The following is a 57,671-nucleotide window of genomic DNA, read 5'->3' as shown; positions in this document are numbered from 1 at the left end:
TCGACGGACAGCTTGGGGACGCCGCTGCTGTACCGGGGGCGGCCGAGCTTGCGCCGACCTGGCGCGAGCTCGGGCTCAATCTGAACGCAGAGGAAGCGATAAGGGCAATCTCTCGCTATCGCGACGCAGGTTGGCTGAACCGCCGAACAGCCGAGCGGGCGGTGGCGAAGCGCTTCGTTATCGAGGCCGTTTGGGACGAAGAGATATTTGCGGAAAAAGCGGAAGCGCTGTGGGGGCGGCTCGCCGAAAAGCCGCCGGTCGACGCCGTCCGGTCGATCGACGAAAGCGACCGGGTCGTCTATTCGCCCGAAACGCCCGGCGAGACGCTCGACATCGCTTCGCTGCTGGCGGAATTCAAGAAGCATGCCCCGGCGGCGTTGGGCGAAGTGGCGCAATCGAAAAGCGGCCTGTTGCAAATCGAGCTGCGCATACCCGTCGTCTCCGTTAAACCCGAGATTACGACGGCATCGCTTCAGGCCCAAGGCATCGCGCGCAAGATCGCCGAGTTCACCACCTCCTTTACGGCAAGCGGGGAAGGCCGCGTCCATAACGTCAAGGCTACTGCCGATGCCTTGGACGGCACGGTGCTCATGCCGGGCGAAACGTTCGACTACGGCGCCGTCGTCGCCGAGGCGCGAAGGGTATACGGTTACCGGGAAGCGCCGGTCATCCTGAAGGGCAAGCTCGTGCCGGGTATCGGCGGCGGCATCTGCCAGGTCTCCAGCACGCTGTACAATGCCGTTCTGCGCGTCTCGAATATCGAGATCGTCGAGCGGCGCAACCACTCCCTCGCGGTAAACTACCTGCCGCAAGGCATGGATGCGACCTTCGCGGAGGGGTCGATCAACTTTCGCTTCCGCAACGAGACGGGCAAGCGGCTGCTGATCAAAGCCTCGGTTCGCGGCAAAAGGCTCACGGTGAAGCTGTTCGGCACGATGGCGGACAACGTCAGGTACGAACTGGAAACGGTCCGCGTGAAGGATCTGCCGCCCCGGACCGTCTACATGCAAGACGCGGACTTACCGGTCGGCATGACTCGACTGCTGCAGGCAGGAAAATCAGGCGCGGTCGTTGACACGTACCGCTTGAAATACGTGGACGGGCAGCTCGCCGCGCGCCGCAAGCTGAACCGTTCCGCCTATCGTGCGCAGGACGCGATCGTCGCCGTGCATCCCGCGGATCCGCGCGCGGGACAGCCCGTGCAGCCGCAGCCTCTGCCGCAAGGCAGAACGCCGGCGGAACCGATGTAAGGGCAGATTGAATATGCAACAAGGCCGCCGTGTATGTGCCTCCGGCGGCCTTGTTGCGTTTTAATTCGTCGCCCAGGAAGACAGGCGACAATCGCTATGCTGGCGCTCCGGCTCCACGCCGCAGGAATAAGCCAGCCGGTTGGTCAGATCGACGAGCGTGAGCCGGCAGCCGTGCTTCGCGCCCGTGTCGATCCCGATACGGTCCCGACCCAGCCATAGCTCGCCTGCCGGCGCGCCGAGCTTGAAGGTCGGCGTGTGGCCGAAGACGACCGTATACGGGAGCGGGCCGGCGTCCGCCCAGAACTCGCCGCGAATCTCGGTCAGGTCCGCGGCGCTCTGCTGGGCCGGCGGCAGTCCCGGACGGATGCCCGCATGGGCGAACAGGAAGCCCGCCTCCTGCCAGTACAAGGGCGTCTCGTTCAGGAAGCGCAGCTCCTCCGTATCCGCCGGCAGGCCTTCTCCCCGCGCGGAGGCGTCTAGCAGCCAACGCTCCATATTGCCGAGCACGGCGCGCGCGCCTTCCTTGACCAGCGCCATCGCTTCCTTAAGCGCGGACCAGCTCTCGCGCTCCCGGTTGATGAAGTCGCCCAGCAGATACAGGCGATCCCTGCCCGGCGCGTATTCGGCCATGCGCAGCAGCGAACGCATCGCCGCCGCTTGGCCGTGAATATCCGAGATGACAAGTATGCGGGTCATGTCGATTCTTCTACCTTTCGCTGCCGGCGTCAGCCGGGTACAAGTAGGTCTCGTCGACGGGAAAACGCAGCCAGCCGCGCGTGCCCGCCTTCAGAGGCTCATGATGGAATAAGGAAAGCATCTCGCCGGTTCCGGTCTCTGCCAGCACGCGCCAGCGATTGCCTTCGAAGGCGCTGTGCGCGATCCGGGCGGCCAGCCGGTTGAAGGCCAAAGCTGCGCGCGAGCCGGCCGCACCGGTCTCCGTGCCGGCGGCAACCTCTTCGGTCGGATGGGATGCCCGAGCATCCTCGGTCTCCCAGGCAGCCGCATCCGGGCGGAACAGCGCGATCGCCGGTCCGGCCGGACGGCGGGCGTTCCAATCGGATGCTGTCCGGCCTGCGACGAGCGCGCCGTCCAGACGGATGGCGGGTACCGCTTCGCCTTCGGCGATCGGCCCTGCGAGGCGGTTGCCCGCGCCGAGCAGCGAGGCGACGGACGCCGTCGCGGGCCGGCGATAGCAGGCCTCGGGACTGTCGATCTGGTCGATGCCGCCGCTGCGCATGATGACGAGCCGGTCCGCCATCGCGAACGCCTCTTCGGGATCGTGCGTCACATGGAACACGGTCGTCCCCAGCTTGCGCAGCAGATAGGACAGCTCCGTCCGCATCTCGATGCGAAGCCGCATGTCGAGATTGGACATCGGCTCGTCAAGCAGCAGCAGGTCCGGCTGCGTTGCCAGGGCGCGCGCGATCGCCACGCGCTGCTGTTGTCCGCCGGACAGCTGCGCGGGCAGGCGACCTTGGAACGGCTCCAAATGCAGCAGACGCAGCAGCTCCTCGACCTTGGCTCGAATGTCCGCGGACGCTGCCTTCTTTCTTTTCAACCCGTAAGAAATATTGTCGTAAACGCTCATATGCGGCCACAGCGCGTAGTCCTGGAACACCATGTTGATGCCCCGCTTCTCCGGCGGCACGAGCTTTGAAGCCGTGGACACGGCTTCGCCGCGCAGCCTCACTTCGCCGCCGTCGGGCTGCTGCAGGCCGGCGATGAGCTGCAGCAGCGTGGACTTGCCGCAGCCTGACGGTCCGAGCACGCTGATGATCTGCCCGCGGGAGACGCTGAAGTCGATGCCCCGAAGCGCAGGCTGGCCCGCGTAGGACTTGTGAAGCTGACGGATCTCTAAGATTGGATTCAACGGCTTGGCCTCCTTGCTTCCTTCGGTTTGAACAATCGCTCCATGAGGAGAATTAATGCGACGACAGCGGTCCCGCCGGTCAATGTCGCGGCGGCGGCGTAGCCGAAGTTCAGGTCCTCGAACGCCTTGTTGATGACGACGGGCAGCGTCATGAAATTAGGCGGGAACAGGATCGACGTCATCGCCAGGTCGAAGACGCTCGCCCCGAACGCCGCCAGCGCGGCGGAGAGCAGCGCGCCGCGCAGCAGCGGCAGCAGAATCGTGCGCACTCTGCGCGAGAACGAGGCGCCTTGCATTTGCGCCGCCGACAGCAGCCCCTGCGGCACCTTGGCCATCGCCCCCGTCACGATCCGGGTGATGACGGGAATGGCGCCCGCCACCCCGGCCAGTACGAGAATGGCCGGCTTGCCGTAGAGCAGCAGCCCGATGCGCTCTAGCCAAGCCTGGTTCCAGATAAAGATGTAACCGATGCCGAGCACGACGCCCGGAACCGCCAGCGAGATGAGCGAGATGACGTCGATCACCCGCTTAAGCTTGAATTTTGAATAAGTCAGCACGTAGGCGACGAGCAAGCCGACGAACAGACCGACGATGGCGGCGAACGCCGCGATCGAGAGCGAATGAAGCAGCGCGTCCGTCAACTGCCCGCCGTCCGCGAACAGCTCCCGGTAGTGGTCCAGCGTGAACGCCGAGCCGCCGGATTTGCCGGGACGGGTAACCGAAGTCAGCAAATTGGCGCCTAAGGGAATGCCCACAGCGCTGGCCAGCAGAAGAAAATTGCCTCCCGCCAGCAGCCAAGCGCCCTTGGCAGGCCGCTCGGCCTTGGCGCGCGTCGCCCGGCCGCCGAGGAAGTCGAAGCGCGCCCGGCGCAGCGCCCAGAATTGTACGCTCATCGCCAGTGCGATCAGCACCACGAGGTAGAAGGACAGCACGCCGGCCATATCGAACCGGATCGGAGAGGTGTACAGCGCCGAGTAGATCGAATATGGCAGCGTCGGAAAGCGGAAAACGGCCGCGATGGAAGCCGGCAGACCAAAATCGCCGACGGTGTCCATAAAGACGAGCAGCGCCCCCGAGCAGTAGGCGGGCAGCAGCAGCGGCGCCTCGATCGTCCGCCAGACGGTCCAGGCGCTGCCGCCGTTTAAGCGGCCGGCTTCGCCCAAGCGGTCCATTTTCCACTCCAGCGCGGAATAGACGGCCAGATAAGCGAACGGAAATTTGCTTAACGACATGACCGCAATCAAGCCCGCGGGCGTAAAGACGGCGTCATGCACCCAGTGCCAGCCGAACCAGGACGCGGCGAGTCCGTCCGACGAAGCGAACATGACCCAACCTTGCGCCAGGATGAAGGACGGCGTCACGATCAGCAGCCATACCGCGCCGTCGAGCAGCCGCGCGCCCGGGAACGACCAGCGGGATCGCGCGGTAGCGAGCGCCGCGCCGAGCACCGTGCCGAGCGCCGTCGTGCCGAGGCCGAGGACCAGCGTGTTTTTGAGCGATAAATACCAAAGCGGACGGCGAAACATCTCGCCTAGCAGAGAGAGGTCGCCGATCTGGCGGCTCCCGAAAAAAAAGCCGGGCAGCAGCACCTGAAGGACGACCGCGGCAAGCGGCAGCATGATCAACAAAACAAGAAGGGCCAGCACCAGCCAGCCCGTCCTGCTTCCGTGAGCGAAAATCGTAAAGCGCATTTTATTTCACCGAGCGATCGGCGAACCACTGCTTGATTTCCGCTTCATGCTCCGATGCCCACGTCGCGTCCGCTGCGACAAGCTTGGCGTTTTGCGCGCGGTCCGCCTTCATCGTCACACCGGTGGCGCTAGGCTGGAAGTAGCTCTCGTCGCCTTCGTCGATCAGCGCCTGCTGCGTCTTGGGATCGAGCAGGAACTCGACGAACGCCTTGGCCGCGTCCTGATGCGCGCTGTTCTTTTGGATCGCCGCTACGCGTACCGATGCCGGCGCGCCTTCTTCCGGCCAGACGATCTCGATCGGCTCGCCGTCGTTCTTGAGCGTGTACGCGTTGCTCTCTTGCAGCGCCGCGACCTTGATCTCGCCGCCCGTCAGCGCCTTGGCTACGTTCGGGTTTTTCGGATAGACGTGCGCGCCGTTTTTCAACACGCTGTCAAAGTACGCTTGGCCGCCTTCGATCCCTTTGTCCTGGAAGAACCACGACACGAACGGATAAGCAGGCGCCGCTACCGCTGGATCGGCCATGCCGACGGTTCCCTTGAACTTCGCGTCGGCGAGGTCCGCCCAGCTCTTCGGCGCGTCGGCCGCGCTGAACGCCTTCGTGTTGTACACGATCACGCCTGCGGCATGAGCGCCGGTCGGGTAGTACGCTTTATTCGCAGGTACGAATGCCTTGGCAAAGTCCGTCAAGCCCGCTGCGGCAGCCGGCTCCCAGCCTTCCAGAAGCTGTCCTGCCTTTCCAAGTCCTTCGATCGAAGGCATCGCGTCCATCCAGACGACGTCCCAGTGAGGGTTGCCTTTCTCGGCCTCGATGCGCGACATGATCTCCGCGCCGTTGCCGCTGACGATGTTGAGCTTGTAGCCGGTTTGCGCTTCGAACATCGGCTTGACGATCGTGTCGAAGTCGTTGAGGTAAACCATCAGCGTCTCGCCGTTGCCGGAAGCTGCCGATGCGCTCGCGCTTTCCGACGGCGAGGCCGATGCGCTCTCCGATGGCGACGCCGCTGCGGACGACGGTGCGGCAGAATCCGAAGCCGTGGCGGCCGCTGCACCCGAGTTGTTGTTATTGGCGTTGCCGCAGCCTGCTGCGGTCAAGGACAAGCCGATAAGCGCCAGTGCTGCGAGCTTGCGGTGCTGCATGAGATTCATAATTTCGATATCCCCCTCGTAATCGTTCGTGATACCTTCACTTTAAGGGGGCTTTGTCAGCATGGCGTAAAGCGGATAACAAATCGAAGTTAAATATCCTCTATATATATTGATAAAATCATAGATAAAATCTATATTTGCAGTAGCAGTCATTCGACGCAAAAGAGGGCGAACGTTCGATGAATCCCCAACAGCTCCGAATTTTCATGCAAGCCGCGGACGGACGCAGCCTGACGGAGGTCGCCTCCGCGCTCGGCTTAAAGCAGCCGACCGTCACCTTTCACATGCAGAAGCTTGAGCAGTCTGCCGGCCTATCGCTGTTCCGCAAGCAAGCCGGCCGCGTGCGCCTGACCGATGCAGGCGAGGCGCTGCTCCCTTATGCCGCCAAGATCTCGGCGCTGCTGGACGAGGCCTCGCAGCTGATGACCGACTACCGCGAGCAAGGCCGCGGCAGGCTGAAGATCGGGGCGAGCTATACGCCGGCCACCTACTTCCTGCCCGCCTATCTGGCGGAATTCCAGATGCAGTACCCGCTGGCGCTGCCGACGCTGACCGTCAAGCAGGCAGGAGACGCGCTCGCCCTGCTCGAGAGCTTCGAGGTCGACGTCGCCGTCGTCTCGCTGTCCGAGGAGCCTTATCCCGGACTCAACGTCATTCCGCTCGGCGAGGATCCGCTGACGCTGGCGTTTGCGCCCTTTCACCCGCTGGCCGCGGGCGAGATCGGGATCGAGGACCTGCAGGGACAGCCGTTCCTCGTGCACGAGGGCGGGTCGACCTCGCGCAGGCTGTCCGAACGATGGGCGGCGGAAAACGGCTTGAACTGGCAAATCCGGATGGAGCTCGGCGCGATCGAGACGATCAAGGAAGCGGTCAAGCACGGCATGGGGATCGGCATCCTGCCGCGGCGCAGCGCGCGCCGGGAGGAGCTGTCCGGCGAGCTCGTGCTGCGGGAGCTGCCCGGCAAGGTCAGCGTTCGCCGGATCTGCCTCGCCTACCGCAAAGAGGATGAACCGGTCCGCCAGGCGGCGGCTTTTATCGCTTTTATGCGGGCGAAGCTGGGGGTTTAGGGCGCGCATTGCCGGGTCAGCATTCTGGTGTTCGCTGCTTGTGTTCGCTGCTTGTGTTCGCTGCCTTGTGTTCGCTGCCTTGTGTTCGCTGCCTTGTGTTCGCTGCCTCGTGCTCATTGCCTAGCACAACGCTTTCGCCTTGTACGCTTCGTGCGCCTCATCGAACGATAAAAAAACCGGCCCCGATGGGGCCGGTCGTTTCGGCTGTAAACAGCGCGTTGCTCTGTTAGGGTGGCTTAACGGCTTTTCGCGTCGTATTCTTCGGTCCAAGCCTGCGTCTCTGCCAGCGCAGCCTCGGCGCGACCGATCGCGTCGCTCACCTGGTTCGCGGCGGTGCCGCCGTAGACGTTGCGCGCGGCGACGACCGTCTCCGGCTTCAGCGTCTCGTAGATCCGCTCGTCGAACAGCTCGGAGAACTGCTTGAACTCTTCGAGCGTCAGGTCGAGCAGGAACTTGTTCTGCTGGATGCAGTACAGCACCGTCTTGCCGATGACTTCGTGCGCCTGGCGGAACGGCAGCCCCTTGTTCACGAGGAAGTCGGCGATGTCGGTCGCGTTGGAGAAGTCCTGGTCGACGGCGCGGCGCATCTTGTCCTTGCGCACCTTCATCGTCGCGATCATCGGGGCGAACAGCTGGAGCGCGCCCTGCAGCGTCTTCACGGTATCGAACATGCCTTCCTTGTCTTCCTGCATGTCCTTGTTGTACGCGAGCGGGAGCGACTTCAGCACGGTCAGCAGACCGACGAGATTGCCGTATACGCGGCCCGTCTTGCCGCGCACGAGCTCGGGCACGTCGGGGTTTTTCTTCTGCGGCATGATGCTCGAGCCGGTGCAGAACGCATCGTCGAGCTCGACGAACTGGAACTCCGTGCTCGACCAGAGGATGAGCTCCTCGCTCAGGCGCGACAGATGCGTCATGATGAGCGAAGCGCCGGCCAGGAACTCGACGATGAAGTCGCGGTCGCTGACGGCATCGAGACTGTTTTCATAGACGCGGCCGAAGTTCAGCAGCTCCGCCGTGTACAGGCGGTCGATCGCGAACGTCGTGCCCGCGAGCGCACCAGCGCCGAGCGGCAGCGCGTCGATGCGCTTGTAGCTGTCCTGCAGGCGCTCGATATCGCGGCCGAACATAGACACGTACGCCATCAGATGATGGGCGAACAGGATCGGCTGCGCGCGCTGCAAATGCGTGTAGCCCGGCACGATCGTATCGAGGTTGGCTTTGGCCTGGCCGATCAGCGCCTCCTGCAGCTTGGACAGCAGGCCGACGAATTCGACGACGCGCTTGCGCAGGTACAGGTGCATATCGGTCGCCACCTGATCGTTGCGGCTGCGGCCGGTATGCAGCTTGCCGCCGACGGGGCCAATCTCCTCGATGAGCGCCTTCTCGATGTTCATGTGGATGTCTTCGTCCGCAATCAGGAACTCCTGCTCCCCGCTGCGAATGCGCTGCTGCACCTTCAGCAGGCCAGCCTTGATCGTCTCGACGTCCTCCTGCGGCAGGATGCCGCAGCGTCCCAGCATCGTTACGTGCGCAAGGCTGCCCTGGATATCCTCCTCGGCCAGCTCCTTGTCGAACGTTATCGACGCCGTGTATTCCTCTACCAGCTGGTCGGTCTTCTTCGTGAACCGGCCGCCCCACAGCTTACTCATGACGCTAGTTAGCCCCTCTCTAAAATTCCATGCTGCCCTCTTCGCCGACAGAGCCGGCTATGCCACACGTAGCGCTGCTTCCATGACCCGCGGCAGTAAGGCCTCGCTACCCACTACAATCTGTGCGCCATGTGCGAATAACTGCAAATATGCATCTAATTGAGCGCCGCAACGGTCCATATTGCCGATTAACTGCAAATGTGCAGTTATTTCGCTAATTTCACAGCAAACACACCGATATCCGGCCAAATAACTGCATATTTGCATCTATTCATTCTGCGGCTTAAAAAAGGGAACGAGATAACTGCAGAAATGCAGTTATCTCCGTTGTGTTGCAAGTGTTGCAAGTGTTGCAGGTGTTGCAGGTGTTGCAGGTGTTGCAGGTGTTGCAGGTGTTGCAGGTGTTGCAGGTGTTGCAGGTGTTGCAGGTGTTGCAGGTGTTGCAGGTGTTGCAGGTGTTGCAGGTGTTGCAGGTGTTGCAAGTTGCAAGCGGCCGAACCGCTTTTCAGCAAATAATCTTAAACGCCGGAAGCGCCGTTCACGCCGGACGATACTTTGAGGCGCAGCGCGTTCAGGCGGATGAAGCCGGTCGCGTCGCCTTGGTCGTACGCTTGGGTCGGGTCGGCTTCCATCGTGGCGATGTGCGGGTTGTACAGGCTGACCGGGCTCTTGAGGCCGGCTGCCAGAATGTTGCCCTTGTACAGCTTGAGGCGCACGGTGCCGGTCACGTTCTTTTGGCTCTCGTTCACGAGCGCTTGGATCGCCAGACGCTCAGGCGCGAACCAGAAGCCGTTGTACACGAGTGTGCTGTACTTCGAGATCAGCGAGTCGCGCAGGTGCATGACATCGCGGTCCATCGTGAGCGACTCCATCTTGCGGTGCGCGGTGAAAAGGATGCTGCCGCCCGGCGTCTCGTATACGCCGCGGGACTTCATGCCGACGAAGCGGTTTTCGACCATGTCGACGCGGCCGATGCCGTGTTTGCCGCCGAGCTCGTTCAGCTTGTTCATCACTTCGAGCGGGGACAGTTGCTCGCCGTTCACAGCGACGACGTTGCCCGCTTCAAAATCGAGCTCGACATACTCAGCTTGATCCGGCGCCTTCTCCGGCGATACGCTCAGTACGTACATATCTTGCACGTCGTCCGCGCTGGAGTCGAACCACGGATCCTCGAGCATGCCGCTCTCGAAGGAGATGTGCAGCAGGTTGCGGTCCATCGAATACGGCTTGGCGGCGGACGCCTGCACGTTGATGCCGTGCTTCTCGGCGTAGGCGATCATCTCGGCGCGGCCGGGGAACGCTTCGCGGAACGCCTCGTCGCGCCACGGCGCGATGACCTTGATGTCGGGCGCGAGCGCGGCCGCGGTCAGCTCGAAGCGGACCTGGTCGTTGCCCTTGCCGGTCGCGCCGTGCGCGATGGCGGTGGCGCCTTCTGCGCGGGCGATCTCGACCATGCGCTTCGCGATCAGCGGACGCGCGATCGAGGTGCCGAGCAGATATTGACCTTCATAGAGCGCGCCGGCCTGGAACATCGGGTAGATGAAGTCCTTGGCGAACTCGTCCTGCAGGTCGTCGATGTACACCTTGGAGGCGCCGGTCTTGATCGCTTTTTCCTCCAGGCCGTCCAGCTCTTCCTTCTGGCCGATGTCGGCCGTGAAGGCGATGATCTCTGCGTCGTACGTCTCCTTCAGCCACGTGAGGATGACGGAGGTATCCAGGCCGCCGGAGTAGGCGAGCACGATTTTTTCTTTTGCCATGGTGGGAATAAACGCTCCTCTATTGTAAAAATGGATGCGGCGCGTCGGCCGGTTGTTACATAATGGCGGCCATGACGGCCTTCTGCGCGTGCAGGCGGTTCTCCGCTTCGTCGAAGATGATGGAGTGCGGGCCGTCGATGACGCCCTCGCTCACTTCCTCGCCGCGGTGGGCCGGCAGGCAGTGCATGAACAGGTAGTCGGACTTGGCATGCTTGGCAAGTTCTTCGTTGACCTGGTAATTCTTGAACGCGCGCTCGCGTTCCTTCTGCTCAGCCTCGAAGCCCATGCTCGCCCACACGTCGGTGTAGATGATGTCGGCACCCTCGACCGCCTCGCGCGCGTCGCGCACGATGTCGACCCGGGAGCCGGACTGCGCCGCGTACTCGCGTGCCAGCTTGACCTGTTCCGCATCCGGATCGTAGCCTTCCGGAGAAGCGCTGGCAAAGTGAATGCCAAGCTTGCTGGCGCCGATCATGAGCGAGTGCACCATATTGTTGCCGTCGCCGATGTAGGCGACCTTGAGGCCTTCAAGCTTGCCCTTGTGCTCGAGGATCGTCTGATAATCGGCGAGCGCCTGGCAAGGATGCGACTGGTCGGACAGCGCGTTGATGACCGGAATGGTCGCGCCGCGGGCCAGCTCGACCACGTTGCGGTGGCCGAACGTACGGATAATGATGCCGTCCAGGTAACGCGACAGCGTCTGAGCCGTATCGCGGATCGTCTCGCCGCGGCCCATCTGGATGTCGTTTTTGCTCAGGAACAGGCCGTGGCCGCCGAGCTGGAACATGCCGACTTCGAACGATACGCGCGTGCGAGTGGAAGATTTTTCGAAAATCATGCCGAGCGTCTTGCCTTTGAGCGGTTGATAGACTTCGCCGGACTTCTGCTTGCGCTTCAGATCGATGGCGAGGTCTAACAGGTAACGGATCTCGTCAGGCTGGTAATCGACGAGCCCCAGGAAATCCCGCCCCTTGAGGCCTTGGGCGAGTTCTTCGGCGTTTGCGGCCGGGTTAGGCATGGCGATACCTCCTTGGTTAAGTACAGGGGCTGCGGCCCCGGAAATGTTAGATGCGGAGCCGATATGGCGCGAGCGTTAGATGCGGACCCGATATAGCGCGAGCGTTAGATGCGGACCCGATATAGCGCGAGCGTTAGATGCGGACCCGATATAGCGCGAGCGTTCGTCTGGAGCGAGCGTCCGTGCGCCCTCCTGGGAAAGGCGAAAGCGCCCGGATGCCGAAGGACTAAGCGCGCGATCGACGACCCAGTTGCGCCATGGGCGACAATACCTGCATTTATGCAGGTATTTTATCCCGAGCTGCGCCTTGGATGACGATACCTGCATTTATGCAGGTATTTTCACCCCTGCGTCGATCGGGAGCCGCTCTGCGTGAGATTAACTGTATATTTGCAGGTATTTGACCAGAGAGGCCGTTTTCTTAAGCAAAAAGCTGCATATTTGCAGGTATTGTTCCACTCCGGCTTGCCCCTTAGCGCAAGGCTTAAACTGTTGATAGCGCGATCGGCACCGGAGATAGGCAGCCTGCGCATACGGACGCTGTCCGCCACCAGCGCTCGCTTAATTGGACGCTTTGGCCGCAGCGGCTTCGGTCAGGACGGCGGCGATCAGCTCGACCGCGCGGTCGATGTCCTCGCGGGACACGAGCAGGCTCGGCAGCAGGCGGATGACCGTCGGTCCCGCCGAGACGACGAGCAGGCCGCGCTTGTGCAGCTCGCCGATCCAATCGGCGACCGGCTCGGTGCATTGGATGCCGATGAGCAATCCGCGGCCGCGGATCTCGGTGACGACCGGCAGATCCAGCAGCTTCTCGCTCAGCTTGGCGACCAGGTACTCGCCAGAAGCGGCTGCACGTGCCGGCGCGTCCTGCTTCAGGATCGATTCGACCGTGGCGGCCACGACCGTCGAGGCGATCGGCGTGCCGCCGAACGTCGTCGCGTGCGAGCCGGCCGTAAAGGCCGGGATCAGCTTTTCCTTACCAAGCATCGCGCCGACCGGGAAGCCGCTGCCGATGCCCTTGGCGAGCGTGAAGATATCCGGCTCCACATCGTAGTGCTGATGCGCGAACAGCTTGCCCGTACGGCCCATGCCCGTCTGGACTTCGTCCAGGATGAGCAGCAGGCCGTGGCGGTCGCACAGCTCGCGGACGCCGCGCAGGAACTCGGGCTCGACGACGATGACACCGCCTTCGGCCTGAACGAGCTCCAGCATGATCGCGGCCGTGCGGTCTGTGATCGCCGCTTCCAGCGCCGGCAGATCGTGCAGTGGCACATGGACGAAGCCCTCGGGCAGCGGCAGGAAGCCTTCCTTGACCTTGTCCTGGCCGGTTGCGGTCAGCGTCGCCAGCGTACGGCCGTGGAACGACTGCGTAAACGTGATCACTTCATAGCGGTCCGTGCCCAGCACCTTCTGGTGATAACGGCGGGCCAGCTTGATCGCGGCCTCGTTCGCTTCGGCGCCGCTGTTGCAGAAGAACACGGCGTCGGCGCAGCTGTTGTCGGTCAGCAGCTTGGCGGCTTTTTCCTGGAACGGGTTCTCGAAAAGGTTGGATGCATGCCACAGCTCCCCGAGCTGCGCCACGAGCGCATCCTTCACCTCGTCCGGCACATGGCCCAGGTTGGTGACGGCCAGACCGCCCATAAAGTCGAGATACTCCTTGCCTTGATCGTCCCACAGACGGCTGCCTTTGCCCTTGACGATCGCGATCGGATAGCGCCCGTAGGTCGGGAATAAGCTGCTCATGTTTTCCACTCCTTTAATAATTCGTTCGCGGGGGATCGGTTCGTCCTCCGCCGTTAATCGTCAACTCCGTACGATGCGGGTGCCGAGGTTGCCCTCGTTCACTGCACGGCTCAGCACTTGCGGAGCCGCGCCGTCGACGATCAGCACCTCGCGCACGTCGCCGGTGAGGCAGGCCATCGCCGCCCGCACCTTCGGGATCATGCCGCCGTAAATCTCGCCGCTCGCGATCATCTCTTCGATCTGCGCGAAGGTGACCTGCGGCAGCACTTGCTTCTCGCCGTCCACCGTCCGCATGATGCCAGGTACGTCGGTCACGACGATCATCGTGGCGACGCCCAGATGCGAGGCGACGGCGCCTGCGGCCGTGTCCGCGTTGATGTTGTAGCGCTGGCCGGCCGCATCGATGCCGATCGGCGCGATGACGGGCAGATAGCCGAGCGCCACGATGCCCTGGATCAGCCCGGCGTTGACGCCGGTCACGTCGCCGACAAGGCCGACGACGTCCGCGTTCGTCACGGGCCGCGCCTCGATGAGCCGCCCGTCGGTGCCCGACAGGCCGAGCGCCTTCGCGCCGCTCTGCTGCAGCCGCCGCACGATCTGCTTGTTGATGCGGCCGGCGAGCACCATCTCGACGACCTCGAGCGTCGGCTCGTCGGTCACGCGCAGGCCGCCTTCGAAGCGGCTCTCGATGCCGAGCCGGCCGAGCGTCTCGTTAATCGCCGGGCCGCCGCCGTGCACGATGACCGGCTGCGCTCCGCTCTCCTGCAGGTCGCGCAGATCCTCGAAAAACGCGTCCGGCAGTGCGGCGAGCGTGCTGCCGCCGCATTTCATGACGAATGCCATCTTTGTCGTCGCCCCCTTAAGTCCGGTAAGCGGCGTTGATCCGCACGTAATCGTAGGTCAGGTCGCAGCCCCAAGCGAGCGCCTTGCCGCTGCCCATATGCAGGTCGACGCGGATCGCAACCGTATCGCCCTTGAGGTAGACAAGCGCCGCGTCCTCGTCGAACGCGATCGGGCGGGACTGCTCCAGCACGAGGATGTCGCCGAGCCGCACGTCGACCGTATTGACGTTGAGCGGTACGCCTGCGCGGCCTGCCGCCGCGATGATGCGGCCCCAGTTGGCGTCCGCGCCGAACGCCGCCGACTTGACCAGGCTTGAGCCGATGATCGTCTTGGCGATCGCCTGCGCGTCCGCGTCGCTCGCGGCGCCAGAGACGGTCGTCTCGATCAGCTTGGTCGCGCCTTCGCCGTCGCGCGCGATCGCCTTGGCCAGCTCTTCGCACACATAGCGCAGCCCTTCGGCGAACGCCGACCAGTCCGGATGTGCCGGCGTCAGCTCGGCATTGCCTGCGAGGCCGTTGGCCATCGCGACGAGCATGTCGTTGGTGCTGGTATCGCCGTCGACGGTGATCATGTTAAACGTCAGGTTCGTGATGTCGCGCAGCAGCGTCTGCAGCGCCGCAGCGCCGATAGCGGCGTCCGTCGTGACGAAGCCGAGCATCGTCGCCATGTTCGGGTGGATCATGCCGGAGCCTTTGGCCGCGCCGGCGATCGTGACTTCCTTGCCGTCCACGACGACGCGGACGCAGGCTGTCTTCTTGACCAGGTCGGTCGTCAGAATCGCCTGGCAAAAATCGTCCGAGCCCGCCGCGTCGCCCTTGAGGCGCTCAGGCAGCCGCTCGATGCCCGCGCTCACGCGGTCCATCTTGAGCGGCTCGCCGATGACGCCGGTCGAGGCGACGGCGACCTGATGCTTCGCCACGCCGAGCGCCTCGGCGATCTGCGCGCGCATCGCGTACGCGTCGGCTTCGCCCTGGGCGCCGGTGCAGGCGTTGGCGTTGCCGCTATTGACGAGTACCGCGGTCAGCAGGCCTTCTTCCGCCAGGCTCTCGCGCGTCACCTGCAGCGGTGCCGCCTGAAATAAATTGGTCGTATACACCGCCGCAGCCGATGCCGGCACCTCGCTGACGATCGCGCCGAGATCGTGACGCTCCGTTTTTTTCAGACCGCAGTGCAGTCCGCCCGCCTTGAAGCCCTTGGGCGTCGTCACGCCGCCGTCCGGCACGATGAGATAGCTCTTCCCCATGTCGCTCCCGTTCCCCCGTCCGTTATGGATAGACCGGCAGGAACGTCAGACCCGTCGTCTCGTCCCAGCCCATCATCAAGTTCAAGTTCTGAATCGCCTGGCCCGACGCGCCCTTGACGAGGTTGTCGATGACGGAGATGACTGTCAGGCGCTTGGTGCGCTCGTCGACGAGCACGCCGATGTCGCAGTAGTTCGAGCCGTACACTTCCTTGGTCGACGGATACGTCCCCTCGGGACGCACGCGCACGAACGGCCGGCCCTCGTAGAATTGATTGTACAGCTCGCGGAAATCGGCCGTCGTGCGGCTCTTGTCCGTCAGGCTCGCGTACATGGTGCTCATGATCCCGCGCGTCATCGGCACGAGATGCGTCGTGAACGACACGGTCACCGGAGCGCCAGCCGCGCGCGCCAGCGTCTGCTCGATCTCCGGCGTATGCTGGTGCTGGTGAACCTTGTAGGCCTTAAAGTTCTCGTTCACCTCGGAAAAATGAGCGCTCATGCTGAGGCCGCGGCCCGAGCCCGACACGCCGGTCTTGGCATCGACGATAATGCTGTCCGGGTCGATCCAGCCGGCCTTGACCGCCGGATACAAGCCTAGCGTCGTCGCCGTCGGGAAGCAGCCTGGATTGGTAATGAAGTCCGAGCCGCGCACTTCGTCGCCGAACAGCTCGCTCATGCCGAACACCGCGCGCTCGAGTTCGTCCTGCTGCGGCGCTTCTTTTTTGTACCAGTGGGCGTAGCTCTCCCTGTTCTTGAGTCGGAAGTCGCCGGACAGGTCGATGACCTTGAGCCCCGCCGCGAGGAACTGGCTCGCCAGCTTCGTGCTGACGCCATGCGGCGTCGCGAAGAAGACGACGTCGGCCTTGCCCGCGATCAGCTCGGGATCGACGGCGTCCAGGATGTCCGTGTGGATCTCCGTCAGATGCGGATATCCGGCCGCGAACGGCTCGCCCGCGTTGGACGAGGAGATGACGGACGTGATCGTCACATAAGGATGGGCGGCCAGCAAGCGAATGAGTTCGACCCCGCCGTAACCGGTCGATCCGACGATGGCGGCGCGCACCTTGGATGGCGCCGTGGATGATGAAGATGACATTTAGATGCACTCCTTGCTCTATAAAGGAATGGGACGCTGCGCGATGGTGGGCGCGCGCCCGCCGTTCATGGCAAACTATTCCCATTGTACCGGATCGCGATGGGGATGTCTAAAACAAGTTAAGCCCCGCCGCCGCGTCCCGGCTATGTAAGATGCAGTTGCTCTGTCAGCACTGCGGGACGCGGCGGACGGCGGCTCGGAGGCACGCGGGGTCCGGTTGTCGATGTGTATCATTATACATTCGAATGAGTATTTATTCAACGAAAGATTCGGCTGGAAGGTAAGGTTATTTTTGATGGAACCGATCGATGCTGGCGATGAATGAATGGGTTCAGGTTTTGGGATGCCGCAACGTTGCGGTTACCCCATTTGCGTTCAGGACTCGAGTTGCATGAGCTGCCAGAGTTTGCGGTTCACGTAGCCTTTATGGATTGCTCTTGCCGTAGCCGTCTTGGCTTGTGCTTACCATAGCCGTCATGGCTTGCCCTTACCTTAGCCGTCATGGCTTGTTCTTGCCGTCGTCACCGGATCCTGGCCTTTTCGGTGCCGCTTGCGGCTTGTTGGATACGCCCGGCTTGGCTGGCGCGTGCGGCTCATGGAACCCCTCACCCAGCACCTCCGCAGCATTCGTGATAATGACGAACGCGCCCGGATCGGCGTCCTGCACGAGCAGCTTGAGGCGTGTCACCTCGTTTTGACCGACGACGGTCATGAGTACGGGACGCTGCTCGCCGGTGAAGCCGCCCTCGCCCTGCAGTTTGGTAAGGCCGCGGTCCAAGTCGATGAGCACGGCCTGCGACACCTTGTCGGGTTGCGTCGTCACGATAAACGCGGCTTTGGACGTCTGCAGCCCCGTCTGCACGACGTCGATCGTTTTGCTCGTGACGAACAGGCCGATGAGGGCGTAGAGCGCGTTTTCGGGCGCGATGAGGATGCCGGCCGAGAGAATGACGAGGCCGTCGAGCGTGGCGACCGCGAGACCGAGGCGCAGCCCGGTGTAACGGTGCAGGATCTGCGCGGCCGTGTCGAGGCCGCCCGTGGATGCTTGGCCGCGGAAGACGAGGCCGAGGCCAAGCCCGACGCCGAGACCGCCGTAGATGGCGGCGAGCAGCGGGTTGTGCGTCGGCGGGGTCCAGTGTGCGGTGAGCAGCACGAACAGCGGCAGGACGACTGAGCCGACGGCGGTCTTGATGCCGAAGCGGCTGCCGAAAACGGCGAGCCCCGCGAGAAAGAGCGGGATGTTGAGCGTCCATTGGGCGTAGGCGGGCTTGATGTCGGTCAAGTAGTTGACGATGACCGAGATGCCGGACACGCCGCCGGAGGCAATCTTGTTGGGCAAGAAGAACAGATTGAAGCTGACCGCGATGAGAAAGGAGCCTGCGAGCAGCAGCGCCATCGACACGGCGTTGCGGTAGAGCGGCGAGCGCGGCTTGCGCCGGCGCTTGTTCGGCCTTGGCTCCGGATGAAGCCGAAGTTCCGCCCGATTCGCTTCGTTTGCATTTTCCATCGTATGAAGCCCACTTCCTTTTATTTTAGAGCGTTACTTCCATGCAAAAGAAGCAAGCTCCTCCACCTCGGCGGCGCGATAGGTTCACTTCGGACGGATACCGGCACCGGTTCCTGATGAGCGGAGCCGTGCCGGCGATCGGAAGAAACGTTTCCTCGCGTTGCCATTAGTGTCGGAACTTGCTTCATGCTTTATTCGAACCCGGCGCGAGCGCCACAGTCCATTATTCGGCAGCCGCCGCCGGATCCGTCTTGATCTGGCTGCGCAGGTAGCCGTCGATGAACGGATCGAGATCCCCGTCCATAACTGCCTGCACATTGCCCGTCTCGACGCTCGTACGATGGTCCTTGACCATGCTGTACGGATGGAAAACGTACGAGCGGATCTGGCTGCCCCAGGCGATGTCGAGCTGTTCGCCGCGGATGGCTGCCAGCTCGGCCTGCTGCTCCTGAATCTTCTTTTCGTACAGCTTGGATTGCAGCATCTTCATGGCGCGGTCGCGGTTGGAAATCTGCGAGCGCTCCGTCTGACAGGCCACGACGATGCCGGTCGGCAAGTGCGTGAGCCGGATCGCCGAGTCGGTCTTATTGATGTGCTGGCCGCCGGCGCCGCTCGCCCGGTACGTATCGACCCGCAGGTCTTCGGGACGAATCTCGATCGTGATGTCGTCCGGAATCTCCGGCACGACGTCGCAGGACACGAAGGACGTGTGGCGTCTGCCCGACGCGTCGAAAGGCGAGATGCGTACGAGCCTGTGCACGCCCTTCTCGGCCTTCAGGTAGCCGTAGGCATTGTAGCCGCGCACCATGATGGTCACGCTTTTGATGCCCGCTTCGTCGCCCGGCAGATAGTCGAGCAGCTCCACCTTGAAGCCTCTCTTTTCCGCCCAGCGCGTGTACATCCGGTACAGCATCGAAGCCCAGTCCTGCGACTCCGTGCCGCCCGCGCCCGGATGCAGCTCGAGGATCGCGTGCGACTTGTCGTACGGCTGGTTGAGCAGCAGCTGCAGCTCGAAGTCGTCGACTTTCTTGGACAGCGACTTGACGCTGCCGACCCATTCGGCTTCGAGATCCGCGTCCGATTCCTCCTCGAGCATTTCCTGCATGGCCTCGAGGTCCTCCTGCTCGGCCGCAAGCGTCGTATATTGCTCTACGACACCTTTGATGGCATTAAGCTCGGAGATGACGCCCTGCGCCTTCTCGTTGTCGTCCCAGAAGTCGGGCGCACTCATCTTCTCCTCGAAGTTCGCGATCATTTCTTGCTTGAGACCTAAGTCAAAGAGACCCCCTAAGATACGTGAGTCGCTTCGCGGATTCGCGAAGGTCTTGCTTGGCTGTGTAATCGTTAACGGCCATGTAAAATCACCTCATCGTAGAATACGGCCCGGCTTGCGGTCCGGCGTTAGCTTTGTATCAATCATACTGTCTAGTGTCGCCCGTCAGTCGCTATCGTTCGCCCGACATGCAAGAGCGATGCTCACCGGACGCGGCCCGGTTAGGCCGCCCGGCGGAGCACCGCTCCCGTGCCTCGAATCAGTCTATGCGACCGTGGCACATTTTGTATTTCTTGCCGCTGCCGCAAGGGCAAGGGTCGTTGCGGCCGATGCGCTGCTCCGGCGAACGCGCCGGACGCTTCGGTCCCGCCTCGGCTTTGGTATCGACGGCTTGGCCCTCGGCTACGGCTTCGCGCTTCACGTTGCTCTCGACCTGCGCCTTCATGATATAGAGCGTCACTTCTTCTTCGATCCGCTCGATCATAGACAGGAACATGTTGTGGCCTTCGAACTGGTACTCGCGAAGCGGATCGTTGCCGCCGTAAGCGCGCAGGTGGATACCTTGACGCAGCTGGTCCATCGCGTCGATATGGTCCATCCACTTGCTGTCGACCGCGCGGAGAACGACGACCTTCTCGAACTCGCGCATCGTCTCTTCGCCGATCATTTCCTCGCGCTCGCCGTACAGCTGCTCGATCTTCGCCATGAGGAGCTCGACGATCTCTTCCTTTTCCTTGCCCCACAGCTCGTCCTTGTTCACGCGGTCTTCCGGCAGGAAGTTCGCATGCGCGTAGCTTGCGAGACCCTCGAGATCCCAATCCTCCGGCACGTCGTCGCCCGGGCAGTGCTTGTCTACCGCACGGTCGACGACCGACTTGATCATCGGCATGACGACGTCGCGAATCTTCTCCGAGCCGAGGATCTGGCGGCGATCGCCGTAGATCTTCTCCCGCTGCAGGTTGATGACGTCGTCGTATTGCAGTACGACGCGGCGGGCGTCGAAGTTGCTGCCTTCGACGCGCTTCTGCGCCGATTCGATCGCACGGGTGATGAGACGGCTCTCGATCGGGGAATCCTCGTCGAAGCCCAGACGCTCCATCATGCCCATGATGTTGTCGGCGCCGAAGCGACGCATGAGCTCGTCCTCCATCGACAGATAGAACTGCGAGGAGCCCGGGTCGCCCTGTCGGCCTGCACGGCCGCGGAGCTGGTTGTCGATCCGGCGGCTCTCATGCCGCTCGGTGCCGATGATGTGGAGGCCGCCGATGTCCGGCACGCTCTCGCCCAGCAGGATGTCCGTACCGCGTCCGGCCATGTTCGTCGCGATCGTAACCGTGCCGCGCTGGCCCGCGCTCGAGATGATCTCCGCTTCTTCGGCGTGATACTTGGCATTCAGCACCTGGTGCTTGATGCCCTTTTTCTTCAGCATTTCCGACACGCGCTCGGAGTTCTCGATCGATACCGTACCGACCAGTACCGGCTGACCGGTCTGGTGACGCTTCACGATCTCCTCGACGACGGCGCGGAACTTGCTGTTCTCCGTCTTGTAGACGACATCCGGGATGTCCTTACGGATGTTGGTACGGTTCGTCGGGATCTGCACGACCTCGAGACCGTAGATCCGCTTGAACTCTTCTTCCTCCGTCTTCGCCGTACCGGTCATGCCGGCCAGCTTGCGGTACATCCGGAAGTAGTTCTGGAACGTAATCGTCGCGAGCGTCATGCTCTCGTTCTGGACGTTCAGGCCTTCCTTCGCCTCGATCGCCTGGTGCAGCCCGTCGCTGTAGCGGCGGCCGGCCATCAGGCGGCCCGTGAACTCGTCGACGATGACGACTTCCTCTTCCTGGACGACGTAGTCGACGTCGCGCTTCATGATGAAGCGCGCGCGCAGCGCCTGGTTCACGTGGTGGTTGATCAGCACGTGCTCGTGCGCGAACAGGTTCTCGATATCGAACGCCTGCTCGACCTTCGTCACGCCGGCTTCCGTCAGCGCGATGCTTCGCATTTTTACGTCGATCGTGAAGTCCTCGGTGTCCGACAGCCGGCTCGCCACGCGGTCCGCCTGGTAGTACATCTGCGTCGACTTCTGCGCCTGGCCGGAGATGATCAGCGGCGTACGCGCCTCGTCGATCAGGATGGAGTCGACTTCGTCGATGATGGCGTAATAGAGCGGGCGCTGAACCATCTGCTCCTTGTACAGCACCATGTTGTCGCGCAGGTAGTCGAAGCCGAACTCGTTGTTCGTGCCGTACGTGATGTCGCACGCATAAGCCGCCTGCTTTTCCTCATGGGAAAGACCATGCAGGTTACAGCCGACCGTGAGGCCCAGGAACTCATAGACTTGTCCCATGAGTTGGCTATCCCGCTGAGCCAGGTAGTCGTTGACCGTGACTACGTGCACGCCCTTGCCTGCCAGCGCGTTCAGGTAGACCGCGAGCGTACCGACGAGGGTCTTACCTTCGCCTGTCTTCATCTCCGCGATCTTGCCGCTGTGCAGCACCATACCGCCCATCATCTGCACGTCAAAATGACGCATCTTCAGCACGCGAAGCGCCGCCTCGCGAACGACCGCGAACGCCTCCGGCAGAATATCGTCCAACTCAAAATTTTCTTTATCCAGGCGATTGCGGAACTCGTCCGTCTTGGCACGAATCTGTTCGTCGCTCAGCCCTTTAATTGAAGACTCCAGCTCGTTGATCTCGTCGACCGTCTTGGACAGCCGCTTCACTTCGCGCTCGTTGGCGTCTCCGAATATCTTCTTCACTATTCCGAGCATATGATACCCCTTCCCCTATCCGGGATGACCGTATCTATTTATTTTAGCAGTTTGGCGGGAGGGGGGCAAGGAACGGGAAACTCCCACATTCAGCCTAAGTCTGACCAACGCTCTGTTTACTTTATAGCTAAAATCGGAATTTTGTTGGAATAGTCGAAATGATAAGTAAACATATCCGTTCGAATCTCATGGTTTTCAATCATGATTTCTGTTCCGTGCCCGAATCTGACATCGAGTTCAGTCATCACATAATCAAATAACAGTAAAAAGTCGGCATCCAAACCATGAGAATTGGATTTAAAAATTTGATTGTCTACTTTAGACTCTGTTATTTCATGCAAAAAGCAATTACGGACCCCATTGCAAAATTTCCTCTTTTCTCCAAATGTGATTAATGTATCCGCAGAACCATGGAAAGAATGTATCTGGCAGAATTTATTTAAGTTATTATATAGAAATGGCAAACTAAGGATCTTCCTATCTTTAGTTACTATTTTTTTAGCAAGATAATCAAAAATTATATCAGCACCAAAAACAGGCATTAAGCGTCGATTAAATTGAAGATATGCTGGATAAACCCAAGCCGAGTTGTCTATAACCAAAGAGAACAGCCCCGGAGCATAACGATTGCATAATAAAGCCAAATAAGCACCATGGGAATGTCCATAAGCAATGACTCTCTTGGTGTTATATTTATAACCATTGTCTTTAATAATTTCCGATACAGCCAAAACTGCCGTTATGTTATCCAAAGCTTGCATTAATCCCATATCGTTAAAATTGTGAACGGACTCTTCTAAACGTTCCGCCTGCATAAATTCCCATCCAAAAAAATCGCATTGTACCGTTACCAAGTTATATTGATCCGCGAAAGTCGACCTCATTTTTTTATATACATTAGAATTGGCGTGTCCTCCGAACCCAGCGATGAAAAGTACGATGCCCGTTTCAGCGTTTATTCCAGAATCAGGTTCGGAAAAATATACGTCTAGCTCGTTAGAACGGTCCCCACCATAAAGATTAGGATGTCCTGACATGCAAAATTGATAATCCTTAGCCATTACGCACCTCAATTGCTTAGTATGCACGATATATCGGTAAATCTGCACATAAAATAAACCCCGGCGCATGCCGGGGTTCAACTTTTAGCGCATTTATTAATCGGCTTCAATCAAGCCATACGTCCCATCATTCCGACGATAGACGACATTCATTTCTTTCGTCGCGGAATTGGCGAATACGTAGAAGTCGTGTCCGACCAGATTCATCTGCAGAATCGCGTCCTCAACCTCCATCGGTCTGAACTTGAACCGCTTTGTCCGGACGAGCTCGAAGTCCTCTTCCTCATCCAGCATGACTGCAGTGGCGGAAGACGACGCTCCCGGAACGGTTTCCTTAAAGATACGGGCTTGATTATCCTGCTTCATTCTACGGTTTAATTTGGTCTTGTGTTTGCGGATCTGACGCTCAAGTTTGTCCACTACGAGGTCGATCGAAGCATACATGTCGTTGCTCTTCTCCTCCGCCCGGAGAAACATGCCCGGAAGCGGAAGCGTTACCTCGACTGCGCTGCTGCCTTTGGTTACGCTAAGCGTTACTTGAACATCGGTTTCGGGAGGCGCTTCAAAATACCGTTCGAGCCTGGTTAGCTTCTTTTCGACATATTCCCTCAGGGCTGCCGTGACTTCCATGCGCTGACCGCGAATCGTATATTTCATATGCTGTTGCCTCCTTTGCTGACTTCATTTTAACATACCACGGAGGCCGAATTCAAAACATTCCGATGATTGTTTTGAATTTTCTGTTAACTTTGAAAATAGTTTTGAAAACGGTTAACGAAAGAGAAAAACCTCGGATTGCTCCGAGGCGGGGTGGCCATCAATCGTATTTAGGACCGATGTTCTATCTATACGAGCCGAACGCCTCAAGGGCGTTATAAAATTAGACTTTGATAACGTTTGCTGCTTGCGGGCCGCGCGCACCTTGCACGATGTCAAACTCAACCGGCTGGCCTTCTTCAAGCGCCTTATAGCCGTCCATTTGAATCGCGGAGAAGTGAACGAAAACATCGCCGCCTTGCTCTGCCTCGATGAAGCCATATCCTTTTTCTGCGTTGAACCATTTCACTTTACCTTGCATGTGCATAACATTCCCTTCATCTTCAATTCAATGGCATCCATGATTCCACTGCTATAGGCGATTTGGCCTGGCCCACAACGAGAATATACCATCATGGAAAGTTTTGTGTCAATGGGAGAAATGTAAGCGATAACATTATTTTTAAAAAAAGAAGAGAGCTATCGTCGTTTATCGACAAAAAAGCCCTCTTCCATGATTTCTTCGAGCTCATACGCCTGTTTCTGACGGCGCCCATCCTGAATGCCGCGAAGATGCCCGGAAGCCTCTTCCTTGATTGTATTCATCTGTCCGACAATCAGTGTATCAAGTACTAATAATTGATCGACAATCGGCTTAAACGCTCTTCTGAGTTCAGGGTCCTCCGGTTGCTCAGCGTTCAAACGCCGAATGCGGATCATCAGATCCGTGCGCTGCCGCATAAAGGCTTTCCAATCATCATCCGTTAACTGCTCTCGACGCGCAGCCGCATCCTCAGTAATCTGCAAAAGCTCGCTAAACAACTCATCCATGCGAGCTTTGCGCCTGCGGCGTTGCAGCCAATTTCGCTGCCTGGATCCAAGTCTCCTTCAACTCCAGCAAATGCTGGACGACTTCTTCGGCAGGCTCAGTCTTTTTGTGAATATTCGCCTGAACAAGCCTGTAACTAAAGTATTCGTACAACTGAAGCAGATTCGCTGCAATCGGCTGATCGCGGTCCAGCGTGATCGTAAATTCGCTGATAATGTTTTGCGCTTTGACCAATTGCGTATTAGCGTCCTCGAACTGGCCGTTCTTGATTCCTTCGATTCCCGCCTTGCAAAAACGAATGGCGCCGTCGATCAGCATAATCAGCAATTGCTGCGGAGTGGCCGTCTGAATGGCCGTCTCCATATATTTGTTGCGGGTTGCTGCTGGCATCATAGCCGCATCCTCCTCAAAGTTGCCTTAGCTACAGATGACCTAGCTTAACCTATTCCTAGCTCGTACCGAACTGTTGGGACAAGTATGCGCTCTGAGCGTTCATCTGATTGATGTAAGTTTCCATGGCGGAAAACTGGTTATAATACTTGGTCTCCATATCGTCGAGCAATGTCGACATGGCGGAGATTCGCTTATCGAACTCACCGATTCTCTTGCCCATTGTATAGGAAGAATCGACGCTGGACGAAGTCCCAGCCTTTGTCTTGAGGCTTGTCATCAGGTTGTCCGCCTGCTCGACCAACCGCGTAGCGAGTCCGTCTCCTGTGTTAGACGTCTTATTGCCCCCATCCGTTGCCGTAAACAAGGCGGATACCTCGTCCGGATGCTCGGCGATCGCTTTTTTTAGCGCGGTCGGATCGATATAGAGCTTGCCCTTCTCCGCGTATGTGCCGGTGGTAATACCGATCTGCGAGAGTTGTTTAATATCGCCGCTCGGGAGCCCAGACACAACAGAGGATAGCGAAAGACGGAAACCGTTTAGCGCTGAAGAAACCATTTGGTCATTGCGGATTAGACCGCTCTTCGCTTTGGCTTCCCAAGCCGCAATCTCGTCTTCCTTCATGCTTGACCGTTGCTCGTCGGTCAAGGGCGTGTAGTCTCTATATTGCTTTTCATCGAGTGTCGAGTTAATCGACCCGATCATCTCATTATACTTGTCTACGAAGGTTTTGATTTTATCGTAGATTGCGTCTGTATCCTGGCTGACCGTGATATTAGCTTCAGTCGACATGACTTTCTTCGCAGTGAAGTTAAGGCCGTTAATCGAAAAAGTGTTCGTGGCGTAAGTTCCCGTAACGCCATTATACTCAATGATTGCATCCTTGCCGGAGCTAGCCAAGCCGGATGTCGATCTAGCCGCTGCAACCGGGGCAGCGAATCCCAAATCCGAGACTACATCCTTAGCGTCCGAAGTCTGATCGGTAATCAAGATCGGCTTGACGGATTGATCTGCCGGATTGGTAAAGGCCAGCTTATTGTTGGCGTCCAAATAGGCGGTCACGCCTTTTTTGCCGATGTCGGAATTGTTAATCTGATCGATTAAGTTGCCGATCTGAGTCGTCGCATCTACCGTAAAGTCGACCGTTTTGCCATCGTAGCCAATACGAAGCGTTTGTGCGGTCGTCAAGCCCTTGTTGACCCTCGTCGTTGCACCGTCAGCAAAGGTTTGCGTACCGGTCACCGTACTTCCGGCTATGGCGCCGCCCGGCGTCAGTTTAAATACATTGGAGATCAGACTGCTGTCTTCGCTCTGAAGATCCACCTTGGCGGCTGAGCCGGTACTGGAGGATGCGAAAAAGAAATGATCCAAAGTCGTATCGTAGCTGACCTTCGCCCCTGTTGTATTGGCCTTGTTGTTGATGGCCTTAATCAACGTATCGAGCGTATCCGTCTTTTTAACGACAATGGTCGCCGTTCCTTTTTCCCCGCCAACCGTAAGGGTCGTATCAGCAGCTAATCCAAGGTCCCCAAGCTTGGTATCCAGTCCACTAAGCGCCTTGGCGCCTACGGCAGTGCTTGATGTCAGCTTCGCCGTCTCCGCGACTTGATTAACCTTGATCTTGTACGTTCCTTCGGTTGCCGTAGCAGTGCCGGATACCGTGATCGAGTCCGGCGTATCGGAAGTCGCGGTACGGCTGTTGAAGTTGCTGCTGAGCTTCATATCAAAAGCAACGTTTCTGAAGTCCGAAATCTTGGTATTAACGGCACGGTACGCATCCCGTTGCCATGTGAGCACCGTCTTCTGCTGATTCAGTCGCGTCAGCGGAATCCGATTGGCGTCCATCAGCTTTTTGACCATCGAATCGATATCCATGCCAGAAGCCAAACCTGTAATGCGGTTAACCAAAATTGCTCACCTTCCTCTCGCCCAAGGCGCGATTACCGTCGTTCATCAACCAAAATGCCGGCCTTTTCCCAGAGACTGGCAAGAAAATCCAAGTTCTTCTCTGGAGGAATCTCTCTGATGATCTCGCCATTCTCGGAGTTAACCACCTTGACCATCACTTGCTTCGTTTTTTCGTGAATCGAGAATTGCAGGCTTGTCGTCTTGCCAGCCAATGTTTTCAAAGCCTTTTCAATAGCCTTAAGCACTTGCTCGTCGCTGATGCCGATCTGATCGCCGAATTGCTCTGCCTGCTTAAGCGTAGAGAAGCTAGGGAGCTCGCCGGCGGACGGCAAATCCGGTGCCGAGCCAGCAGCATCCGAACGAGCCGCAGGCTCCGGCGCCTGCGCAGGCTGAATCCGCTCCGCGCCTCCCGCAAAGCCGGATGTCGAGCCCAATGCGATAGAATCCATCCATATCCCTCCAAAAACGTAGCCTTTACACCCTATATCGGAATATGAAGACTTACATTTGAGAGACCTTTACCTTTATAAGCCAATAAAGTTGGATAAGATTTGCAATCCGATATCTCTGCTCTTTTCCGGATGGAACTGCGTACCGTAAATGGCTCCCTTTCGCACAACGGCAGCAATCGTTCGGCCGTTATAGTTTGCATCCGCAAGCCGATGCTCGGGGTCGTCTGGAATCGCCGTGAAAGAATGAACGAAGTAGGTTCTGCTGTCTTCGGACGCACCTTCCAAAATCGACCCTGCCCATTCCGTATCCGGCTTAGGCCGCCGCAGCTCCGACCACCCGATATGCGGAATTTTGTGAGTCTGGCCCTCGACAGTCGTATTCGGAATCGCGCTCACTTTACCCGGAATAATTCCCAAGCCCTCGTGCGTGCCGAATTCTTCGCTCGCGCTGAGCAGCATCTGCATGCCAAGACATATGCCTAACAGCGGCTTGTCTTGCTCCGCATGCCTGCGGATCGCCTCGACGAGGTTGCGTTCACGCAATCCGTTCATTCCATCCGCAAACGCACCGACGCCCGGAAGAACCAGCTTGTCCGCGGCTTCGATCTGCTCAGGCGTTTGCGCAAGCTCGACATGCGCCCCGCAATGCTCTAATGCTCTGGATACGCTAAGCAGATTGCCGACGCCGTAATCGATTAAAGTTATCGTATTAGCCATGCTTCACCGCCAATGCCGATTCCTGAATCGCCTGCCTCAGCTCGTCGATGCTCAGGCGATCGTAATGAAGCGCATCCGCGACGGCGACCGCATCCGCCTTGCCTGCTCCAATAACTTCGGATAAGTGCGCCGGTTCGCCCAATCCGCCGCTGGCGATGACCGGGATCGACACGGCCTCGCTGACTGCGCGCACGAGCCGGTTATCGTACCCTTTTCGCGTTCCTTCTTGATCCACGGAGGTCAGTAAAATTTCGCCCGCTCCCAGTTTTTGCCCCCGGACTGCCCATTCCACGACGTCGAGCCCCGTTTTCTCGCGTCCATTGTCCGTATAGACCTCCCAGCGGTCAGTGCCGATACGCTTGGCTTCGATGGACAATACCATGCATTGGGATCCAAACTTCTGAGACACTTCGCCGATCAGTTCGGGTCTATGGACTGCAGCGGTATTTATAGCCACTTTGTCGGCACCCATTCGGAGCATGTGGGTAACGTCCTCAACGCTGCGAATGCCGCCGCCTACCGTCAGCGGTATAAATACGTTCTCCGCCGTGTATTTTACGATTTCAGAGAGATTGTTGCGGCCGTAGAGGCTGGCGACGGTATCCATATAAATCAACTCGTCGATCCCGCCTTCATAGTACTTTCTGGCGAATTGTTGAGGATCGCCTACGACCCGGAGACCTTCCAGATGAATGCCCTTGATGAGGTTGGGGCCTTTGATGTCGAGTCTGGCGATTAATCGGACATTCATCGCAATCCGCTCCTCTACGCTTCCCAGACGGTTTTTTTGAGTTTCCAGGCGTCGCCTTCACGGCGCCATAGATGTGGCGACCGGAAGTGATCGGCCAGCTTCATGAAGTAGTCGCGGTCCATGATCGGTTGTTCGAACATGCGGGACGCCTCCGGAAATTGCTTCTCGTTCATGCTGAGATATTCGAAGATCTCGTCCGCAAAGCGATCGGGAAACTCGCCGTCGAACCGCTTGACCAGCGCCACGCCTTCTTCGCGCGTAATGTCGCCGGAGCGGATCTCCTGCGCGGCATCGTATGTCGCACGGCCGATGCCGAACTTGATGAAAGTCGTGTAATAGTGGAAATCGTCGATCCGATCGTCGATGCTGTTGTACTTGCTGTATGTGCCGGGCGTACGCTCCGGAGAGGCTTCGAACCCGCCATGCTCGACAGAGTAGTAATAGCAGCTTTGCGGATGCCATTTGAGATAGTAGCCGAGATAGTGAACGTTCACTTCTTTTTTCTCGATCTCTTCAGGATTCGCGGGCAGGTAAGGATTCAGCTCGTAATCCTCGACGCCGTAATTTTCCTTAAGCTCCGCCAGCGACGTGCCGCCGAGGAAAATCTTGGACTTGTCGGATGCCGTAAAGTAAGACCAGTCGCGCTTGGCGGAAGTCGTGTCGCTGATCGGGTTGCCGTATTCCGCCTCGTTCTCCCCGTAAAATACGAGTTGAATGTTATGCAGCAGGGCCATCTTCGGCGCCAGCGCCTTCTGCCCGAAAATAAACGGCTGGAACGGATGGAACAGGTTCTCTACCGCAAGTCTCGTCAAAAGCCGGTGAATCCGGCCGTTCGGCGTGCACAAGTAGTTATCGAATCCGGCGTGGATCCAGGATTGAAAGTTGCGCCAGCCCCACTCGGTGTAAACATGAGGCGCCCAAGTTACGGTCAACGGATGCATGTTGTACTTGGTGCGGAGAATATGCGCCGCATAGAAGCTGTCCTTGCCGCCCGATCCGGGTACGAGACAGTCATAAGAACCGTCGCTTTTGCGGTAACGGTCGCAGAGCTCGCGGAGTTCTTTCTCTCTTGCGTCCCAATCGATGGTCTTATGCTTCTGCTCGGCAAGACGGCAAGCGTCGCAAATGCCGTCTTCGTCGAAATGGATCGTTGCTTTTTTGCTATCCTTCGTATGCGCGTATTCGACCGCGGAATTAGGGCGCTGGTTGGAGATGACGCAGCGCTTGCAGAACTTGATCTCGCGCGGCAGACCGTATTTGATCTCCGCTTGTTCGTCGTTTTGTTCAAAATCGCTTATCGTTCGCTGGGCCGGAAATCGGGACATTAACGAAACACCTCATTCAATAAAGTAAAGTCAGATCGATTGGCGAGACTCTTTTCTTTTGTTCATCAGAAAAGAAACCCATTCCCATTCCAATTCATGGTCGATATCGATCGAGCGCTCTTCCGGCATTTCGTAAAGCAGAGTGTCCGGCAGGAAAAGCGTATCGTTTTCCAATAACACGGAACGCTTCCAGACGTAAATGGAACCATTCATGTCGTAGCAGCGCGGGCTATCTTGCCTGCGAACAATGGGATTGGGCAATCTCTTAGAGAGTTCGGCAACGCCGCGCTCGTTGATCTCCACTAAGTTAAAGTAAGGAGAACGGCGAGCCGTCATACCCGTGATTACGTTGGAGACGCCCGTTTCTTCAAGCATGCGCACAGCTTGAACGATATCGCTGGGGAAACGCAGCGGCGAGGTCGCATCAAGATCAACTGCCGTATCGATAACGATTCCGAGCCTTTTCTCCGCTTCCATAAAGCAGTGGCGAATTGCAGGTACCTTAGGCGCGTAATCGGTAGCCATCTCCGACGGCCGCTTGATCAAAATGTCTGCGCCGGAAGCACCGGCAACATCCAAGATATGATCGGAATCGCTGCTTACCGCGATTGCTTGAAACAGCCCCGTTTCTTTTGCCTGTTCTATACTATGGGCAATTAAAGGTCGGCCGTTCAGCAACCGGACATTTTTGTCCGGTACGCCTTTCGAACCGCCTCGCGCACAAATAGAGCATAATCGTTTCAATCCGTCACCTCATTTATCAAGCGAAAACCTCCGCATACTCGCCGTTCGCCCGTTCATAGTCGTCCATCCGTCCGATATCGAGCCAATACTCACGAAGCGGAAATACACAAGTCTCCTGCTTATCGGCCATCAGCGCTTCGAAAAGCGTCGTCATATCATAGAACACATTTTGCGGAATTTGCCGAATCACTTCGGGATTTAAGACGTAAATGCCGGCATTCACGAAATAATGCTGCTTCGGCTTTTCTACCAGTCCCACGAGATGATGCTTGTCTACGTTGACGACGCCGTAAGGCACTTGATATTCATAGTTCCGCACGCACATCGTAGCTTGCGATTTGTGAGATTGATGAAATTCAAGCAGTTGATTGAAGCTCACCTTCGTCAGCAGATCGCCGTTCATAACGAGCAGCGGCTCCTCGGGCAGTTCTTCCAAAAGGCTCAGCGCCCCGGCCGTTCCCATGCGTTGATTCTCCCGAATATATCGAATCTGTACGCCCCATCTGGAGCCGTCTTGGAAGTAGCTCTCGACCATCTCGGATTTATAATTAACGGATAAGTAAAAATTGACGAACCCGCTTGCGATGAAGTTCTCCAGAATCGTCTCCAGCAGCGGTTTGCCGCCCACATGCAGCAGCGGCTTGGGGGTTGTGTCGGTCAGCGGACTCAACCGCGTACCAAGCCCGCCAGCCATGATGACGACCCAATTGTCCTTTCGCGCCGGCCGCACCAGATCGTCAAAGCATTTCAGATCAGTCAAGCGTCCCTCGTGGTCGACAAGCGGTATATGCCGGATTTGCTTAATGCGCATGAGGGATAAGATCACGCCGCTCTCGGTCTGCTCCGGCAGAATCGTAGGATTGGCATTCATGATCAGAACGACCGGCTCCTGCAAGCCGATCCCTCGCAGTATGCCTCGCCGGATATCGCCATCCGTAATCGTGCCGACCAGCCTTCCCGTTTCGTCGGTAACGAGCGCAATCTGCATCGAGCTGGAATCGATCGTTTTCACCGCTTGCTCGATTGTCATGTCCATAGGAACTACCGTGTTCTGCCACTCGGTCATGGATGCATCTCCTTCGCTGGTACTCCTGCATGCCGAGCGCCGGCCGGAACGTTGCGTACGACGACCGCGCCCGCACCGACAACGGCCCCTTTCCCGATCCTTCTGCCTTCGATGACGACAGCGCCGGCGCCGATGAAAGCTTCGTCGTCGACGATCACGCCGCCTGCCAATATGGCTCCAGGCGCGATGTGCACATGATGCCCGATTCGGCAGTCGTGATCGATCGAGCTGCGGGTATTCAGCACGGTATTGTCGCCGATCTCGACCGAAGGCTGTACGATGCAGCCAGCCATTATTTGCGCGCCTTCGCCAAGCCTGACATCCGACGCCATGATGGCGGCGGGGTGGATAATCGCTCCGAACGTATAACCTTTTTGCTTAAAATCGTCATATAACCGGCTTCTAAGCCCGGAATGCGCGACTTGGCCAATGCCGTTGATGAGTATTATATCGGCTGTCGAATAGCTCTGCTGAATAGCTGCGTCATTGCCGATCCATGGATAATTTTGCAAGCTATCCGCAATGTCCGTCGGATTCGGCGCCGTTATTCCGACAATTTTCGCCCCCAGCAGCCGAAGCGACTCTATGACGACCTTGGCATGTCCTCCACCGCCAAGCACGATGACCGGCTTATTCATCGACTAATCTTTCATCCGCAGCGTAATCTCGAAGGGCCGTTCTTCCAAGCAGGTCCCAATACTTGCTCGGCGGCAGGCCGCCGCCTGGCCTTTTAATCCCGATGTTTCCCTCGGTAAACCGCTCTCCCTTTCGAATATCGGCAGCCGCAACCAAGCTTTTGCGAATGATATGACGGTTGAAGCTCTCCGACTTCGAAGGCTTCTTGACCCCGGAGCCCAACGCAAGCTCGACTTGCCGGATCGAAGCGACCATCGCCTGAAGCTCGTCCGGCTCCAACGAAGCCCGATGATCCGGACCGGGCAGATCCCGGCTTAGCGTAAAATGCTTCTCGATGACTGTGGCTCCTCTAGCGACCGCCGCGATCGGGATCGCGATCCCCCGCGTGTGATCCGAATAACCGACGGAGATGCCGAATGCCGAGGCAAAGGTATCCATCACGCGCAAGTTCACCTCGTCGAAAGGAGCCGGATACTCTGTCGTACAATGCAGCAGCGTCACTCGCTCCCGCAGTATTCGTTGGCCATCCGGGGATGCGTAAGCTTCCATAATCGCGCCTTCCGTCGGCAAGTCAGCATCGTTCAGGTAGCCGAAGGCGATGAGGGAAAGCGCCGATTCAATATCGGCAAGCGTGCACACGCCGCTGGACAAGATGATCGGCAACCCGCTTCTGGCGGCGCTAAGTAGCAGAGGGACGTTCGTAATCTCGCCCGATGGAATCTTGAGGCGATCTACCTCAATGGTCTCCACCAGGAGATGCAGACTCGCCAAATCGAAGGGAGAAGACATGAAGGCGATCCCGCGCGCCTCGCATTCCGCCTTTATTGTTAGATGGTCCGCTTCGCTAAGCTCCAGCTTCCGGATCATTTCGTACTGCGTGTCCGTATCTCCGGTATTGCGGTCCTGATAAGCGGCCCGATCTGCCGTGCGCGTAACCAGATGATCCGCCTTGAAGGTCTGGAACTTGACGGCATCCGCGCCGGCGTCTGCCGCTGCCCGCACCAGGTCCATCGCGAGATCGAGCGACCCGTTATGATTAACCCCCGCTTCCGCGATAATGTAGACTTGTTTTTCTTTCGTCATTTCGTTTCCTCCATGTCACGGAACGTCTTTTTGAGCAACGTACGGTAATCGACAGTGTCGCCGATGACGCGGCAGATTCTTGGAGCGGCATTCCCGTCTCCGTAAGGATTGATCGTATCGCTGCAATCCCGCGCTAGCGCTTCTTGGATCGCCCGCTCGATTGCGTCCGCTTCGGGCAAACAGGATATGACGGAAGCGGCGGCAAGACGTCCACGCTGACGATCGCCGATATTGACCGTCGGCACGCCGAAGGACGGCGCTTCGTAAAGTCCGCTGGATGAATTACCCACGACAGCCGACGAAATAGCCATAACACTCAGATATCTCTGTTGGCCTAGCGATGCATAGACCGCCGCATTTGGCCTGTTCTGCGCAAACCTCTCAAGCGCTTCATTGATTTTCCGCCCGTCGTTGTCCGCATTCGCTTTGGTAAAAATCAGTCCGACGTCCGGACCGAGTCGCTCGCATGCTTCGAACAACGCATCGAGCTGCCGAACGGCGCTGCCCGCCTCCAGCGTAACGGGATGGAACGTAATCAGCAGATTGCGGGAACACAGCTTGAAGCCGATCTGCTCCTCGATCTCCCGCCGCGTCAGCAAGCGCATGCGCTTGATATAATCGATACCTGGACTGCCGACATTGTAGACATGGGCCGGATTTTCGCCCATCTGCCTCACTCGCTTCGCCGCGACTTCGTTCGTTACGAAGTGAAGGTGGGCCATCTTGGTCAGACTGTGCCGGATCGCTTCGTCATAGGCGCCTTCCGTCGTATCTCCGCCGGCGATATGCGCAAGCGGGATACCCGCAACCATGGCTGCTTGGGCTGCCGCAAACATCTCATAGCGATCCCCGAGCACGACCAGAAGATCAGGCTTCAGCATGGCCAAGGCATCTCCGAAGCCAATCATCCCTAGCCCCATCGACTTGGCGATGCCGGCCGGGCTGTCGCTCGACAAGAGCATCTCGACCTTGGCATCGATGCGAAAACCGTCCTCTTCGATCTGTCTAAAGGTCAAGCCGAACTCCGAAGACAGATGCATGCCCGTGACGAGCAGCTGCAACTCCAGCCGGTCGTCAGCCTCCAGCTCTCTCAGCAGGTAATATAAGAGTCCGTAATCCGCTCGGGTTCCCGTAACGACGCCGATTTTTTGCTTATTCTCCATGACGATCACCTAACTTCACGCTGCTCGGGATATTGATCACCCTGCCATAATAAGCTTCCGTGAGGCTCAGATCCATCGCTGGACAATCTTGATAAGGAGGCATCAAATGCATCGGCGTCCAGATCGGACGTGTCATGATGCCTGCATCGTTGGTCGCTTCCAACAAATCGTCCCGGTACGCAGCAGTTTCAGGACTCAGAATGACGGCATTCAGCCAATAATTGCTCCTGGCGTAGGAGGGTTCCGTCATGAAGGACAGATACGGATTGTCCTTAAATCGTTCTTCGTAAAGCTGCGCTAAGAGCCGCTTTCTCTCCACGTATGAGGGCAGCTTCTCCAACTGCGCGCAGCCAAGCGCGGCGTTGAGGTTCGGCATCCTGTAGTTGTAACCGGTCTCGTCATGATAAAAAGCCCAGCGGTGCGGCAGTTTGGCCGTTGTCGTCAAATGCTTGGCCCGATCCGCCAGCGCGTCGTCGTCGGTCAATATGGCGCCGCCGCCGCCTGTCGTTATAATCTTATTGCCATTAAAGCTTAATGCTGATAACTTGCCGAGCGTTCCCATGTGCTTCCCTTTATAAAAGCTCCCAAGCGACTCGGCCGCGTCTTCGATCAAGACAAGTTGATATCGATCGGCTATCTGAGCCAGCGCATCCAAATCAGCCGGATGTCCAAACACATGCATAGGTACAAGAGCCCGGATGCGTCTGCCGGTTAGTCGATTGAAAAGACCGTCAGACTTTAATTCCGCAATCGTCTCCAGATAGTCGGCCAGCTTGGCGGCATCTACGCCTAGCGTTACGTTTTCGATCTCGACGAAGTGCGGAACGGCTCCGCAATACCGAACAGCGTTAGCCGTCGCCACGAATGTCAGCGAAGGAATCAGCACTTCCTCCCCAGCCTCTACGCCTGCGAGCAGCAAGCAAACGTGAAGAGCAGCCGTCCCGTTCACGACAGCGATCGCCCTCCGGGCGCCGGTATATTCTTGCAGGGCGGCTTCGAATCTCCCTACATACTGGCCGGCTGTCGAGACCCATCCGGTGTCAAGGCAGTCCCGCACATACTCCCACTCGCGGCCCTCGAACAAAGGCTCGTGTAAACCAATGAAGGAACTGTCCGCAGGCAGACAGTCCCTTAGCAAGGAGATCGTTTGGTCGATGAGCTGTTTTTTCTCGATCATATATTATAGAAGTCGGCTTTGTAGCTCGCCAGGTTTTCTCGCCTGGAGAACCAATCGACCGTCTCCCCTAGCCCCCTCTCAAGCCCCTCGAGTCCTCCGTACTGCGGCTTCCAGCCTGCCAGACGCTCAGCCTTGGCATTATCCGCCCAGAGCCGCTCGACCTCGCTCTTCTCCGGCCTGAGCCTGGCTTCGTCAGTGACGATCTCGATATCCGCATTCATGATTCGCGCGATAAGCGACACCGTATCCCCCATACTCACCTCATAGTTACTACCGATATTAATGACCTCGCCGACGGATTGCTCCGACTCCGCCACCGCGATAAATCCTCTTACCGTGTCCGATACGAAATTAAAGTCTCGCGTCGGATGCAAAGCGCCTAGCTTAATCTGACGCTTGCCGCTCGCAATCTGCGTGATGACGGTCGGGATGATCGCACGCGCGGACTGGCGCGGACCGTACGTGTTGAACGGACGAATGATCGACACTGGCGTACCGAACGAAGAGTAGAATGACATCGCCATCTGATCCGCGCCAATCTTGCTTGCCGAGTAAGGCGACTGCCCCTGGAGCGGATGCTCCTCCGTAATCGGTACGAACCGTGCCGTCCCGTATACTTCGCTTGTCGAGGTATGCACGAACTTCTCGACTCCCGCATCCCTGGCTGCTTGCAGCAAGTTCAACGTCCCCTTGATATTCGTGTCTACGTAGGTGTCCGGCGAATGATAAGAATATGGAATCGCGATGAGCGCTGCCAGATGAAAGACGACCTGGATTCCTTCCAGCGCCTTCCGTACGCCATTTGGATCGCGGACATCGCCGGAGAATACCTCAAGACGGCTCTTCAACTCCGGCTCCAGTGTGTCCAACCAGCCCCAGGAGTTAAAGGAGTTGTAGAGCACGAAGGCACGAACCTTGTAGCCTTGCCTGAGCAATGTCTCTGTCAGATGCGAGCCGATGAAGCCGTCGGCGCCGGTCACAAGAATAGACTTGTCAGATAGATTCATGGCCGACTGTCTCCTGCTCCGTTGATTTTGCTTGCTCCGCTTCCTTAACCTCAAGAAGACGAAGCATTAATCCGTAGGTCTGGCTGTAAGCCTTTTGGCATTCATAGATATAGGTTCCAAAGTTTTGTACGATTTGTGAGGCCTTCTCGAACACATTGTTCTCAAATTTAATATTGTTTATTTTTTGAAGCAGCAAGTCGTGACCGGTAATATTCATAGGTTGTATCATTATTTTATATACTTCGTTGTTTAATATTTTCTTAATTCCGGCATCCAGTTTAGGAAAGAAGCCGTATAACTTGTTTGCTTTACGCTGTTCTTTTATAAGGTGAATTTTCTTCAATAGATCCGATACTACGTCCAAATCTGCCTTTAGTGCTTCATAACTAGCCTTAAGTTTTTCTATATGATTTACAACTTCCACTCGGTTGTACATGTTTACCTGATGCGCCTTATACCAATTATCATCTGCGGTAAACGCATTAAATTGTGTCATTACTTCATCTAAAGGAATATATGGAACCTGGTCAATGGCCGCACCGCCATTGGTCGTGTTATGCACGCGCACATCTGGATAATTCCTGCGAATAGATTCAATGCTTTGCCGCATCAAATCTAACTCTTCAAAGGTTTGAATATTATTGCCGAAGACGTCCTTTACTATAAGCGCTCTTTTTTGGTCCTCTTCCGTAACTTCTTCCGAACGATCATCGTAGCTAATCCCCTCGGCATAATATTTATCGCTTCGCGATGCCAAGTTTTGTCCCACAAAATAAATATCACACTCTAGCTTGCACAACAGATCGAGAGTCACTCCTGCGATCGAAGGAGATACAATTGCGATTTGATCGTTTTGTCTTAAATCCTCATGCTTGAGCAAATCTAAGGTTACCGTATCGTGAGACATCACAAAGTGCATCTTGGCCCCAGGATACTCATCTAGCAATCTTGCCCCAACATAAGTACCATATACAAGCGGAATTTGATCATAGTTATTTTCAATAATCTCTTTAAAAACTGTCGTTTGCAGATCGCTCGCGTCGTAAGCAAATACAGCGTGCGGCATAATTTGATTCGCCAATAATACTTTATTTGCGGAGCCGACCGCAAATATATAAGCCGAATTTTGTCGGCGAATGAGCGCCAAATTTTCAATTTCATCCTGTAGGGAAGGACCTGCAGAGACGATTAACACAGGCTTACCTTTTAGTACATCCTTGAATTGCAGAAAACCTGGCGATTGAAACGTATATTGAAAGTTTAAAACACTGTTAAACACCCAATATTGTTGGAACGCCTGATTCGCTTGCAGATTGTATCGACGATGATGCAGATGTTGCCTAAATCTTCCTGCAAATTTTTTCACTCTTTCTTCCGCTAATCTTTCATAAGCGGGGTTTATGACTAGCATGGTCTGACCGGTTGTAAATAGAAGCAAATATTCCAAATAGATGTCCATTTGTGCCGGATCCGTTTCCAGGCAAATATTTTGAATGCTGTACGTTAAACGGTTACTGATTTCCCGTTCCTTCATCCAATTGAAGAACAAAGGGGGCTCCGGCTCATACAACGATATTTTTAAATTCGGGAACTTCTCGGCAAATGCCTCTACATGATAACCCAGGCCACAGCCGTAAAATAAAACATGCGTATTTTCCTCAATGTGATTGAATTGATTGACAAAATTTTTGGCCTCTTGTACAGGATTATATTGGCTCTGCCAATATACTTTTTTGCCGTCCCCGTCCTCAGACATGATCGTTAAGTCACCTGAGCGGGCAGCTACTACTGTATAATTCGTGCCTTCAAACTGTTCCTGCCTACGATCCAGTAAACCTATAACGTTCGGAAATCTGGATTGCAGCCACTCCATATTTTTAGCTTTCATTGGATCCCCTCGGTTTGCAATGTAAGGATGCTATCTCGCAATTGCTGATACAACTCAGCAAGCTCATAGGTGATAATGTCACCGGTTAATATGCGATCATTATCTTCAATAGAAGCAAGTAACTCTTTAACAACACGGCTCAATTCAACGCTTTGTTCGGCAAAAAAAGTGCTGGCCTTTTGAAATGAACTATTAATGATAAGTGACGAGACCTCGTCGAGCCAACCGATTCCCTCTAATAAATCTTTAAACAATTCCCATTGGATTGCCCCTTCTCCTTGCTGGAAAGATGCTGCTATTGCCGGCAGTTGTTCGAGCGCCACTGACAAATAATTCAATGCGGTTTGGAGGAGATCATCCAGCCATTCCGAAGAACCGCGTTCTATTACACGAATTTCGCTGGAAGGACCTGCTTGATCGAGAGCTTCACTTAGATCCCCATAAAACGGAATGGCATCGACAAGAATATGATGAATATCAAGTTGATTATTCAAAGCGATTTGCTGGACATGACGAATTACTTCCGCATTCGTCTGTTGTGTCGGCTCAAAATAGTGACTTTGATCTCTGAATTTAAAATGCATACACTCACGCCTCTACTAAGGTATGTCCCTATTATCGGCAGATTCGACATAAAAATAAATGGCAATAAAATAGCAAAAAGAACCGTCGATTCGACGGTTCTTTAAGAGTGTTACGATTAACGAAGCAGTTGCAGAACGCCTTGCGGTTGTTGGTTCGCTTGAGCCAGCATCGCTTGGGCCGCTTGCGAGAGAATGTTGGACTTCGTGAAGTCCATCATTTCCTTCGCCATGTCGACGTCGCGGATACGGGACTCGGCAGCCGTCAGGTTCTCGGAAGCCGTTTGCAGGTTGTTGATCGTATGTTCCAGACGGTTCTGAACAGCACCCATCTTGGAACGCTGCGAGGATACGTTCTTGATGGCGCTATCCAGGCTGTCCAACGCTTGCGAGGCGCTAGTAGCAGTCGAAACGTCTACTGCCGAAAGGCCCAAAGCCGCTGTCCGCATATCACTAATGCCAAAGCTGATCGTCTGGCCACGATTGGCACCGATTTGGAACGTTACGCCACCATTGCCGGATGCTTCGGTTTGAGCGTTAGAGAGTCCAAGATCGGAGACTGCCGTATTACCGATTTTATCGCTAAGCGTAACCGGTCCATTCTCGTTCGTAATAGCAAAGCGTCCGTCCGAGCTGACATTGACTTGTACGTTGGTCAGGAAGCCAGCTTCGCCGGAAGTCTTGCCTTGCAGCGTATTGTAATCCGAGATTGCACCGTTAATAGCACTTTGCAGCGTGTTAGCTGCAGCGGACATTGCAGTAGTGCCTGCCGTGATATTAGCTCCAACCGAGATTTCCAACCGGATACCGGCGACGGTGAGATCGGCTTTCGTATTTGCAGCGACAGTGGTCCCGTTGTAGATCGAGGTACCGTTGGATGCAGTTTGACCACTGCCACCAAACACTTTACCAAACACGGAACCAGAAGAAGTAGAGATCTTCGAATCCGTTCCCTTGGTTCCACTTTCAATGACCAGCTTGCCGTTGGAGTCTACATACCCCGTAACGTGAGCCGTGTTCTTGCCGGACTTATCAATCGCGTCGTTAATCGTTTGAACGATAAGATCCTTGGCATTGTTACGAGTAGTGGAATCGGTGCTGATCGCTTTGAGCGTGTTCTTCTGATCCGTTGTCAGCGAACCCCAGTCAACCGTGATATCGTTACCGTCAATCTTAATGGTCTCAGACTTGAAGTCCGCGTCTACGACTGCAGAAGCGTTCATCGTATCGGTACCCGTCACCTTACCGCCCGTAAGCTTCGCAACTTGAGCGCCCGTCGTCGTGTCAACAGCAACGTTTACCGTACCAGCGGACTTCAGCGCGCCATTCAGCAGCTTTTGCGTGTTGAACTCGGTCGTGTTGCCGATGCGGTCGATTTCGTCCTTCAGTTGCTTAACTTCTTCTTGGATAGCCGAGCGGTCGTCGGCAGTGTTCGTACCGTTAGCCGATTGGTCAGCCAGTTCGCGCATACGTTGCAGGATGGAGTGCGTCTCGTTGAGCGCGCCTTCAGCCGTTTGGATCAGGGAGATGCCGTCTTGCGCGTTCTTCGAAGCCATGTCCAGGCCGCGGATTTGAGCGCGCATTTTTTCGGAGATCGCGAGGCCGGCAGCGTCGTCGCCTGCACGGTTGATACGAAGACCGGAAGACAGCTTTTCCAGGGACTTGCTGGCAGCAGCCGTGTTGCCCGTCAGTTGACGGTGCGTGTTGAGCGCTGCGATATTGTGGTTAATACGCATTGATTTCTTCCTCCTTGAAGGTTCGGTTCCCACGTCCATGTGGGGTTTAGTTAGCTGAAGTCAAGGTCGGCCGCCCTGTCCTTCAACTCCTAACATATATATCGAATGCAGTCGAATCCTAGTGAATAGCAAATTTAAAAAAATAGAAAATTATTGATTACTCTCGTTGTTGCCCGATTGACCGCCCAGTAGCTTGCGTAAATCCGCCAGTGGCACCTGTACGTTTACAGCTTCCCGATTAGACTCCTGAATCGCGTCATAGATCTCTTTCCGATTCACCGCAACGCTCCGGGGGGCCTTGATCCCTAGGCGCACGGTATCTCCCTCCGTCCCTAGGACGACAAGTTCGATATCGTGACCGATCATGATGGACTCGCCTTTTTTTCTGGACAATACCAGCATAAGCTCACGCCCCATCCCCTGTAGATTTCGTTTCACCATGCGGAACAGGCGGCGAGAGCAATTGCCGGGTAGAGTAGCTAGAGTTGGTCAGCACGATCTGTCTGCCCAACTTCTCGCGCACGTTAATAATGACTGGAGCAAGCAAGTTCATTGTGGCCGTCTCGATACGATCTCTCAACGTGACAACCGACCACACTTGCACATCCTGCTCCCCTTGTATACGAAGCTCCTCTATCGTGTCTTCCGACAGCCTCAGATCATATTCAGGAGAAAAGATGAAAGGATCGGTGAGCAAAAAGACGACCTCGGATCGATCCAACGATTGCATGTAGGTAAAAGGCAGGCTCGGATCGGGCTGAAGCAAGACAAACGATGTCGTATCCTCGAATCCCGGCATGCCCTGCGTAAACTTGACCGCCTTGTCCGTCTCGATCTCGACTGCGCCCAGCACGGAAGATTGAATAATCATTCGCACAGCTCCCTATCTATGATGAAGTGCATACTAACGACGCGCACAAGCAAATGAAATAGAAAAACCATAACGCCGTTTCGGCGATGGATCGCCGGACTGGGGCTATGGTTTAAAATTTCGCCATACGAATTACCGATCCTGCCTGCAAGAAAGCAAACCAATGTCAGCCCTGCAAACTAACAAGCGGCGGCGGCGTGAACTTCACGCTGTTGTACTGCTGCATATAAATATCCAACTTGCCCCTGTCGTACGACAGGACTGGCTGATTGACCTCGCTGTGAATCTCTACGGGACTGGCCGAAGCGCGAATTGAGAGATCGCCCGGAGTGAAGGTGACGCTCACGTTGTTGTAGGCCGCCGGGCCGCGGAAGTCGAATTCCGGGAACGAGCGGCGCCAGTCCTCCGCGAACTCCGCAAACGGATTGTTCGGATTGGTCAGGTCGGCCATCCGGTTGCCTTCTTCGACGATGCGAGCCAGCCCCTGCTGCGCGATCTGCGGTGCCATAGAATAGATATTGTTCATCACGTTCAGATGGCCGCCCAAGCCCAGCGCATCCCAGGCCTTGGACGAATCCACTTCAAGGCGGCCCTCGGGAGACTCGATCTCCAGCTGCGCGCGCGGCTGCTTCATCTCGAACGTCGGACGCGGCTGCTCGATATGCTGCGTGCCGATGTCTGCGTCGATGCCAAGCTGCGCGTACGTCTGCTGAATCTGGATCTGAGGCGTCGGTACGATCCCTCTCATCCGTCAGCCACCGCCCCTTACTTCAAGAAGTCGACCAGACTTGGCGAGATGAGCTTGGCGCCTGCGGACAGAGAAGCCTGGTAGACGTTCTCCTCGGTCTTTAGGTTCGTGATGACCTCTGCCATATCCGCATCCTCGGTCTTGGACTGGATGTTCTTAAGATTGACGCCCGTCTGCGTCAAGCGGTCGCTCACAAGCGCGAGACGATTAGTGCGCGCGCCCACCTCGGCCCGCTTCTCAAGCAGCGTCCCCAAGCGGGTGTCGATGTTGCCGATGAGATCGGAAACCTTGTTATAGTTGCCGTCTTTCAACGCATCGCTGACTTGCTTGACGACGAGGAAGACATTATCGTTATCCGTCGGATTGCCAAAGATCTCGACACCAGTAAGATTAGCGCCAAGCGTAACGCCCGGCCCAAGCTCGTATTGCGTCTGGCCAGCGTCCGTCGACACCTCGTAAGCCATCTGGCCGCTTGCGTCGTCGATCTTGGTTCCCGGATACGGCGCGGTCTGGGTCTGTTCGCCATTGAAGACGAATTTGCCGTTAAACTTGCTGTTGCCGATCTCCACCAGCTGGTTGTAGAGCTCCTTGACTTCCAGGTTGATGGCGTCGTAAGCTTCCTGCGGCTGCGCGCCCGTGGCTCCCTTGACCGCCAGCTCGCGCAGGCGCTGGAGAACGTCGCCGGCCTGTCCGAGCGTGGTATCCGTAAAGTCCAGCATGGACGTCGCGGAATCCGTGTTTTTCACATATTGATCGTTGGCGTCGATCTCGCTGCGGTAGCGCATGGAGAACGTCAGTCCGACGGGATCGTCCGAAGGCTTGTTGATGCGGCGGCCCGTCGACAGCTGGTTCTGCAGGTCGTTCATCCGTCCCAGATTGCTCGAGACGTTGCGGAGCAGCTGCGTGTTCATCATCGATTGCGTAACTCTAATTCCCACTGCCAGTCACCTCATCCCGTTATCTGCCGACGACGCCCATGCCGTTAATGACCTTGTCGAGCATCTCGTCGATCATCGTCATATTCCGCGCCGCCGCGTTGTAAGCGTGCTGGAACTTGATCATATTCGACATCTCTTCGTCGAGCGATACGCCGCTGACGGACTGCCTGCGGCCGTCGATCTGGTCGACGAGACCCTTGGAGTTGTTCATCTGGCGGATCGCCTCTTCGGACTGAACGCCGAGCTGGCCGGCGATCGAGCGGAAGTAAGCGTCGACCGTATTAAGGTTCGGATCTCCGGCGGAACCGAAGTTAAAGCGTAAATCTCTCGCCTGAGAGAACAGGACGGAGAGCGAGTTGTTGCCTTCGATCAGCGTGCCGTCGTCGTTCACCCGCATCGAGGCGGAGATCTTGGTCGGATTGTCCGCGATCTGCTTGTTCAGCGTGATCGAAGCCGCGGTGATCGTCCCGGTGCTGCCGTCGGCATTGGTGAAAAAGGGCAATCCGGTCGGCGTCGATGAGGTGTTGTATCCGAGTTGGTGGAGCGCGTTAAGACCCTTGAGCACAACCTTGGTGTCGTCAGTCAGCGTGCGGCCGGCCACCGAACCCGTGTAGAGCGTCGTCGATCCGTCCGCGTTCGTAAGCGTCGTTCCTTCGGGAATGACGGAGCCCTTGGGCAGCGTGACCTCGATATCGCCGTTGGCAAGAGTATTGGCCAAGCGATCCAGATCGTTAATATAACCCTGCACGTAAGTATCTCTGGACAGGATCATGCCGTAAACCTCGCCGCTGTTGAGGTCGCCGGATGCCACGGCATCCGTCAACATATCCCCAGTCACCGGCGCCGGCTCGTCGAAGCCGGCCACGAGCTCTGTTCCGCCCATATCGATCTTGTAGCCGTCCGATTGCTCGGTAACGGTGATATTGATCATCTTGGACAGCTCGTCCGCCAGTTGATCGCGCTGGTCGCGCAGATCGTTGGCGTTGTCTCCGAGCCCTTCGAGCTTCGCGATGCTGCGGTTAAGCTGGGCAATCCCCTGCAATCTCGAGTTGATCTCGCCGGCGCGGATATCCACGTTTTCCGTCAGATCGTTTTTCAGGTCGCTCAGTTGCTTGGCAGTATGGTTCAGCGCGTCCGTGAGCGCCAGCGCCTGCTCGCGCACGATCTTGCGGCCGTCCGCGTTCTCCGGCGACTTGCTGAGCTCGGACCAGGCGTTGAAAAAGTTGGCGATAACGGTGCGGACGCCGCTCTCGCTGGGCTCGTTGACGATCGTCTCGAGCTTCTCGAGCGTATCCTGGCGGATGGAATAATCGCCGAACGACTTGTTCTCGTTGCGATACTGATCGTCCAGGAACTTCTCGCGAACACGCGTGATGGACGTGAACTCGACGCCGGAACCCATCTGCCCTGGCACAGTGGACCGGATCAGCCCGTAAGCTTCCATGGACTGCGCCGCGGTCATGTTGACGATCTGGCGGGAGTAACCGGTCGTATTGGCATTGGCGATGTTGTGGCCGGTCGTATACAACGCGGCCGTCTGCGTGAACAGCGAGCGCCGGGCGGTCTCCAGGCCGTGAAACGTAGATCTCATTCGTCAATTCACCTCTCTCTTATGCGCGTGTGTCGAATTGGCTGGGCCGCGAGAAGCCTTGCTCCTGCAGGGAACGGTGATACGTCGCCTCGTCCTCGCTGGGGCCTGCAATGACATCGATCGAATAGTGGATATATTCCAGATGGGTCCGAATCATCTGCTGGTTAAATTCATTGAGCCGGCGCAGCTCGTCCGTCGCCTGCGCAAGGCGAACCGTGACGGCGTCGAGCGCGCGCTTGGTCTCTGCGCTGGGAATGAGCCGGATCAGCTGCTCCATCCGGATGTTCTTGGCTCCGCCAAGCCCGAGACCGGTCAGGTAGCTCTGCACGGCAGCGGCGCGCTTGGCCTCCAGCTCTCCGATCCGCGGCAGCAGCCTGGCCTCCTTGTTCGTGACGGCTGCCACGACGTCGACCCGGTTGGCGAGCACCGCCTCGCGTTTATCCATGCTCAGACCGATCAGTTGGCCATAGATGTCCGCCAAGCCGTGCAACGGCTCCAATATCGCCTCGAAGGCTGATTCCAAATGCGCTCACTCCCGTATGTCGGTCTTAGAGGATAAAGGGCAGCAGCTTGTCGGCGATCTTGCCTGCGTCGACGTGATAGGTGCCTGACGTCACGGCGCTCTTGAGTTCCTCGATCTTCTTGGCCTTGTCGGCATCGTTCGACTGCTGCGATTGGAGCAACTCAAGCGCCTCCGGCGATATGGATACGTTATCCTTTTTCTTCGCTGCAGTCTTGTTGGTCACGGCGTTATCGTTATTGCTGCCGTACACGCTTCGTATATTGGCTATTCGCTGTGTCTCGTTGATTTTCAAATTAAGCACCCCTTCCGCCACAAAAAAACGACCGAAAATAGATTTAAATCTATTATCGGCCGGCCGGCGAAAAATATGAATAGTTCATTTTACCGATCATCTCTGTCGAGAATCCTGAATCCGTTGCGGGAATCCGCGTCGGATCGGCCGATCTGGGAACCGGCGATCCCTTTTTTCAGCTTGTTTTGGCAGTTGAAGCAGATCTTGCCGTCCCGGATCGCCGCGCCGCACATCTCGCAGGGATAGGTCAGATTAGGCGCCACCGCCTTGGAGATCCGTCCCTCCTGGATGAACTTGGTGATTTGTTGTACCGAAACTTCCGTCGCTTCGGACAATTCGTTTATCGTTACGCCCTTATGGTCCTTAAGAAACTTGAAGCAAGTCTCGTAATCTCTCTCGATCCCTGCATGGCATTCGTCGCAGATGGTGCGGAATTGACGGTTGAACAGCTTGCCGCAGCGCGGACAGTTGGCTAAAGCCACTTGAGAGCCCTCCCGATCATACTTGTGAATACTGTTATTCTAGCATGAAAAGGAAAGAGTTGTAACCTTCTGCGGTCACGCTCTCGCCCATGCGAGCCCATGAATCTCGGCCTCGGGATACGCCTGTTGCAGCGCATGCGCGCACTCGTTCATCGTGCTCCCGGTCGTATAGATGTCGTCGACGAGGAGGATTCTCATTTTCTTGCATTCGACTGGCATTTTCGAACCTGCCGCCGCAGCTGCGCGGAATAACCCCCGCATGTCCCGAATGCGCGCTCCCCGGCCTTTGAGGCTCTGCTTCTCGCTGTCGCGGGTGCGGACAAGCAGATTTTCATACGACAATCCATACCATTCGGCCAAAATATAGGCCATTCGCTCGGCTTGGTTAAATCCGCGCTCCGCCAACCGCGTTTCGGAAAGCGGAACGGCCGTAACCAGGTCGTACTGCCGGCCGGGCATTGAAGCACTTCTCTCCAAAGCCGATGCCAGCATGGCGGCCATGATCGGCGCGAGTCGCTCGGCGCCCTGATATTTGTAAGCTGCAAGCAACTCCTTCATCTCGCCCTCATACCGAACGGCTGATCGACTTGACGCAAAGTACAGCCGCGCACGCCGCGGGCAATCGCCGCATCGTTCCGGCCGGCCGCAGATCGGGCATACGACGGTCAGGATCCAGGGTACTTTGGCTTTGCAGGAGACGCAAAGCGCATCCAGCGCTGCCCGCGCCTCGGGATGGCGGAGAGGCATGATCGCGACAGCGGCGGCAGCGCCCCGTCCTTCCTTGCCGCAACATGGACAAACCGATGGCTCGGGCTGAAAAAGACGATAGATGAACTTAATTACCGCCGCAATCATCGATTTGAACCTTGCTCAAGCAAATATCCGCCCCGCCGCGCAAGACGATTCATCGCCGTTACCTGCCGGATTGCGCCGATCAAAGCTTGAGTTCTGTGAGCGGCGCAGAAGAACACGCGGCCGGCCGGGTCATCCGAAGAGCGGCCGGCACGCCCCGCCATCTGGACGAGCGCCGCTTCGTCGAACAGCTTGGCATGCGCGTCGAGAATAAAGACGTCGCTGCGCGGCACGGTGACGCCGCGTTCGAGAATGGTCGTCGTCACGAGAAGGCGGAGCTCGCGCTCCCGAAATGCCATGACTTTGTCCCTGCGCCCTTCGTCCTGGGAGGAAGTGCCATCGACGGACGCAGGCGATATTCCCCAAGCTTGAGCCTGCCTGCGAAACAGCGACACCAGCGCATCGATCTGCTTAATGAAGGGGACGAAGACAAAAACCTGAGCGCCTCGTGCCAGCGAAGAGCCGATGCAAGCAAATAACGCGGCAGCCTGTCTGCTCATCAAACGCTGTCTGAGGTCAGGGAGCTTCTTGGCAGATGCTGCAGCAGCTTCGACACCCCAACGATGCAGAGGGGGCATGCTCATGACCCGCGGCACAGGCAGCGGATGTCTATGGAAGCGAACCGGAACCCTTGCGCAAGGCAAACGTCCAAAGCGGACCGCCCGACGAAGCGCCGGCGGCGGGGTTGCGCTCAATAGCACGGTGGAACCGTCGGGCTTCCGGGCTGCGGCAGCCGCATGGTGCAGCATGGGGTCGCCGTGGTAGGGAAAAGCATCGAGCTCGTCTATTAGCACGAGGTCGAACGCCTGGCCGAATCGCATGAGTTGATGCGTAGTCGCCAGCGTCAGCTCTGCCTGCTGCCAGCGTTCGCCGCTGCCGCCGTAGAGCACGGCGATGCTGCGCGCAGGAAATGCCTTGGCCAGCCGCGGCGCCAGCTCGAGCACGACGTCCCGGCGGGGCGTCGCGAGCAAGGCCCTGCCGCCTGCGCTCAGAACCGCGTCCAGCAGCGGGAATATCATCTCCGTCTTGCCGGCGCCGGTAACGGCCCATAACAAGAAGGAACGAGGCTGAATCGCCATCGGATCTCCGAGCGGCAGGGGCTCTAATCCAGGGCTGGCGACGGAGCTGCGATGAAAGCGAAATATAGGCCGGCGGGCACGGACGGCGGGTAGGCCGGGTGGTGAACGGCCGGGCGCTTCGCCGCCCGGCTCGCGCTCGGCCAGCAGGAAGCGCACCGCCTGCTCCGAGGCGACCTGCTGCGCGGGGCTCAGCCCCCAGCGCGCGCATATATCCGCCGCGGACGGGCGGACCGCTCCGGCCAAGCCCAGGCCGAGCGGCGAAGCCGCCGGCGCCGGGCCGCGCACGAGCAGCCCGCATGCGCGGCTGCGGCCGAGCGCGAGGCACGCCTCGCAGACGGCGCAGGCGCCGCTCCCGCAAGCGGCGCACGCCGAGCGCCGCATGGCGGCTTCGCCGCTGCCGCATCGCCGGCAGCGCAGCCGCCCGCTATGCCGCGATGCGCCCCGCGGTGCGGCCGCTGCGACCGCGGCGCCGAGCCGCAGCGCGCCTAGCAAGGCGCCGAGCTGTACCAGCGCCAACAGCCCGACGCCTAGCGTTATGCCCGGCGCATGCTCGGCGAGCAGCGTGACTGCCTCCGCCTGCAGCAGCGAGCGCCCCTGGAGCAGCGGCGCAATCGCCCGCAGCCGCATCGCTTGAAGCCTTGCTTCGGCGACTCGCCCCACTCCCCCGGCAGGCACGGGCAATAGCAGCTCGCAGCCCGAACCGACGCTCGGCGGCAAGGGCACGCCTACGCGCGAGCCATACAACGTGCGGGCTACCGCAGCCTCGCCAAACACGCGCAACAGCAAGCGCTCCATCGCCCCCGCATCCCGGGTATCGCCTTCACCTCTCAACAGCTTCGCCTGGATCCTGCCGTAACCGGCCTCGGCTTCGCTGAGCGGCAGCGACCGGTTCAATTTGACGATCATGCTCGCAGTCTCTCTCCCTGCAACGGCGGAGCTGCCAGAGCCCTCCTGCCGCCAAGCCGCCTCCAATCCTTCCCGGTATCCCCGATCAAGCCAGTAGGCCATGTCCGTCTCCCAATCTACCGTGAACCTGACCTGCCATCCGGCCGCCACTCGCACCGCGTACACGATCGCCCTCATTCTCTCATCTCCTTTATACAAGCTGTCTGCTACGGCCAAATCGGCATCTTGCTTTGAAATCCCGCTCTCCAGCGAACCGCCGAACGCAAAAAAAGCACATTCGCTCCGGCGCCTCGGGCCGCCAAGCGAGTGTGCTTCACTCGATTCCAATATCGGTCTTTCCATTCAATTACTTCTATTGTAAACGATCGGTCGCAGATGTCAATTCCGATTGCCCCTCGTCGTCCCCGCGCCCCGCACCATGTCCCGCCCTATGCCCCGCTCCGCCGCCGAAGCTATTGCCGAAGCCATTTCCAAATCCTCCACCGAAGCCGTCTCCACTGCCTTCTACGTCAGCGCTTCCGCTCCGCGGCAGCTCCATCCACACCGTATCCGGACCGCTCCAAGCCTCCGCATACGCCGTCTTCGTCTCTTCCCAGCGCCTCCGCCCTTCCGCGCCATCCTCGCCCGACTCGGGCAGCTGACGGATCAGGCTCACGCCCGCCTCCGTGCGCACGAGCTTCTCCACGATCGACGCGGTGCCGTCCGCCGCTTCCGGCTCGAGCAGCACGGTAATGCCGACATCCGTCCCCGACAGGCTGCCTTGATATCGTAGCGAACGAATCACCCACTCGATCTGATCCTCGTGATTGCCCGCGACAATGACGTAGTGCCGTTTGGCGACCGGCCTGCGCCGATGACGCAGCAGCCGATAGGCGCAAGCCGCGGCAACCGCGTAGCATCCGGCGATCCACAGCAGCAATCCGATCATGGGACCACCTCCTTCGCGTGAACTCGGCGGCCCCGTACCCGGTACTGCGGAAGAATCCCTGTCCCGAAAAGGCCGCGCCGCTATGCGACACTATATGCCGCGCAGCGCTCGGCGGTTCCGTCGTCCGCAACCGCTCAGTTGTCAACCGGCCCTTCTCGCTGTCTTATCTTTACCTGTCGCTGCCCCGGTCGCCCCCTCGTTCCTTCGCCGCTATTCCTGCAAATATACATCTATTTGCTCCGATGTCGCCCCTTCCGGACAAAATACATGCAAATACGCAGGTATCTTCCTCCGCCAACCGGATTTCCGGCTTATGCTTTGAATTTACCTGCATATTTGCAGGTATTTCATTAAGTACCGCGAGTTGGTTAAAAATACCTGTACAGATGCAGGTTTTTCGCCCCGTACATCATCTGACAAGCTCCGACACTCCGAATACGCGCTTACCTTCTACAAATCGCCGCTATATCGCTGCCATTTAGCCGCCAATACTATCTCTGTAATTTCAAGAAAAAAGCCCTCGCCCCTGCGACAAGCGCAGCGTGCGAAAGCCCCAAAACGATGCATGATTCCACTATACCACTAAGCCTTTTCCAGCCTTAAGCCTACCATCTCAGCCTTAAGCCAGCCTTTCCAGCCCTTCCAGCCTTTCCAGCCTTTCCAGCCTTTCCAGCCCCTCCAGCCCTTCCAGCCCTTCCAGCCCTTCCAGCCCTTCCAGGCTTTCCAGCCTTTCCAGCCCTTCCAGCTCTTCCAGCCCTTCCAGCTTTTCCAGCCTTTCCAGCCTTTCCAGCCTTTCCAGCCTTTCCAGCCTCAAGCCTTCCATCTCTTCCTCAAGCCGGATTCAGCACCAAATCCTCATCCTCGTCCCGATTAAAAGCCTCCCGGTCAAATTCCCCTTCGGAATTGGCCACGAGCAGCGAAGTAACGGTCGTGCCCGTCGCGTTGACGGCGGTGCGGCCCATGTCGATCAGCGCTTCGACGCCGGCGACGATGCCGATGCCTTCGAGCGGCAGCCCGAGCGCGGTCAGCACGACGGTCGTGGAAATGACCGCCGGTCCCGGCACGCCCGCCACGCCGATCGAGGAGATGATACTGACGAGCACGAGCACGACATAATCCGTCCCCGTGAGGTGGATGCCGTACACCTGCGCCGTAAACACGGCCACGATCGCCGGCCAGATGCCGCCGCAGCCGTTGAAGTTAACCGAGGCGCCGAGCGGCGCGACGAAGCTCGCGATTTTCTCTGAGACATGGAGGCGCTTGGTGATGACCTCCAGGTTCACCGGCAGTACCGCGAAGCTGCTGCGCGTCGTGAAGGCGACGGCGATCGTCGGATAGATTTTTTTGAAGAAACGAATCGGATTCACCCGCGCCACGAGCAGCACAAGCCCGCCGAACACCAGCACGAAATGAAGGATCAGCGCCACGTAGGAAGTGACGATGACGCTTCCGAGCTCCTGCAGCGTTTCCCAGCCGTACTTGGCCGTGATGCCCGCGATGAGCGCGAATACGCCGTAAGGCGTCAGGCGAATGATGAACTTGACGACCTGGTGCAGCACCTGCGTCAGCGAAGCGATCAGCTCGCGCACCGGACGGACGGCCTCGGCGTTCCGCGAGCCGACCTTGATGATCGCGACGGCGAGGAACAGCGCGAAGATAAGCACCGGCACGACCTTGCCGTTGGCCGCTTCAAGCACCGGGTTGGACGGCACGAGATCGAGGATGACCTGCGAGAACGTCGGAATCTCGCGCGCCGCGAATCCTTCCGGAACGGCTTGCTGGATGCCCTTGCCCGGGTTGAACAGCAATGCGATCAGCAGCCCGATAATCGAGGCCACGCCGGTCGTGCCGAGAAACCAGGCGAACGTCTTAAAACCGATCTTGCGCAAATATTCGAGACTGGTCAGCGAGGCGATGCTGTTGAGCACCAGGACGAACATGAGCGGGATAACGAGCATCTTGATCAGACTGACGTAGATGCTGCCGAAAGTGTTGATCGCCTTGGTGTCCAGGTCCAGATTCTGCAGCAGGATGCCTGCGAGCAGCCCCAGCACCAGGCCTGTGATAACGCGGAGACCGAAGCCTACGCGCTTTTTGGCCAAGAAGTACAGGATGAAAAACACGAAAATCGAAACGACGAAGCTGTACCAGTTCGTCTCGATGGCGGATAGCAGATTGTTGTCTACGTTGTTCATAAGGTTGATATCATCTCTTCCCGATTATTATCATTCGACGAGCGATTCGACGACCGACCGCATCTCGTCTTCCTTCATCGTTCCGAGCTTCCGGTAGGCGACGTGCCCTTCCTTGTCGACGAACACGGAGACGGGAATCGAGGTTACCCGGTAGGACTTGGACACGCTTTTGTCCGAATCGAGCAGCACTTGGAAAGGGTAACCGCCCTGGTCGATGTACGAAGCGACCTTGTCGCGGCCCTCGCCGATATCGACGGCCACGATCGCCAGGTCCCTGCCCTCGAACGACTCGTAAACCCGCTTCATGGCAGGCATTTCTTTTTTGCACCATTTGCACCAGGTGGTCCAGAAGTTGAGATAGACGGCCTTGCCCCGCAGATCGCTCAGCGATATGACGTTCCCGTCCAGGTCCTTCAGGGTAAAATCGGGGGCCTCCTCGAGCTCCGCTTCTGGCTGAACGGCGTCTGGGTGTCCCTCCGGAACTCCCTGCCCGGTCGGACCAGTCTTCCCCGCGGACGCTCCCTGCCTATCCAAACTTGCGAGTCCTCCCGGCCTTCCCTGCAGATCAGGGCTTGCCTGTCTGTCGGAACCTTCCTGCCCCTCCAGCCTCGCCTGCCGCTCCTGCCTGACCTGCGCGTAGCCGCCCTCTTCGCCGAAGCTGCCGGAGACATAGAGGGCAACGGCAAAGAGAACGAGCACGGTGCCGAGGATTATCAGTTTACTTTTCATCGCCCTGGCTGCTCCTCGCACATCCGCATCAACACGGGCGGAATGGACGGCCATAGGCCGCCCATCCGCGCTTCTTGCTATTCAAGTCTTTGTTCGTCTTGCTATTCGCTCGCCTTGCTATTTCGTTCGTCCTGCTAATTCGTTCGTCTTGCTATTCAAGTCGCCATCCTTATTACTTGGCCAACAGATTAAACAGCACCTGCGCGACCTCCGCGCGCGTCGATACGCCCGCAGGAGAAAGCTTGCCGCCGTTGCCCGAGACGACGCCGCTCTCGACGAGCGCCTTAAACGCTTCCTGGGCATACGCCGCAATCGCGCCCGCATCCGAGAAGCCCGACACGGTCGCGCCCGTCTTGGCAGACGGGAGCTCGCCGAGCACGTTCAGCGTGCGGTAGAGCAGCGTGAACAGCTCTTGCCGGGAGATCTGGCTGTCCGGCGCGAAGTTGCCGCCGGCACCGGTCGCGATGCCGAGACGTTTGGCCGCAGCCAGGTAGCCCGTGTAATACGTGTCTCCGGCATCCGCGAAGTTGTCTGCCGCGCCCGCTTCAGGCGCAATGCCGTAAGCCTTGAGCAGCAGCGTTACGAACTGCCCTCTCGACACGGTCGCGCCAGGGCTATAGTGCTCGGCGTCCGTACCGGTCGTGATGCCGCGCGCCGCCAGGAATCCGACAGCGTCGCCGTACCAGGACGAGGCCGCGACGTCCGCGAAGCTCACCGGATTGTAGCCGACGATGTATTGCGAGAAGTGCGTGGTCGTGAACTTGACGGATCCGCTAGAAGCGTCGAACTTGCCGCGTACCGTCTCAAGCTCGCCCGTCGTCTCGTTCACGTAGTAAACGATGATCGCGTTCGCGGACTCGCCGCTCTTGATCGTGTACGGCAGGTTGACGTTCACCTTGCCGCCGCCAAAGGCAGATACGTTCGCGTCGCCCGCGGTAACCGCCAGGTCATATACCGGACGGTCACCCAGAACCTGCTTGCCTTCGTCGGTCAGCTCGGACTTGGTAATCTGAATGCCGATGTCGCCCGTACCTTCGGCTGCACCGATCGTGGCGAACGCCTTCGCATCGAACGTAATCGTGCCGAAGCCCGCGTAGTTGATTTTCACCTCTGCCTGCGTCGCGCCGGCGAGCGCCTTCAGCGCTTCGCGCGGCAGCGTCAGCAGCCCGGACTTGGTGTCCGCAGTTGCTTCAATATTCAGCTCGATGACGGCAGCCTTGCCTTCCGCTTCGGCCTTTTTAGCGCTGTCGACCAAGCTCGAGACTTCGCTCGCCGTGACGGCTGCGGAGGTCAGGCCGTTCGACGCATCGTATTTGGCGGCGAGCTTGACCGAGACGACGGTCTTGCCGTCGCTTGCGCCCGATCCTTCCGGCGGCGCCGTCGGCGTCGGGGTCGGAGTCGCCGTCGTGCCTGCCGGCGGTACATAAGGCGCTACGTATTCAGGCACCGTCACTTCGACGTCGGCGCTGGCGTAGAAGCCGGGCTTCGCCGCGACGCGCACATGATACTTGCCTGCCGCCAGGCCCGTGATCGTCGAGCCGTCCACCGGCTTATAGGCGTTTGCGCCATGCGCCTTATATTCCAGATCAGCCGTAACGCCCGTAATCTGCCCGTCGTTGTTCGCCGCGCTCGTCGGCGCTACGCCTTGCAGGCCGGTCGGCGCGTCCTGCGCCTGCTTGGCCGGCACGACGACGTCGACGGACGCTCCGACCGCGAGGCTGTCGGTCGCCGCATATCGCAGCGTGTACGTGCCCGGCTCAAGACCGGTCAGAACACCGCTTGCGCCATTGCCTTCGATTTTCGTATAAACGGCATCTTCGATGGATGCATCCTTGTATTCCAGGCCTTCCGTAATTCCCGTGATCTGTCCGTCCTTCAGGTCCGGTCCGCTCGGCGCGACGCCCGCGAGACCCACCGGCGCAGATTGCTGGCCGTACTTCGGCACGGTCACGAGCGTGTCCGGGCTTGCGTTAATGCCGTCCTTCGCTTTGTTGCGGACGAGATAGTCGCCGTATACAAGTCCCGCGATCGATGGTACGCCGGCGTCCAGGTAAGCGTCCGCGCCGACCTTCTTATACTCCTGCCCAGCTGCCGTGCCCGTGATCTGACCGCCGTAAACGTCGTTCGCTACCGTCGTCGCGATGCCTTTCAGGCCTTGCGGCGCGTCCAGCTGCAGCGGCGTCGTGTTCTCCGGCACCGTGATGCGTACCGACTGGCCCGGCTTGTAGACGATCTTGTCGTAGCTCTTCGTCGTCGAATTTTTCTTTTGCGCGCCAAAGATCGATGCGTAACGAACGTCATACTCGCCAGGCGCAAGGCGCCAGATGGACGAGCCGGTGACGGCTGTATATTCGGTATCGGACGCCTTCTTGTACTCGAGCGCCTTTCCGCCGACGCCGTCGATGCGTCCGTCCGTACCGCCGAACTGGGAGGGCTCGACGCCCACGAGGCCGCTCGGCAGCGATTCGGTGCGGGACAGCACGCTGTTCAGCGCTTCGATGTAATTGGCATAGGACTTCGTCGCGTCCGCGTCCTTCTTGGACGTATCGCCCCAGCCGTACATGAGCTCGATATGTCCCAGGATCGGCGCAGCGGTGCCGTCCGCATCCTTGTTATCCTTGTTATAAGTAAAGAAGTAAGGCACTTGCAGACGAATGGCTTCTACCTTGGCGCCATTGCCGTCCGTATAAGAGATGTTGGAAGACGCCCTCGTCTCGTATTCCGCACGCAGATTGGTCAGATATTGCTTCGCCAGATCGACGTATAGGTAAGCATAAGCGTTTTTGCTGTCGCGAATCATCAGCTTGTCGTTGTCGTGATAATTGGCGTCCGGCTTCGTGACGTCCAGGCCTGCGTCGATACGCGGGTCAAAGAAGTACACTTTGTCCACGCCGTACTTTTTCGCATACTCGTTGACGTACTTGACCGCCGCTTGCGTGTTGGGGCACCAGGAGCCGCCGAACAGCAGGACGTAGTCGCCCTCGCTGCGCAAGATACCGATCAGTTCATCGTAAGTTACGTGCTCCAGCACGAGATCCTTGTCGGACTCGTCGAAGATCGGAGCGGCCGTCGGTGCGTAAAACGGACCATTGTGGTTAAAGCCCGGCGCGATCAAGTCGTACGCGCTGATGGTGCTGAACGCGTTCGCTTGGCCGAATACGCTACGGATCTGCGCCTTGTAGGCGTCGATCTTGGACGCGTCCGCGTTGCCGCCCGTCTGGAAGTCCGCTGCGACCGCAGCGCTCTTGAAGCCTGCGACGACCGGTCCGCCGTCGTTGTCTTTGTTATAAACGAAGACGTAGGTTTGATTTTGCACGTTCGCCGCATCCGCCGCGTTCGTCAGATAGGCATGAATGAGATCCGTATACTTGTAAGCAAACGCGTTGGCGCTGTTCGCGATATCCAGATCGTCCTTGCCGTCGAGGCGGGTGTCGAAGTTGTAGACCTTCGCGATCCCCTTCTCCTTGGCCACCTGGTTAATGTAAGCGATCTGTGCCTGCGTGGACGGGTTGGCTGCTCCGCCGAATACGACGGCATAGGTGCCGGACGTCTTGAAGATCTGCGCGATATCCTCATAGGTAGTCGTCTCGAATACGTGCGACTCGTTCTTGAGCGACGGATAGACGTCGCTGAAGTAATCGTAATGGCCGACGCCGCTGCCGCTTGACGTAACGACGCCTTCCGGCGCTTGCTCGGCCGCGTGGGCCGCCAGTGCCGGGACCGCCACGAAGACGGCGAGCAGCAGAGCCAGAATCCGTTGTGCTTGTAGTTTCAATCCGAACGCCTCGTTTCTATATCTTCTGGTTTAAATAAGAGCGGTTCGTGCGCGAGATTGCGAGTTTAAGAGATTACGGTATTTTTTCAACGTCGCGATATTGCGATTAAGGGCAGATCTCTTCTTCCGGCGGGCAGATCTCATCGGAAGAGGACGAGGCGTTCGAGGAGGAGGACGACGATGCGCTCGAGCTAGCAGCAGCGGTCGTCGCGGACGCTTTAGGCGCTTCTACTTTTTTGACGAACGTCGTAGCCTTGGCAGGCGCGGCGTCTGCTGCCTTTTCTACAGCTGCGGACGCTTGCGGAGCGGCTGTCGGCTCGGGCGATTTGGTCGGCTGTGCGACCGCAGCGGCAGTCGGCTTTGCGGTCGGCGCAGGCGTAGCCTTGGGCGCTGCCGTCGGCTGAGCGATTTTCTCGGCTTGCACGGATGCGGTCTTCACGACAACCGCCGCGACCGCCTTTTCATTCGATTCGGCAGGAGCCGCCTTTTCAACCTTGGACGCGCTGGAAGCCGTCGTGGCTGCAGGCTCGTTTTGCTTCACGTCGGCGACCTTAACGG

At 57.9% G+C, this 57,671-nt stretch carries 52 protein-coding genes (2 of these 52 running past the window's edge); 2 read left to right on the top strand and 50 right to left on the bottom strand.

Annotated features, from left to right (window positions below):
* A protein-coding gene (locus tag ACFOTD_RS11525; RefSeq protein ID WP_378118758.1) for a VanW family protein crosses the window boundary here: on the top strand, positions 1-1,250 show its 3' portion. It extends 325 nt beyond the left edge of the window; only the last 1,250 of its 1,575 coding nucleotides appear in the window; the start codon falls outside the window, past its left edge; its stop codon occupies positions 1,248-1,250.
* A gap of 60 nt (positions 1,251-1,310) precedes the next feature.
* Here the strand turns inward: ACFOTD_RS11525 and ACFOTD_RS11520 are convergent, their stop codons facing one another.
* From ACFOTD_RS11520 to ACFOTD_RS11505, 4 genes are read right to left on the bottom strand one after another with little or no spacing between them, the layout of a single operon-like run.
* Complete coding sequence (locus ACFOTD_RS11520) at positions 1,311-1,946, bottom strand: metallophosphoesterase family protein (protein WP_378118756.1); 636 nt, start codon at positions 1,944-1,946, stop codon at positions 1,311-1,313.
* A 10-nt stretch (positions 1,947-1,956) separates the two neighbouring features.
* Complete coding sequence (locus ACFOTD_RS11515; protein WP_378118754.1) at positions 1,957-3,120, bottom strand: ABC transporter ATP-binding protein; 1,164 nt, start codon at positions 3,118-3,120, stop codon at positions 1,957-1,959.
* Entirely contained in the window at positions 3,117-4,811 is a 1,695-nt protein-coding gene (locus ACFOTD_RS11510) for an ABC transporter permease (protein WP_378118752.1), read from the bottom strand. The genes ACFOTD_RS11515 and ACFOTD_RS11510 overlap by 4 nt, the downstream gene beginning before the upstream one ends.
* A 1-nt stretch (position 4,812) precedes the next feature.
* Positions 4,813-5,958, bottom strand: a complete 1,146-nt coding sequence (locus ACFOTD_RS11505) for an extracellular solute-binding protein (protein WP_378118750.1) — start codon at positions 5,956-5,958, stop codon at positions 4,813-4,815.
* A 179-nt stretch (positions 5,959-6,137) separates the two neighbouring features.
* On the opposite strand from ACFOTD_RS11505, the gene ACFOTD_RS11500 reads away from it, so the two are divergent.
* Positions 6,138-7,025, top strand: a complete 888-nt coding sequence (locus tag ACFOTD_RS11500; protein WP_378118748.1) for a LysR substrate-binding domain-containing protein — start codon at positions 6,138-6,140, stop codon at positions 7,023-7,025.
* Positions 7,026-7,261: 236 nt separating this feature from the next.
* Here the strand turns inward: ACFOTD_RS11500 and argH are convergent, their stop codons facing one another.
* From argH to ACFOTD_RS11270, 46 genes are all read right to left on the bottom strand, one after another.
* Positions 7,262-8,677: an argininosuccinate lyase gene (gene argH, locus ACFOTD_RS11495; protein WP_378118746.1), complete on the bottom strand. Its 1,416-nt coding sequence runs from the start codon at positions 8,675-8,677 to the stop codon at positions 7,262-7,264.
* A gap of 518 nt (positions 8,678-9,195) precedes the next feature.
* Positions 9,196-10,434 (bottom strand): argininosuccinate synthase, encoded by a 1,239-nt coding sequence (locus tag ACFOTD_RS11490; RefSeq protein ID WP_378118744.1) that lies wholly within the window; start codon positions 10,432-10,434, stop codon positions 9,196-9,198.
* 55 nt (positions 10,435-10,489) lie between these two features.
* A complete protein-coding gene (gene argF / locus ACFOTD_RS11485; RefSeq protein WP_378118743.1) occupies positions 10,490-11,452 on the bottom strand; it encodes an ornithine carbamoyltransferase in 963 nt (320 codons plus the stop codon).
* A gap of 561 nt (positions 11,453-12,013) precedes the next feature.
* Positions 12,014-13,195, bottom strand: coding sequence for an acetylornithine transaminase (locus ACFOTD_RS11480; protein WP_378118741.1), 1,182 nt, complete (start codon positions 13,193-13,195; stop codon positions 12,014-12,016).
* Positions 13,196-13,255: 60 nt separating this feature from the next.
* Positions 13,256-14,038 carry an acetylglutamate kinase gene (gene argB / locus ACFOTD_RS11475; protein WP_378118739.1) on the bottom strand — a complete coding sequence of 261 codons (783 nt, stop codon included), beginning with the start codon at positions 14,036-14,038 and terminating at the stop codon, positions 13,256-13,258.
* A 16-nt stretch (positions 14,039-14,054) separates the two neighbouring features.
* Positions 14,055-15,281, bottom strand: coding sequence for a bifunctional ornithine acetyltransferase/N-acetylglutamate synthase (argJ, locus tag ACFOTD_RS11470; RefSeq protein ID WP_378118737.1), 1,227 nt, complete (start codon positions 15,279-15,281; stop codon positions 14,055-14,057).
* A gap of 22 nt (positions 15,282-15,303) precedes the next feature.
* Entirely contained in the window at positions 15,304-16,377 is a 1,074-nt protein-coding gene (gene argC / locus ACFOTD_RS11465; RefSeq protein WP_378118735.1) for an N-acetyl-gamma-glutamyl-phosphate reductase, read from the bottom strand.
* 499 nt (positions 16,378-16,876) lie between these two features.
* Complete coding sequence (locus tag ACFOTD_RS11460) at positions 16,877-17,884, bottom strand: YitT family protein (protein WP_378118733.1); 1,008 nt, start codon at positions 17,882-17,884, stop codon at positions 16,877-16,879.
* Between the two features lie 223 nt (positions 17,885-18,107).
* Positions 18,108-19,239, bottom strand: a protein-coding gene (gene prfB, locus ACFOTD_RS11455) for a peptide chain release factor 2 (protein ID WP_378118731.1) whose coding sequence is annotated in 2 segments (ribosomal slippage) — positions 18,108-19,160 and positions 19,162-19,239 — 1,131 coding nt in all. Because the reading frame shifts where the segments join, the coding sequence is not laid out codon by codon here.
* A 177-nt stretch (positions 19,240-19,416) separates the two neighbouring features.
* Positions 19,417-21,933, bottom strand: a complete 2,517-nt coding sequence (gene secA, locus ACFOTD_RS11450; protein ID WP_378118729.1) for a preprotein translocase subunit SecA — start codon at positions 21,931-21,933, stop codon at positions 19,417-19,419.
* 116 nt (positions 21,934-22,049) lie between these two features.
* Positions 22,050-22,994 carry a DUF2920 family protein gene (locus tag ACFOTD_RS11445; protein ID WP_378118727.1) on the bottom strand — a complete coding sequence of 315 codons (945 nt, stop codon included), beginning with the start codon at positions 22,992-22,994 and terminating at the stop codon, positions 22,050-22,052.
* 96 nt (positions 22,995-23,090) lie between these two features.
* Positions 23,091-23,651 (bottom strand): ribosome hibernation-promoting factor, HPF/YfiA family, encoded by a 561-nt coding sequence (hpf, locus tag ACFOTD_RS11440; protein ID WP_378118725.1) that lies wholly within the window; start codon positions 23,649-23,651, stop codon positions 23,091-23,093.
* A gap of 223 nt (positions 23,652-23,874) precedes the next feature.
* The gene (locus ACFOTD_RS11435) at positions 23,875-24,072 is read right to left on the bottom strand and encodes a cold shock domain-containing protein (RefSeq protein ID WP_378118723.1); all 198 of its coding nucleotides are present in this window, start codon (positions 24,070-24,072) and stop codon (positions 23,875-23,877) included.
* Between the two features lie 158 nt (positions 24,073-24,230).
* Complete coding sequence (gene fliT, locus ACFOTD_RS11430; protein ID WP_378118722.1) at positions 24,231-24,581, bottom strand: flagellar protein FliT; 351 nt, start codon at positions 24,579-24,581, stop codon at positions 24,231-24,233.
* A complete protein-coding gene (gene fliS, locus ACFOTD_RS11425; protein WP_378118720.1) occupies positions 24,574-24,972 on the bottom strand; it encodes a flagellar export chaperone FliS in 399 nt (132 codons plus the stop codon). The genes fliT and fliS overlap by 8 nt, the downstream gene beginning before the upstream one ends.
* 55 nt (positions 24,973-25,027) lie before the next feature.
* Complete coding sequence (fliD, locus tag ACFOTD_RS11420) at positions 25,028-26,878, bottom strand: flagellar filament capping protein FliD (RefSeq protein ID WP_378118718.1); 1,851 nt, start codon at positions 26,876-26,878, stop codon at positions 25,028-25,030.
* A 32-nt stretch (positions 26,879-26,910) separates the two neighbouring features.
* A complete protein-coding gene (locus ACFOTD_RS11415) occupies positions 26,911-27,312 on the bottom strand; it encodes a flagellar protein FlaG (protein ID WP_378118716.1) in 402 nt (133 codons plus the stop codon).
* A gap of 90 nt (positions 27,313-27,402) precedes the next feature.
* The gene (gene hisH, locus ACFOTD_RS11410) at positions 27,403-28,047 is read right to left on the bottom strand and encodes an imidazole glycerol phosphate synthase subunit HisH (RefSeq protein WP_378118714.1); all 645 of its coding nucleotides are present in this window, start codon (positions 28,045-28,047) and stop codon (positions 27,403-27,405) included.
* Complete coding sequence (hisF, locus tag ACFOTD_RS11405; protein ID WP_378118712.1) at positions 28,040-28,798, bottom strand: imidazole glycerol phosphate synthase subunit HisF; 759 nt, start codon at positions 28,796-28,798, stop codon at positions 28,040-28,042. Before hisF ends, hisH begins: the two co-directional genes overlap by 8 nt.
* Positions 28,799-28,812: 14 nt before the next feature.
* A complete protein-coding gene (locus ACFOTD_RS11400; RefSeq protein ID WP_378118710.1) occupies positions 28,813-30,123 on the bottom strand; it encodes an N-acetyl sugar amidotransferase in 1,311 nt (436 codons plus the stop codon).
* Positions 30,124-30,153: 30 nt separating this feature from the next.
* Positions 30,154-30,867, bottom strand: coding sequence for an acylneuraminate cytidylyltransferase family protein (locus ACFOTD_RS11395; RefSeq protein ID WP_378118708.1), 714 nt, complete (start codon positions 30,865-30,867; stop codon positions 30,154-30,156).
* Between the two features lie 16 nt (positions 30,868-30,883).
* On the bottom strand, positions 30,884-31,933 hold the full coding sequence (locus ACFOTD_RS11390) for a nucleotidyltransferase family protein (protein ID WP_378118706.1): 1,050 nt from the start codon (positions 31,931-31,933) through the stop codon (positions 30,884-30,886).
* On the bottom strand, positions 31,930-32,571 hold the full coding sequence (locus ACFOTD_RS11385; protein WP_378118704.1) for an acetyltransferase: 642 nt from the start codon (positions 32,569-32,571) through the stop codon (positions 31,930-31,932). Before ACFOTD_RS11385 ends, ACFOTD_RS11390 begins: the two co-directional genes overlap by 4 nt.
* On the bottom strand, positions 32,564-33,652 hold the full coding sequence (gene neuB / locus ACFOTD_RS11380) for an N-acetylneuraminate synthase (protein ID WP_378118702.1): 1,089 nt from the start codon (positions 33,650-33,652) through the stop codon (positions 32,564-32,566). The genes ACFOTD_RS11385 and neuB overlap by 8 nt, the downstream gene beginning before the upstream one ends.
* Positions 33,649-34,815: a UDP-N-acetylglucosamine 2-epimerase gene (neuC, locus tag ACFOTD_RS11375; protein WP_378118701.1), complete on the bottom strand. Its 1,167-nt coding sequence runs from the start codon at positions 34,813-34,815 to the stop codon at positions 33,649-33,651. The genes neuB and neuC overlap by 4 nt, the downstream gene beginning before the upstream one ends.
* The gene (locus tag ACFOTD_RS11370; RefSeq protein ID WP_378118699.1) at positions 34,805-35,992 is read right to left on the bottom strand and encodes a LegC family aminotransferase; all 1,188 of its coding nucleotides are present in this window, start codon (positions 35,990-35,992) and stop codon (positions 34,805-34,807) included. Before ACFOTD_RS11370 ends, neuC begins: the two co-directional genes overlap by 11 nt.
* A complete protein-coding gene (locus tag ACFOTD_RS11365; RefSeq protein ID WP_378118697.1) occupies positions 35,989-36,999 on the bottom strand; it encodes an NAD-dependent 4,6-dehydratase LegB in 1,011 nt (336 codons plus the stop codon). Before ACFOTD_RS11365 ends, ACFOTD_RS11370 begins: the two co-directional genes overlap by 4 nt.
* A complete protein-coding gene (locus ACFOTD_RS11360; RefSeq protein ID WP_378118695.1) occupies positions 36,986-38,887 on the bottom strand; it encodes a motility associated factor glycosyltransferase family protein in 1,902 nt (633 codons plus the stop codon). The genes ACFOTD_RS11365 and ACFOTD_RS11360 overlap by 14 nt, the downstream gene beginning before the upstream one ends.
* A complete protein-coding gene (locus ACFOTD_RS11355; RefSeq protein ID WP_378118693.1) occupies positions 38,884-39,471 on the bottom strand; it encodes a DUF8042 domain-containing protein in 588 nt (195 codons plus the stop codon). Before ACFOTD_RS11355 ends, ACFOTD_RS11360 begins: the two co-directional genes overlap by 4 nt.
* Positions 39,472-39,587: 116 nt before the next feature.
* Entirely contained in the window at positions 39,588-41,204 is a 1,617-nt protein-coding gene (locus tag ACFOTD_RS11350; RefSeq protein ID WP_378118691.1) for a flagellin N-terminal helical domain-containing protein, read from the bottom strand.
* Between the two features lie 150 nt (positions 41,205-41,354).
* On the bottom strand, positions 41,355-41,606 hold the full coding sequence (csrA, locus tag ACFOTD_RS11345) for a carbon storage regulator CsrA (protein ID WP_378118689.1): 252 nt from the start codon (positions 41,604-41,606) through the stop codon (positions 41,355-41,357).
* Between the two features lie 4 nt (positions 41,607-41,610).
* Positions 41,611-42,075, bottom strand: a complete 465-nt coding sequence (gene fliW / locus ACFOTD_RS11340) for a flagellar assembly protein FliW (protein WP_378118687.1) — start codon at positions 42,073-42,075, stop codon at positions 41,611-41,613.
* Between the two features lie 166 nt (positions 42,076-42,241).
* Positions 42,242-42,823 carry a DUF6470 family protein gene (locus tag ACFOTD_RS11335; protein WP_378118685.1) on the bottom strand — a complete coding sequence of 194 codons (582 nt, stop codon included), beginning with the start codon at positions 42,821-42,823 and terminating at the stop codon, positions 42,242-42,244.
* 17 nt (positions 42,824-42,840) lie between these two features.
* The gene (flgL, locus tag ACFOTD_RS11330; RefSeq protein ID WP_378118683.1) at positions 42,841-43,761 is read right to left on the bottom strand and encodes a flagellar hook-associated protein FlgL; all 921 of its coding nucleotides are present in this window, start codon (positions 43,759-43,761) and stop codon (positions 42,841-42,843) included.
* Positions 43,762-43,780: 19 nt separating this feature from the next.
* On the bottom strand, positions 43,781-45,352 hold the full coding sequence (flgK, locus tag ACFOTD_RS11325) for a flagellar hook-associated protein FlgK (protein WP_378118681.1): 1,572 nt from the start codon (positions 45,350-45,352) through the stop codon (positions 43,781-43,783).
* A 19-nt stretch (positions 45,353-45,371) separates the two neighbouring features.
* The gene (locus ACFOTD_RS11320; RefSeq protein WP_378118679.1) at positions 45,372-45,875 is read right to left on the bottom strand and encodes a flagellar protein FlgN; all 504 of its coding nucleotides are present in this window, start codon (positions 45,873-45,875) and stop codon (positions 45,372-45,374) included.
* Positions 45,876-45,900: 25 nt separating this feature from the next.
* Complete coding sequence (flgM, locus tag ACFOTD_RS11315; protein WP_378118677.1) at positions 45,901-46,176, bottom strand: flagellar biosynthesis anti-sigma factor FlgM; 276 nt, start codon at positions 46,174-46,176, stop codon at positions 45,901-45,903.
* Positions 46,177-46,256: 80 nt separating this feature from the next.
* A complete protein-coding gene (locus ACFOTD_RS11310) occupies positions 46,257-46,649 on the bottom strand; it encodes a flagellar protein (protein ID WP_378118675.1) in 393 nt (130 codons plus the stop codon).
* 75 nt (positions 46,650-46,724) lie between these two features.
* Positions 46,725-47,207, bottom strand: coding sequence for a ComF family protein (locus ACFOTD_RS11305; protein ID WP_378118673.1), 483 nt, complete (start codon positions 47,205-47,207; stop codon positions 46,725-46,727).
* 293 nt (positions 47,208-47,500) lie between these two features.
* Positions 47,501-49,663 carry a helicase-related protein gene (locus ACFOTD_RS11300; RefSeq protein WP_378118672.1) on the bottom strand — a complete coding sequence of 721 codons (2,163 nt, stop codon included), beginning with the start codon at positions 49,661-49,663 and terminating at the stop codon, positions 47,501-47,503.
* A 175-nt stretch (positions 49,664-49,838) separates the two neighbouring features.
* Complete coding sequence (locus ACFOTD_RS11295) at positions 49,839-50,414, bottom strand: hypothetical protein (RefSeq protein ID WP_378118670.1); 576 nt, start codon at positions 50,412-50,414, stop codon at positions 49,839-49,841.
* A 619-nt stretch (positions 50,415-51,033) separates the two neighbouring features.
* On the bottom strand, positions 51,034-51,228 hold the full coding sequence (locus ACFOTD_RS11290; RefSeq protein ID WP_378118668.1) for a hypothetical protein: 195 nt from the start codon (positions 51,226-51,228) through the stop codon (positions 51,034-51,036).
* Between the two features lie 16 nt (positions 51,229-51,244).
* The gene (locus tag ACFOTD_RS11285) at positions 51,245-52,609 is read right to left on the bottom strand and encodes a dicarboxylate/amino acid:cation symporter (protein WP_378118666.1); all 1,365 of its coding nucleotides are present in this window, start codon (positions 52,607-52,609) and stop codon (positions 51,245-51,247) included.
* 30 nt (positions 52,610-52,639) lie between these two features.
* On the bottom strand, positions 52,640-53,338 hold the full coding sequence (locus ACFOTD_RS11280) for a TlpA family protein disulfide reductase (protein ID WP_378118664.1): 699 nt from the start codon (positions 53,336-53,338) through the stop codon (positions 52,640-52,642).
* 172 nt (positions 53,339-53,510) lie between these two features.
* Entirely contained in the window at positions 53,511-57,113 is a 3,603-nt protein-coding gene (locus ACFOTD_RS11275; protein WP_378118662.1) for an S-layer homology domain-containing protein, read from the bottom strand.
* Between the two features lie 106 nt (positions 57,114-57,219).
* Positions 57,220-57,671 carry the 3' portion of a hypothetical protein gene (locus ACFOTD_RS11270; RefSeq protein WP_378118660.1) on the bottom strand. Its footprint extends 361 nt past the window's final position, so the window shows 452 of its 813 coding nt (coding positions 362-813); its start codon lies beyond the right edge, outside the window; its stop codon occupies positions 57,220-57,222.

The organism is Cohnella sp. GCM10012308 (assembly GCF_042649185.1).
GTDB lineage: Bacteria > Bacillota > Bacilli > Paenibacillales > Paenibacillaceae > Cohnella.
This window is presented reverse-complemented; position numbering and strand designations above follow the sequence as displayed.

Bases quoted from the DNA above. Each gene is read 5' to 3' on its own strand.
- ACFOTD_RS11520 (WP_378118756.1), bottom strand. From the start codon at position 1,946: ATGACCCGCATACTTGTCATCTCGGATATTCACGGCCAAGCGGCGGCG.
- ACFOTD_RS11510 (WP_378118752.1), bottom strand. From the start codon at position 4,811: ATGCGCTTTACGATTTTCGCTCACGGAAGCAGGACGGGCTGGCTGGTG.
- ACFOTD_RS11505 (WP_378118750.1), bottom strand. From the start codon at position 5,958: ATGAATCTCATGCAGCACCGCAAGCTCGCAGCACTGGCGCTTATCGGC.
- ACFOTD_RS11500 (WP_378118748.1), top strand. From the start codon at position 6,138: ATGAATCCCCAACAGCTCCGAATTTTCATGCAAGCCGCGGACGGACGC.
- argH (WP_378118746.1), bottom strand. From the start codon at position 8,677: ATGAGTAAGCTGTGGGGCGGCCGGTTCACGAAGAAGACCGACCAGCTG.
- ACFOTD_RS11490 (WP_378118744.1), bottom strand. From the start codon at position 10,434: ATGGCAAAAGAAAAAATCGTGCTCGCCTACTCCGGCGGCCTGGATACC.
- argF (WP_378118743.1), bottom strand. From the start codon at position 11,452: ATGCCTAACCCGGCCGCAAACGCCGAAGAACTCGCCCAAGGCCTCAAG.
- ACFOTD_RS11480 (WP_378118741.1), bottom strand. From the start codon at position 13,195: ATGAGCAGCTTATTCCCGACCTACGGGCGCTATCCGATCGCGATCGTC.
- argB (WP_378118739.1), bottom strand. From the start codon at position 14,038: ATGGCATTCGTCATGAAATGCGGCGGCAGCACGCTCGCCGCACTGCCG.
- argJ (WP_378118737.1), bottom strand. From the start codon at position 15,281: ATGGGGAAGAGCTATCTCATCGTGCCGGACGGCGGCGTGACGACGCCC.
- argC (WP_378118735.1), bottom strand. From the start codon at position 16,377: ATGTCATCTTCATCATCCACGGCGCCATCCAAGGTGCGCGCCGCCATC.
- ACFOTD_RS11460 (WP_378118733.1), bottom strand. From the start codon at position 17,884: ATGGAAAATGCAAACGAAGCGAATCGGGCGGAACTTCGGCTTCATCCG.
- secA (WP_378118729.1), bottom strand. From the start codon at position 21,933: ATGCTCGGAATAGTGAAGAAGATATTCGGAGACGCCAACGAGCGCGAA.
- ACFOTD_RS11445 (WP_378118727.1), bottom strand. From the start codon at position 22,994: ATGGCTAAGGATTATCAATTTTGCATGTCAGGACATCCTAATCTTTAT.
- hpf (WP_378118725.1), bottom strand. From the start codon at position 23,651: ATGAAATATACGATTCGCGGTCAGCGCATGGAAGTCACGGCAGCCCTG.
- ACFOTD_RS11435 (WP_378118723.1), bottom strand. From the start codon at position 24,072: ATGCAAGGTAAAGTGAAATGGTTCAACGCAGAAAAAGGATATGGCTTC.
- fliT (WP_378118722.1), bottom strand. From the start codon at position 24,581: ATGGATGAGTTGTTTAGCGAGCTTTTGCAGATTACTGAGGATGCGGCT.
- fliS (WP_378118720.1), bottom strand. From the start codon at position 24,972: ATGATGCCAGCAGCAACCCGCAACAAATATATGGAGACGGCCATTCAG.
- hisH (WP_378118714.1), bottom strand. From the start codon at position 28,047: ATGGCTAATACGATAACTTTAATCGATTACGGCGTCGGCAATCTGCTT.
- hisF (WP_378118712.1), bottom strand. From the start codon at position 28,798: ATGAATGTCCGATTAATCGCCAGACTCGACATCAAAGGCCCCAACCTC.
- ACFOTD_RS11400 (WP_378118710.1), bottom strand. From the start codon at position 30,123: ATGTCCCGATTTCCGGCCCAGCGAACGATAAGCGATTTTGAACAAAAC.
- ACFOTD_RS11390 (WP_378118706.1), bottom strand. From the start codon at position 31,933: ATGACCGAGTGGCAGAACACGGTAGTTCCTATGGACATGACAATCGAG.
- ACFOTD_RS11385 (WP_378118704.1), bottom strand. From the start codon at position 32,571: ATGAATAAGCCGGTCATCGTGCTTGGCGGTGGAGGACATGCCAAGGTC.
- neuB (WP_378118702.1), bottom strand. From the start codon at position 33,652: ATGACGAAAGAAAAACAAGTCTACATTATCGCGGAAGCGGGGGTTAAT.
- neuC (WP_378118701.1), bottom strand. From the start codon at position 34,815: ATGGAGAATAAGCAAAAAATCGGCGTCGTTACGGGAACCCGAGCGGAT.
- ACFOTD_RS11370 (WP_378118699.1), bottom strand. From the start codon at position 35,992: ATGATCGAGAAAAAACAGCTCATCGACCAAACGATCTCCTTGCTAAGG.
- ACFOTD_RS11365 (WP_378118697.1), bottom strand. From the start codon at position 36,999: ATGAATCTATCTGACAAGTCTATTCTTGTGACCGGCGCCGACGGCTTC.
- ACFOTD_RS11360 (WP_378118695.1), bottom strand. From the start codon at position 38,887: ATGAAAGCTAAAAATATGGAGTGGCTGCAATCCAGATTTCCGAACGTT.
- ACFOTD_RS11355 (WP_378118693.1), bottom strand. From the start codon at position 39,471: ATGCATTTTAAATTCAGAGATCAAAGTCACTATTTTGAGCCGACACAA.
- ACFOTD_RS11350 (WP_378118691.1), bottom strand. From the start codon at position 41,204: ATGCGTATTAACCACAATATCGCAGCGCTCAACACGCACCGTCAACTG.
- csrA (WP_378118689.1), bottom strand. From the start codon at position 41,606: ATGCTGGTATTGTCCAGAAAAAAAGGCGAGTCCATCATGATCGGTCAC.
- fliW (WP_378118687.1), bottom strand. From the start codon at position 42,075: ATGATTATTCAATCTTCCGTGCTGGGCGCAGTCGAGATCGAGACGGAC.
- ACFOTD_RS11335 (WP_378118685.1), bottom strand. From the start codon at position 42,823: ATGAGAGGGATCGTACCGACGCCTCAGATCCAGATTCAGCAGACGTAC.
- flgK (WP_378118681.1), bottom strand. From the start codon at position 45,352: ATGAGATCTACGTTTCACGGCCTGGAGACCGCCCGGCGCTCGCTGTTC.
- ACFOTD_RS11305 (WP_378118673.1), bottom strand. From the start codon at position 47,207: ATGAAGGAGTTGCTTGCAGCTTACAAATATCAGGGCGCCGAGCGACTC.
- ACFOTD_RS11300 (WP_378118672.1), bottom strand. From the start codon at position 49,663: ATGAGGGCGATCGTGTACGCGGTGCGAGTGGCGGCCGGATGGCAGGTC.
- ACFOTD_RS11295 (WP_378118670.1), bottom strand. From the start codon at position 50,414: ATGATCGGATTGCTGCTGTGGATCGCCGGATGCTACGCGGTTGCCGCG.
- ACFOTD_RS11285 (WP_378118666.1), bottom strand. From the start codon at position 52,609: ATGAACAACGTAGACAACAATCTGCTATCCGCCATCGAGACGAACTGG.
- ACFOTD_RS11280 (WP_378118664.1), bottom strand. From the start codon at position 53,338: ATGAAAAGTAAACTGATAATCCTCGGCACCGTGCTCGTTCTCTTTGCC.